Origin of the sequence: Janthinobacterium sp. GMG2 (assembly GCF_033949445.1) — a bacterium.
GTDB lineage: Bacteria > Pseudomonadota > Gammaproteobacteria > Burkholderiales > Burkholderiaceae_D > Janthinobacterium > Janthinobacterium aestuarii.
Genome location: NZ_JAXAWA010000010.1, coordinates 1 through 57,671 on the forward strand (window position 1 = coordinate 1; position 57,671 = coordinate 57,671).

Sequence of the window (57,671 nt, forward strand, 5' to 3'; positions counted from 1 at the left end):
ATTACGACAATCCGAAGACCATCGCTGCACTACATCAAATGCCCACACTTATCGACTGTTAATTGTTAAAGAACTGTATTCGGTGCTACTTTCGCGCTATCGACAAAGCGTTGTGTTTGTCAGCTGCGAAGAAGGAAGAGTATGAAGCATTTCAGCACAATCGTCAACTCCTTCTTTTTCTCTACTTTACTCAGCATTTGCATGCGTCGTTCAGCGAGGGGGCGAATTATAGCCAAGCAACAGCCTGTCCGCAAGAGACATTTATGGCAAGACAAACGATTTCACCAGGGTCAGCTCACCAGCGGCCCGCATCGGCACCTGGAAGCTTTGCAGCTTTTCACGCGGCGTGCCTTCGTTGGTGATGATCGATATGCGCGCGACAGTCAGCATGGCGGTGTTTTCGCCGCTGCCGTAGTAATTGACATAGGCGTGATAGTTGCCCTTCAGGGGCGCCGCGCTGGAAAAGATTTCCGGGCCATAGCCGGTCGTCACGTCCACGTCCAGCGCGCCGCCATCTTTTAATACGCGGTTGCCATACCAGGCGTGGCCACCATCCGGCGTGACCACATGCAGATCGAGGTCGGTGCCGGCGCTGTCCCACGACAGCACGATGCGCAGGCGCGCCTGGGTCTTGCCCTGGTAGCTGTCGACAAACTGGGTGCGCGCGCGGCTCTTGGCATCGGGCGAGCGTACTTCCACGCTGTTCGAGCCGCTGCCGAAGCCATACGGGCGGCCATAGCTGCCGTCTTCGCCCACTTCCATCGGCATCGCCACGCCGTTGACCACCAGGGTAGCGGGCTTGCCCTTGACGGCGCCCGCGATACGGCCCCGTATCTGCGCCGTTTCAGCCTGGCCCGGCTGCAGGTTGACCGACGCGGCGGGGTAATTGACCGCTTGCGTATAGTCCTCGCGCGCACCGGCCGAATTGCGCCAGCCGCTCTTCGGCGCATCGATGGTCACTTGGGCCTGCGCCCAGAGTGGCAATAGCATTAGCGGAATCGCGCAACGGATATAAAAACTCACAGGGCCTCCAGGTTAAGGTCGACGAGCCGGCGTGCCAGCCGCTCGACATATTCTTCGTCCTGGCCGCGCGGATGATTGCGCAGGCCAAGGTGTAAATATTCATGGGCCAGGGTGATGCGGTCTTCGCGCGTGGCCAGCGGCCGCATATAGATGCGGTTGCGCGACTGCTCCGAATACGGCGCGCCGCTCTGCAAGGCGCAGACCAGCGGCGCTTGCGGCGGCGCTTCATAACCGGCCTCGCGCAGCAGCACGCGCTGCCAGCGCGGCACTGACCGCGCCAGCCAATCCTCGTTCTGCGCCAGGCGCCGGCAACGCGCGCCCGTATTGCCGAAGGTGCTCAGGGCGCCGCCGGGATAGGCCGCCGCCAGCAATTCATCATAGTGCTTGCCCTGTCTGGCCTGGCGTACCGCCTCGCTCCACGCCATCGTGCCCTCGGACGCCTGGTTACTGTGATAGCGCACGGTGACGCCATCGACAATCAGCTGGTCGGTCCAGCGCGCAATCGCCAGGGCCACTGGCGTGGCGGGGCTGGGACTGACACGCTGGGTCGCGCTGCTGTCGGCGATCTGCTGGCAGCCCGCCACCGTCACCGCGTTCTGCTGCAGATACGTGCGCGCGGCAATCGCCAGCGCCTTGGCCGCTTCCGGCTCGTTGGCATTCGCTTCGCGGTCAAGCACGCGCGCCACATATTCATTGACGCCGAAGCGGCCGCGCAATTGCGGACGGCCGCCCTTCTCTTGCAGCAGCATCAGCTCGCCGGCGCTGCGCAAGGCCAGGTTCTGGCCATTGTCGAATTGCACATGGTAGCGGCCATTGAGCAGGCCAGGTGCGGCCACGCCACGTTCGCCGCGCACGGTGCGGATCGGATAGCGCTTGAAATAATCAACCACCACGCAGCCGCCATCGTCGGCCGCGCCTACCGGTGGCAAGCTGGCGGCCAGCCTGGGCGCCCACTGCTCGAAGACATTGCTGCTGCCGCCCGCGCCGCCAAACCAGATCGGCGTGCCGTCGGCCAGCCAGCCGGCCGCGCCGCCGATACGTTCGTCCGTCCGGCGCCGCTCGTGCCAGGAATACGTTTTGACGCGCAACTGGCTGCCGAACCAACGCGCCGTGCCGGCGCCGCGTCCATCGAGCACCACGCGCAGTAGCGCCGCTTCGGCGTCCGCGCGGCTGGCGGCAGGAATACTGTCCAGCGCGCGCAGCAGGCTATCGAGGCGCACCGTGCGCGCCGGCGCCAGTTGCGCAGGGTCGGACAGCCAGGAAAAATCCCCTGCGGGCACCGCGCCCAGACGTCCAGTCCAGTACTGACGCCATGAAGCCGGCGCGATCATCAGGCGCTTGGGCGAGAAAAACGGGCCGCACGATTGCGCCAGCGCCGCGTCGTGGCCGATGCTCTGGCCTGCATCGCAGCAATACACCTCTTCCGGATCGCGGCCGCCGCAGCGGTAGTCCGGCATCGCCACCTTGCTATCGCTCGCGTACACATACACGAACAGCTTCCACAAGCTGGCCAGCGGTACTTGCCGCGCGCCGTCAAACGGCGGCGGCGCCGTGCCACCCTGGCGCAACTGGCGCACTTCCATCTTGCCGTCACGCCACCAGGCCACATCCAGCGATGCAGACCAGGCAGGAGCGGCCAGCAACAGGGCCGCCATGAATGCAGGAAGTGCTACGCGCATCACTCGACCTTCAGCGCGCGCGTGGTCTTGCCGCCGCCTTCGAAGGCTTTCTGCTCTGGCTGGTACATGCGGTAAAAGCGCGCCGGCGGCAGCACGTAACTGCCCTTCTGCGCAAAGCGCAGCAAATGGAGCACCGTCACCTCGCCGGTCAAAGGCTCGATCGGCACGGCGTAGCCGTCGCGGCGCTCGGTGTGGCGCGCGCGTTCCAGCGCGGCCGGCTTGTCGCCCGCCATGACCATGCCCCAAGTAGTCGATTCGACCATGGCGCCGGGCGGCAGCGCCACTTCCAGCAAGCCAAAACGGTGCTTCGCACCTGGCCCCGCTTTCAAGGTGATTTCATCGAGGTACAGCGCGTCCGTGCTGAGCGCTTCGCCCGGCTTGACCAGCTCCGTCGTGTAACCGCCCTTGCCCGCCTTCATGCGCAAGATGCGGCGCTCGATGGCAACCGGCAAGGTTTGCGCTTCGGCGGCGTGGCTGTCGTACTGCAGCACAGCCACCGTGCCGGCCGGCGCCGGTGCGGCGAGACGCAATTTATCGGGAATACTCTTGGTGTCGCTCCAGCGCCAGACCGGCTGGCCACTGCGGCTGTCGCGTTTTTGCCAGGCGCCGTCCAGTGCAACGGCGGGCCCCTTGCCAAACGATACGCCGCCCAGCTTCTTTTGCACCCACATCAAGGTCATCGCGCGGTCCAGTGTCGGCATCTCGGCGCGCACACTGGCCAGCACCGCGTCGGCCTGGGTAGCGGGCACTTCGCCGGCCATCATCAGCAAGGCTTGTGCCACCGGCGCTTTGGACTCGCGCAGCACCTGCCATGAGCTGGCCACCTGCAGCTGCAGCGAATGCGGCAGGGCGATGCCATTCTGGGCGGCGACCAGCGCCACCAGGCCAAGGCCCATCGCTTGCGCCTCACGGTCAGAAGCTCCGCCCAGCAACAGGCTGCTCGTGTCGCCCGCCTGGCGCGGCTTGCCGCCCAGGACGGCGATGGCGCTGTCGTCCACCAGGCCGGCCGCCAGGGTCTGCGTGGGCAAGCCCATCTCGCGCGCCATCCACAGCACCAGCGCACGGTCACCCATCGCGTCCTTCAAGCCATGTTCGCTGTAGACGGCCAGCAGTTTGTTCCAATGCTCGGGCGGCAGCTCGATGCGCAGCGCGCGCGCCGCGTACCAGTCGGCGTAATAGGCATAGGCCGTCATCAAGGCATTGCCGGCCGTGGCGTTGCCCCACCAGCCGAAGACGGCGTTCGGGCCGGCCATCGATACCAGGCGCAAACGCTGCGCCGTGACCAGCGTTTGCAGGCGCTCGCTTGCCGCGCCGGCGTCCGGCCCCAGGCTTTGCGTGGCCAGCGCGAGAGGAATCAAACGGCTGGCCGTCTGCTCGACGCAGCCATATGGATAGTCGATCAGGTCGTCAGCGATGCGCGCGAACTGGCTAGCGGCTCCTTGCGCGAACGAAACGCGGATATTGCGCGCGTCCGCCGGCAGCTTGAGTGGAATATCAGCGGTGGCGCCATCGAGCGGCAGCACCAAGGAGCGCGGGCTGCTCCAGGCGGCGGGCAAGGTTTGCATGGCCGTGTCCAATGCGTCGAGCACTTTGCCATTCTGTTTCAGCTCCAGGCGCAGCGGCCCTGTAGCGCCAGCGGCGAGCGGGAATTCGACGTAATTGACACCTGGTTTGGCGGACATCTTTTCCGTCTTCGGCTGCGCCCCGCCGGAAAGCACGACGTCGAGCGCCTGCTCCTTGCCCGTCTGGTTGAATACCGCCACCGAGGCACGCGGCGCATCGCCGGCGCGCATCCAGTCGGGCGCGGTCCACTTGGCATAGAAGTTTTTATCGGAACGCAGATAGGCCGTGCGCTGGCCCACGCGCCCCTGTTCATCCATCGCGCGCCCCGTGATCCTCCAGCGGGTCAGCGCGTCGGGCATGGTAAAACTCACGCGCGCGTTGCCATTCACGTCAGTCTTCAGCGAGGGCGCCCAGTACGCCGTATCGATATTGTCGCGGCGCGGACGTTCGAGCACCTTCACGCCACGCTCGTTGTAATTGTGTCGCGCGGGCGCGCCGGCCGTGCGGCCCTGCGCCATGTCGTAGCTGATGAAGGACAGGCTGGCCGTCGTGCGCACGTTGTTGCGGCGCGGGTGATAGAAAAAGTCGCCGATGTCCGGCGCAATTTCCGGCTGCAGCACATAGATCATTTCATCGACCACGCCCAGCGCCACCATGGTGCTCAAAGGCTTGCCGTCCAGCGTCGCCGTCACATCGAGCGTGACCTTCTCGCCCGGCTGGTAAACCTCCTTGTCGCTCTTGAATTGCAGCGCGATGCGCGGCTCGATCACTTGCAGGCCGGCGTTCTCGAAGACGAAATCGCCATTGCGCGTGTACGCCACCGAGAACGTCATGTTCGGGCCATGCTCTTCTTTTACCGGGATGCGCACCCTCCACTGGCGCGGCGCCACGCGCTTCGCCTGGTACCAGTCAGCGGTTCCGGCCATCAAACCATGGTGTTCCACCTTGTCGCGCTCGAGCGTCAACAGCGCCTGGTCGACCTTGTCGGAGAACGTGATCAAGGCTTCGGCCGTGTCGCCCGGACGATAGCGGGCGCGGTCCAGCACGATCTCGATGCTGCCCGGCGTCGTTTGCACGCCATCGCCGGCGACCCAGTGGCTGGCGGCGGCCAGCAGGTTGCCGCGTTCGTCGCGCAGCGCCAGCTGATACGAGCCGGAGGCGGGGAACGTCACGTCCCAGCCCTTGGCATTTGGATCGAACGCGCCGTCGGTCTTGCTCTGTTTTTCCAGCTGCACCATCTCCCAGCGCACGGGTTTGGCCGCGCCCTGGCCATCGGCCACCAGATCGAAATGCACGGCCTGGCCAGGATCGGAAAACTGGCGCGTGGCCTTCAGCTGGTAGCTGCTGCTCGAGCGTTCTATCATCAGCTCGCGCGTCGCCTTGACGCGGTAGGCCGCGCCATCGGTCGCCAGCACGGTCAAGATGTAGCGCGACGGATCGGCGGCGGGCGGCAAGCTGAAGTCCACATTGCCGCTGCCGTCGCTCGTCACTTCCTCCGTCTTCAGGGCCACGGGAAACAGGCCGCTGTAACGCAACTCGCCTTCGACCATGGTGTTTTGCTGGCCGCGCAAGGACAAGGTCATCTTCGCGTTTTTCACGGGTTTGCCGTCAGGGTAGCGCAGCGCGATGCTGCCCTTGACCGCCTCGCCCGTCTTGAATTCCGGCTTCGAAGGCTGGACGTTGATTTCAAAGTGCGGCTTGACGTATTCAGCCACGCGGAAGGCCGCGCCATACACGCCATCCTTGTAATTGAAACGCAGTTCATAGCCGCCGGCGGTCGCTTCCGTGGGCAAGCGGAAGCGCGTGTCGGCGCCCGTCTCGCCAGACAGCTGCAGCGTTTGCGTCAGCAGCGGCGTGCCATTCGGATTGAGCACCGTCAGGCTGATCGGCGCCGCGCTTGCTGCCTGCGAGTTGCGCGCGGAGGTAAATTCGCGGCCCAAAAACTTGACGTTGACTTCATCGCCGGGCCGGTACAGAGGCCGGTCCGTCACGGCATAGATCTTGGTGTTATAGATCTCGCTGTCATAGTAAAAATTCTCGGACACGAACACGCCGCCGGCGCGATCCTGGCCCAGCACATACGTGTGTTCCGGGCTGCCGCGTTCGAGCGAGGCGACGCCATCAAAGCCCGTGGTGGCAGACTGCAGCACGCCCGTGCCATCGGTCCACGCCACGTTGGCGCCAGCCACGGCGGCACTGTTGTCGCGCCGTGCGGTCCATACGAGCATCTGGCCGGACGAGACCTTGGTCACAGCCACCGTGTCCGACACGAATACCAGGGTGGTGGCGCGGTGTTCGCCGATGATCGCTTCGACCAGGTACAGGCCCGGCTTGCGCTTGCCCAGCGGGATCATCACATTGCCAGCGCCGGCGACGATGAAGTCGCTGCTGGAGCCATCGAGCTTGACGCCTTTCGGCGGCGCGATGGCCTTGGCTTGCCAGATCGGATAGCGGAAGCTGTCGACCAGTTCCATGCCCTTGATCGGCTTGTACTGCGGATGGCTGGCGAACACGGTGCGCCGGCGGATCGCGTCATTGGTCGCCAGCTGCGGCTGCTCTTTCGTGACCGCGAGGCGCGCTTCGCTGGAAAACAGCTTGCGCCAGGCCAGGCGCGACTGCTTCCACCAGCTATCCCACAGAAAACTCAAGGTGTTGGCCAGGCCTTCGCCCTGGTAATTGCCCTCGACCTGGATGCGGTGCAGATTGCGCTGCTTTTTCAGGAACTCCATCGGTTCGGGCACGCGGTAGACGACGATGTCGGCGCCCGAATATGCTTCCAGGTTCATGCGTCCCATGTCGCGGCCCGGCACCTCGAGGCGCACGCGCGCTTCATCAAGACTGCCATAACTGGCGTCCGACAGCAGGAAGAACGGTTCACCCTTGAAGGTCGTGTAATTGCTGGGCTCGCGCTGCTGCGCGGAGGCGCTGCCCAGCATGAGCAGCGCCAGAAAGCCCATGAAGAGCAGCTTCATGACAAAAATCGGCTTCATGATAAAAACGCCAGCCGGAACACCCCGGCGAAATTGGGATTGTTGACCACAGGTTGCCACCGCGTGTCCTTCCAGCTCGTGAGTTCTTTGATATCGACGGTCCGCAGACCATTGTCGTCGGGGGTGACGGTGCCGGTGTGGTAGGCGATGCGCGCCCCCATCCAGACCATCAAGTGCTGTTCGTCGCCCTGGTCGAAAAACAGCAGGTCGCCGGGCAGCGCCTGGCTGATTTCGCGGGCGATGAAACGGCTGTTGTGCTGCACCAGCGCCAGTGCCGTGACGAAGTGGCCGACATTGCCGCCCGTTTGCACCCAACGGTTGCGCAAGGCGGCCTGAGCCGCGCTCAGTTCCAGCTCGGGCGGCAGGCGCCGGTCGCTGGCGATGCCGTTCGCATGCAGCCACTTCGCGTCATGCACGGTGAGCGCCTCATTGACGGCAAAGCGCACCAGGCCGGCGCAATCGCGGTGCGTCCAGCGCGGCGACGGGCCACGTTCGATCTGCGCGTTGACGATACGCAGCATCCACGCCTGGAAGGCGCGGCTCTGCGCCTGCGACAGCTGCACTTGCGGCTCGGCGGCCGCGCGCAGGGCCCAGGCGGGCATTGCCACGGTGGCGGCGCAAGCCGCCAGCCAGCGCAAGGCGGCACGACGTCCATGCCGCCCATGCCACAGCGTCATCGCGCGGCCTCTTGCCATTCCAGCGTTTCCCATGACGTGCCGCTGGCTGGCTGCCGCTTGAGCACCATGCGCAGCGGCGGGTATTTTTTCAAGGCGTTCAGGCGCGGCACCAGGTGTTCGTTGGCGGCCGCGCGCAAGACCGGTTCGTTATTCGCCGGCAGGGTATCGAAGGCTTCCAGCTGGATCAGCCGGGCCAGCGACGCCGGCGCGATCAGGCCGATCGTGCGCGAAGCATCGGGCAGCAGGTCGCTGGCGGCCGGCGCCTGCTTGCGACGCACGGCCAGCACTTGGTCCACCAGCTTGCCGTCGGTGGAAAAGACAACGGTATTGCCGGCCACGACCAGCGCCGGCTTGGACTGGCCCAGCGCCGTGGCGACACTGCGTTCCCAACGCGTGGCGCCATCTTTACCTGTCGTTTTGCGCACGGGGTCCTTGCCGCCGATGGCCGCCTCGAACAGGCTGCCATACAGAGCGTCATCACCGGCCTGCGCACTGCGCGTGGCGACAAAAACCGGTGTATGCAGGCGCGAACTGCCATACCAGCACGCGGCGGCCGGGCCTTGCAAGTGCCCGGCCAGCGGCGCCACCGGCGCGGAGGTCTTGCTGCCCAGGCGTTTGAGCACGGGCTGCAGCGCGGTCCAGTCGACCGGCACGCTGAAACAGGCGCTCGGGTTGTGCGGCAGCTGCGGCCACAGGGCGCTGCTGTCGTAGCCGCCGTTTTTCAGTTTATCGGCATTGAGCAGCACCTTCGATTGCCAGGCGCCCTGTTGAAAATCGAAGCGCAGCGCCTCTAACGCGCCAAAGAAAGGCTGGTAGCCGAAGGACAGGAAGTCCGCCTTGACGGCGATGCTGTGGCCCTCGGGCGCGGCGCCGTCGAGATGGAACTGTGCATGAAAGACCTTTTGCTTGGCAGCTTCCGGCGCCAGCAGGCTGGCCACGGTTTTCTCGGCCGTGCCATCGCCATGCTTGCCGTCGCTGCCGCCATACAGCATGCCGGGATGAGACAGGATGACCAGGCGTTGGCCATGCGCGGCAAACAGCAAGGTGCGCTGGTAAGCGTAGTTCAGCGCATACACGGGCACCTGGCCGCCATCGACGCCCAAGCTGCCGGCCACGCGCATCTGCGTATCCTTCAGGGCGATCTTGCCCGCTTCTTCCAGCAAACGCGTGAGCTGGCTGCGCGACACGGCGATGGCGAAATGCTTGAGCGAGCCGTCGGCGTCGCGCCACAAGGCTACTTCCGCCGGCTGGTCCAGCACCATGCGCAGCAGCTGGTCACCCCAGCCCAGCTCATGCTCGTAAGCGATGCGGCGCAAGCTGCCCTTGAGGCCCAGCCGGTCTTCGCTTTGCTCGTAATAGAACAGGAAATCCTCACGCAACACGTCGCGCGCCAGCGGCACCGTCAGCAAGTCGCGCGGCAAGGCCGACAGGCTTTTCGTGCGGACCAGCGCGTCGGGCCGGGATAAATCGAGCTTCAGGCCATTGACCGGCCCCATCGCGCCCCAGCCAAAAACCCGATAGCCGACCAGTGCGGCCGCTACCACGGCCACGCCGGCCAGCGTCCCGAGCAGGACTTTTTTATTGAGTACTTTTTTCGCCAGCACCTTGTATCCCTTTTAGCCTGCCGTAGCATTGACAAGTTAGTAATTATTGACAAATGGTAACATGGCATTTGTTGCCGCAGCGCACAGATGATGCGACAGCGTAAAATAGCGGTTTCGCCGTTTTCATCGCCTCCAATGACCATCCTGCTCTCCACCCTGAACGCCCGCTACACCCACGCCTCGCTGGGATTGCGCTATCTGCTGGCCAATATGGGGCCGTTGCAAGTACAGACGCGGCTGCAGGAATTCGTCATTGGCACGAAAACCACGGAACTGGTCGAACGCATCCTCATCAACAAACCGCGCATCATCGGTTTTGGCGTGTATATATGGAACGTCGAGGAAACGACGAAACTGGTGGCCATGCTCAAGCGCGTGGCGCCCGAGGTCATCATCGTGCTGGGCGGGCCGGAAGTGTCGCATGAGGCGGGCGAGCAAGAGATCGTCAAGCTGGCCGACTACCTGATCACGGGCTGGGGCGACGTCACCTTCCCCAAGCTGTGCGGCGAGATCCTCAACGGACCGAAGCCGCTGATGAAGATCCATGCGGGCGTGCAAGCGCCGCTGGCGGAACTGCAGCTGCCCTACTCCTTGTATACAGACGACGATATCCGCCACCGCACGATTTACGTGGAAGCGTCGCGCGGCTGTCCGTTCAAGTGCGAATTCTGCCTGTCGGCGCTGGACAAGACAGCCTGGCCCTTCGCGCTGGAGAACTTCCTGGCCGAGATGGAATCCCTGCATGCACGCGGCGCGCGCCTGTTCAAGTTCGTCGACCGCACATTCAACCTGAATATCAAGACCAGTTTGAAGATCATGCAATTCTTTCTCGACAAGATCGAAGCGAATCCGGACGACCCGATCTACGCCCACTTCGAACTGGTGCCAGACCACTTGCCTGACGCCTTGAAGGAAGGCATCAGCAAATTCCCGCCCGGCGCGCTGCAGTTCGAGATCGGCATCCAGAGCTTCAATCCGGACGTGCAATCGCTGGTCAGCCGCAAGCAGGACAATCAAAAGGCGGCCGACAACATCCGCTGGCTGTGCGAGGAATCGAACGCCCACCTGCACGTGGACTTGATCGCCGGCTTGCCGGGCGAGGATGAAGCAAGCTTCGCGGCCGGCTTCAACAAGCTGGTGGCCTTGAAACCGCATGAAATCCAGTTCGGCATATTGAAGCGGCTGCGCGGCACGCCCATCATCCGCCATACGGAAAACTATGGCATGGTGTTCGACCCGCACCCGCCGTACACCATCCTGGCCAATAAACAGCTCGATTTCATGAGCATGCAGCGCCTCGTGCGCTTCGCCCGCTACTGGGACCTGGTGGCCAACTCGGGCCGCTTCGCCAATACAGTGCAATGGATGCTCGGTGACGCGCCATTTGAAAACTTCATGGATTTTTCGAACTGGCTGTATGCCCATACGGACGCCACCCACCGCATCGCCATGGAGCGCCTGGCCAAGCTGGTGGCGCAATGGCTGCAGACGCGCGGCATGAGCGCGCTGGAGGCCAACGCCCTCGTGGCCAGCGACTATGCGGGCGGCGCGCAAGCGGCCGCGCACGCCAAGCCAGCCGAAGTGAATACTGGCAGCACCAAGGTGCGCCCGGACGTCGCCCTGCCGCAGCGGCAGGCGCGCCACCTTGCGTCCTGAGGGGCCGGCGATTGAACAGCGGTGGCGGTCTGCGCCATTCTCCCTTAAACTGGCACGATGCCGACTGTACAATCGCCGAAACTGACCCTCTCCCAGACCAGCTCCCAACAGGGAGCCCTTGTCACTGCCAGCGGCACCTGGCAGGTGCACGCGCTGGCGCATGACAATGCCATCAAGGCCATCGACGCCCAGCTCAAACCCTTGCAGGGCGATGCCAAGGCGCAATGGGACCTGTCGGCCATCGACAGCATGGACCATATCGGCGCCCAGCTGTTCTGGAATGCCTGGGGCAAGCAGCGTCCCGCGCAGCTGACCCTGGCGCCATCGCAGGAAGAGTTTTTCCGGCGCATCGAAGAAACGGGGCCGCTGACGACGCCGCCCTCGCGCGCCAACCGCCTCACGCCCGTGATGAAACTGGGCATGGCCATTTTGCTGTTTTTCGAACATTTGAAGGGCTTTATTGCCTTGGTCGGCCAGGTGACGCAGGATATCGGCCGCTTCGCGCGCCATCCGATGCGCGGACCATGGCGTGAAATTTCCGCCAATATCTTCCATGCGGGCTTCCAGGCGCTGGGCATCACGGCTCTCGTCGGCTTTCTGATCGGCGTCGTGCTGTCCTACCTGTCCGCGCAGCAGCTGCGCGCGTTTGGCGGCGACATCTACCTGGTCAACCTGCTGGGCATGAGCGTCATCCGCGAACTGGGGCCGCTCTTGGCCGCCATCCTCGTGGCCGGGCGCTCCGGTTCGTCCATCACGGCCCAACTGGGCGTCATGCGCGTCACGGAAGAACTCGACGCCATGCTGGTGATGGGCATTTCGCACGGTTTCCGCCTGATCATGCCGAAAGTGCTGGCCCTGGCCATTTCCATGCCCCTGCTCGTCATCTGGACGGACACGGCCGCGCTGATCGGCGGCATGGTGGCGGCCAAGGTGGAACTGAACCTGTCGGCGCGCTACTTCATCCAGAAGCTGCCCGATGCCGTGCCGCTGGCCAATTACATGATCGGCCTGGGCAAGGGCGTGATTTTCGGCATGCTGATCGCCCTTGTCTCCTGCCACTTCGGCCTGCGCATCAAGGCCAACACGGAAAGCCTGGGGCGCGGCACCACCACCGCCGTCGTCACGGCCATCACCGTCGTGATCCTGGCCGACGCCGTGTTCGCCATCGTCTTCAATGGAGTGGGCTACTGATGGCGGACGACACCAATATCGCCTGTGGCACCGGCAAGGAAGGCCAATTCAACCTGCACGGCAACGCGCCCGTGGTGGACATCACCAATCTGTGGACCAAGTTCGGCCGCACCGTCGTGCACCAGGACTTGAACCTGGAAATCGAGCGGGGAGAGATCCTGTCCATCGTGGGCGGTTCCGGCACGGGCAAGACGGTGCTGCTGCGCCAGATGCTGGGCCTGGAACATCCGGCGCGCGGCTGCGTCAAAGTCTTTGGCGAAGATATCAATAAAGCAAGTTCAGACCAGCTGCAACAGTTGCGCAACCACTGGGGCATGCTGTTCCAGCAAGGCGCACTGTATTCGGCACTGACCGTGTTCGACAATGTGGCCCAGCCCATGCGCGAATTGCGCGTGCTGCCCGAGGCGCTGGTGCACGACGCGGTATTATTGAAGATGAATATGGTGGGCCTGGGCCCGGAACATGCGCTCAAGATGCCGTCGGACTTGTCGGGCGGCATGATCAAGCGCGTGGCCCTGGCCCGCGCCCTGGCGCTGGAACCGAAGCTGCTGTTCCTCGACGAACCGACGGCGGGCCTGGATCCGGACCTGTCGGAAAGTTTTGTCGCCCTGATCCAGTCGCTGCACCGCGAACTGGGCTTGACGGTGGTGATGGTCACGCATGATCTCGACACCTTGTTCGCCCTGTCCACGCGCATCGCCGTGCTGGCGGAAAAACACGTGATCGCCATCGGCCCCACGCGCGAGGTGATCGAAGTCGACCACCCGTTCATCAAGCAATTTTTCCTCGGCGACCGCGGCAAGCGCGCGCTGGCCGTCCTCGATGAGAAACAGGCGGCGGCGGGCAATGCGGCGCAGCCAGGCGACGACGCCGGCACAGACACGAAAGCGGAGAAGTAATGGAAAACAGATCACATGCCCTGATGACGGGATTTTTTACACTGACCTTGCTGGTGGCCGCCATCCTGTTCGGCGTCTGGTTCAACCGCGACCGCGTGGAACGGGTGCCGTATCTGCTCGCCACCACCCTGTCCGTACCGGGCCTGAACCCGCAGGCGACCGTGCGCTACCGGGGCCTGGAAGTGGGCAAGGTCGACGCCATCGACTTCGACACGCAAAAGGCCGGGCAAATCCTCGTGCACATCAGCGTGGCGCCCGACACCCCCGTTACCAACACCACGTTTGCTACCCTCGGCTACCAAGGCGTGACGGGCATCGCCTACATCCAGCTCGATGATGAACATGTCGGCTCCAAGCTGCTGGGCACCAGCAAGGACAAGCCATCGCTGATTCCCCTGCGCGCCGGCTTGCTCGACCAGCTGGAAAAGCGGGGCAAGCGCATCCTCGACCAGGCCGAGCAGATCACCAACAAGGTCAACAACCTGCTCAGCCCCGACAATCAGGCCGCCATGCTGGGCGCCTTCACGGAAGTGGGCAAGGCCGCCAAGGCCTTTGGCGCCATTCCGCAGCAGCTGGAACCGACCCTGACGCAATTGCCGCAACTGACGGAACAGACGCGGCAAACCCTGACGGCCGTGAGCACGGCCAGCAAGAACGTATCGGACCTGACGGCCACGTGGAAAAAACTGGGTAACGACATCCAGGCGCCAGGCGGCGTGCTCGACAAGGTCAATGGCACGGTTGACCGGGTCGGCAGCTCGGTGGAAACGGTGGCCAATGGCGTGTCGCTGGAAGTCTTGCCGCAAGTCATCGAGCTGAGCGGCGAAGCGCGCTCCTCGATGCGCGCCCTGAAAACCACCATGAGCACGCTCAATGAACAGCCGCAGAGCATCTTGTTCGGCGCCCCAGACATTCCGCCCGGCCCGGGCGAGCCCGGTTTTTCGGCACCGGGCAAATAAGGAGAACACCGCATGCCTATCCCACGCAACCTCAGCGCACTTATCCTGGCCGCCGCATTCCTGCTGGGCGGCTGCGCCAGCCGCGGCCCCGTCCCCACTTTCTATGATTTCGGCCCGGCCGCACCGCTGGCAGCCGCGCCAGCAGCCGCGCCAGCCGTGCCCGTGCTGGTGATCGCCGACGCCAATGGTCCATCCTGGCTCGACAGCCAGCGCATGTATTACCGCTTGCTGTACGCCGATGCGCAGCAATCGCGTCCGTACGCCTACAACCGCTGGAACACGCCGCCGCTGCAACTCTTAAGCCAGCGCCTGAAAACGCGCGTGGCGCAAAGCGGCGTGAAAGTGCTGTCGACCACGGACGCGGCCGCCGGCATGCCCCTGCTGCGCATCGACGTCGATGATTTTTCGCAAAACTTCGATACGCAGACGCAGAGCAGCGGCCACGTGTCGCTGCGCGCCTCGCTGTTTCGCGGCCACCGCCTGATCGACCAGAAAACCTTCAGCCGCAGCGGCCCGGCCGGCAGCGCCGATGCGCAAGGCGGCGCGCAAGCGCTGGCGGCGGCCTCGGACGCCATCGCCGCCGACCTGCTGACCTGGCTGGGCACGCTGAATATCACGAAAGAATGACCGACCCCGCATCCCCAGCCAGCCCGGCGGCGCCGCTGCCGCCCGTCCGTTCCTCGCCCGTGTCGCGCGCGACCCTGCTCGCCTACGTCTTCCTGATCGTGTATGCGAGCTGGTTCCCGTTCACGGGTTGGCACAGCAATGGTTTGTCGCCGCTGACGTTCCTGGAAAACACGCGCATGCCCCGCTACTGGACGGGCTTTGACGTGGGCATCAACGTCGTCGGCTACATTCCGCTCGGCGCGCTGATCGTGTATTCGCTGTTTCCAAGGATCACGGGTTTCTTTGCCGTCATCGTCGCCAGCCTGTGCGGCATGTTGATTTCGGGCAGCATGGAAGCCGTGCAAACCTATCTGCCCAGCCGCGTCTCGTCGAACCTCGATTTTTATACGAATGCGGCCGGCTGCTGCATCGGTTCCATCATCGGCGCCCTGACGGCGCGCAAGCTGCTCGACCAAAGTCATTTGTTCCGCTTGCGCCAGCGCTGGTTTGCCCAGCACGCCAGCCAGGGCTTGGTGCTCGTGGCCCTGTGGCCGCTGGCGCAAATCTATCCGCAAGGCTATCTGTTCGGCCTGGGCCAGCTGCTGCCCATCCTGTCGGACTGGCTGTCGCAGCTGGCGGGCATCGACATCGACCTGGCCGCGTATCTGCGTCCCGACGTCATCTTGACGGTTGAGCAATATTGGCTTTCGGAAACCATCATCACGGCTTGCGGCATGACGGGCGCCGTACTGACCCTGCTGTGCCTGCTGCGCCGCGCCGCGCCGCGCACCATCTTGATGCTGGCCCTGATCGCCGCCGCCTTGATCGTGCGCTCAATGGCCAGCGCGCTGCTGTTCTCACCGGAAAACGCCTTCGTCTGGATCACGCCGGGCGCCCAGGGCGGCTTTTTGATCGGCCTGATCATGCTGGGCGGCCTGGCGTTCGCGCCGCACGTGGCGCAGCGCCGCATCGCGGCCGCCACCTTGCTGCTGAGTCTGGTGATGGTGAATACGACGCCGATCAACCCGTATTTCATGTCAACCTTGCAAGGCTGGTTTCAAGGCAAGTTCCTCAACTTCAATGGCGCGGCGCAATTTTTGGCCTTGCTGTGGCCCTTCATGGCCCTGTGGTTCCTGTGCCTGCCCTCGCACCGCCTGAACCGGCAGGAAGATGTGCAGCGCCAGCGTCGCGAAGACCACCCATAAGCGTTATCATGACGCATTGATGATTCCGCAGGAGCATAGTATGAGCGACGCACCGTATTTTGAACGCCACGTTTTTTTCTGCATGAACAAACGTGAAGACGGCCGCAACAGCTGCGGCGACCATGGCGCGGAAGCGGCGCAAAAGCATTGCAAGCGCCGCATCAAGGAACTCGACATGAATGGCGCGGGCAAGATCCGCATCAACCAGGCCGGCTGCATGGACCGCTGCGAGGAAGGCCCGCTGCTGGTTATCTACCCGGAAGCGACCTGGTACACCTATGTCGACACCAGCGATATCGATGAAATCATCGATACGCACCTGGTGGGCGGCAAGGTCGTCGAACGCCTGAAAATCTGAGCCGCATATTTAATTTCAACGTTTTAACTTCAAATTAAGCCTACGCCACCAGTATGAGCATCATGAACAGAAACTCGGAAAAATTTACCCTCGCCGGCCATGCAGGCAGCATGGAAGGCTTGCTCGATTTCCCGGCAGACACTCCGCGCGGCATCGCCCTCGTTGCCCATCCGCATCCGCTGTACGGCGGCACGATGGATAACAAGGTCACGCAAACCCTGGCGCGCGCGTTTGTCGCGCTCGGTTACGTGGTGGCGCGCATCAACTTCCGCGGCGTCGGTGCGTCCGAAGGCGTGCACGACCATGGCGTGGGCGAAACGGACGACATGCAGTTGTTGTATGAACACATGCACGGCCTGTATCCGGGCTTGCCCGTGGCACTCTCCGGTTTCTCGTTCGGCACATTCGTGCAATCGAAACTGCAGGAACGCCTGGCCGCCGCAGGCACACCCGTCGAGCGCCTGGCACTGATCGGCAGCGCGGCCGGCAAGTGGGCCATGGCCGACATTCCCGCCGACACCATCTTGATCCACGGCGAACTGGACGACACGATCCCCCTGTCCGCCGTCTTCGACTGGGCCCGTCCACAAGACATTCCCGTGATCGTGATCCCCGGCGCCGACCACTTTTTCCACCGCAAGCTCAATCACATCAAGAACCTCGTGATTGCCCTGTGGCATGGTGACAAACCCTCAATTGCAGCAGATGATCATTGAAGTGTGGGCTTACTAGCGCCTCCACGGCTATAATTGATCCGTTTTTTCCACGCGGCCATGCAAGCAGCAACAGCATGGCCCTCAGCCTTCATCTTTTTCTCGCAGACCAGCCTCCATGAAAAAACTTTTAGCGGCACTGGCCTCCAGTGTATTTTTCTTTTCCGCCGCCTACGCCCAGAGCGTTCCAGCCCCGACCATCGCCGCCAAGTCCTGGCTGTTGCTTGATGCCACCAGTGGCCAGATCATTGCTTCGCAAGATCCTGACGCGCGCATCGAGCCGGCTTCGTTGACCAAGATCATGACGGCTTACCTGACGTTTGCCGCCATCCGCGAAAAAAAACTGGCGCTGGACCAGAAAGTCAACGTGTCCGTGCGCGCATGGAAAGTCGATTCGAGCAGCTCGAAGATGTTCATCGACCCGGCTACCCCTGTCTCGATCGACGACTTGCTGCACGGCCTGATGATTCAATCGGGTAACGACGCCGCCGTGGCGCTGGCGGAAGCCGTTGCCGGCGATGAAGGCACGTTCGTCGTGCTGATGAACCGCGAAGCCCAGCGCATGGGTCTGAAAAATACGCGTTTTGCCAATCCGCATGGCTTGCCTAGCCCCGATAACTATTCCACGGCGCAAGACCTGTCCGTGCTGGCCAAGCGCGTGATCGCCGACTACCCGGAATTCTACAAAATCGATTCCATCAAGAGCTTTACGTACAACAAGATCACCCAGCCTAACCGCAACCGCCTGCTGTGGCTGGACCCAACCGTCGATGGCATGAAAACGGGCCACACGGAAGCGGCCGGCTATTGCATGATCGCCTCGGCCCGCCGTCCAGGCGGCACGGGCGAGCGCCGTTTGATCTCCGTGGTGCTGGGCACCTCGTCGGACCAGGCCCGCACGCAGGAAAGCCAGAAGCTGCTGAACTGGGGCTTCCAGAACTTCGATACGGTCAAGCTGTACTCGAAGGGCCAGGCAGTGGCCACGCCGGAAGTGTGGAAGGGCTCGAAAGGCACCGTGAAAATCGGTTTCGCCCGCGATGTGCTCGTCACCGTACCAAAAGGTACGGCTGCCAAGATGAAACCTGTGCTGGAACGCAAGGACCCGCTGGTCGCGCCGTTGGCTGAAAACGCCCCGGTCGGCAAGCTGAAAATGATGGTCGACGACAAGGTCCTGCTGGAACTGCCTGTCGTGGCGCTGGAAACCATCAACCAGGCAACGATCTTCGGCCGCGCCTGGGATTCGATGCGCCTGTGGATGAAATAAGCAGTTAGCGTTCCCCATAAAAAATGCCCGCAGATGTTGCGGGCATTTTTTTCGTCTGTCTCGCCGCCGATTTCTCCACAGCATGCTGTAGCGTAGCTGGCTATAATCGTGGCGTCACCTTCATCTCCACCATCAGAAAGCCAGCCCATGAGCCATGTGTTTCCCGCCAGCCTGCAAGCGCCGCGCAGCCGTTTGAGCAGCAACGGTCCCGAACTGTCGCGTATCGTTGCTGGCATGTGGCGCATCGGCGAGTGGAATATGTCGGCGCAGCAGCGCCTGGCTTTCATCGAACAATGCCTGGCGCTGGGTGTGTCCAGTTTCGACCATGCCGACATCTATGGCGATTACAGCGCCGAAGGGCTATTTGGCGAAGCGCTGGCCCTGCAGCCGGGCTTGCGCGACAAGATGGAGCTGGTCAGCAAGTGCGGCATCAAGCTGCTGTCGCCGCACCGTCCCGGCCATGCCATCCAGCATTACGACACGAGCGCGGCGCACATCACCAGTTCCGTGGAACACACCCTGCGCCAGCTGCACACGGACCGCCTGGACTTGCTGCTGATCCACCGTCCCGACCCGCTGATGGATTTCGACGAGATCGCCGGCGCCTTCACGCAATTGAAAGCGGCGGGCAAGGTGCTGCACTTTGGCGTGTCGAACTTCAGCCGCCACCAGTTCGAGTGTCTGCACCGGCGCTTCCCACTGGTAACGAACCAGGTGGAATTTTCGCCGCTGCACGTGGCGCCCCTGTTCGATGAAACCTTCGACGGCTTGCAGGACGTGGGCGTGGCGCCGATGATCTGGTCGCCGCTGGCGGGCGGCCGGCTGTTCCAGGGCGGCGACGCGAATGTGGAGAACTTGCGCAATGTGATCAAGCAGATCGCCGACCAGCTGCAGCGTCCGTTTGCCAGCGTGGTGTTTGCGTGGATCATGCAACTGCCTTGCCGTCCCCTGCCGCTGACGGGCACGGGCCGCATCGAAGCCGTCGGCGTGGCCGTGGAAGGCACGCAGTTTACACTCAGCCGCAGCGACTGGTTCGCCATCCTGCGCGCCGCACGCGGGCACGAGGTGGCTTAGTCGATCTCGTCGGGGTCGTTGAATACCTGTGGCAAGGCAATTCCGCGCCAGCCCAGGTACCACGCCAGGTTGAGCAGCAGGGTGGCGCCGATGTAGACGGCGAAGAACAGCGCGAAGAAGCTGGTCTTCAGCCACACGAGCAGGGCGATGGCCACGATGAGTACCAGCAGCGCGGCCAGGCTTTTCTTTTGCTTGGAGCTGGGGAAACGCAAGGTCGACACCATCAGGCTGCCCACGCCCACGAGCAGCAGCATCAGCAGATAGCTGTGCAGCATGGAATCGATGGGCGCCGGCCAGGCCACCACGACGGCCGCCACGCAGGCGGCCCCGGCCGTGATCGGCATGCCGACGAAATACAGGGGGTCCGTGCGCCCCACGTTCACATTGAAGCGCGCCAGACGCATGGCACCGCACGCGACAAAGAAGAAGCTGGCCATGCCGCCAAAGCGCAGCAGCAGCGGATCATGCACGCCCATCTGCACGAAGCCATAGCAGTACAACAGGACGGCCGGGGCGCAGCCGAAATTCATCACGTCGGCGATGGAATCGAGCTGCACGCCGAACTGCGAACTGGTGTTCGTCAGGCGTGCGACATAGCCGTCGAGCGCATCGAACACGCCGGCCAGCACCAGCAGCGCCGCCGCCAGGCGGTAGGCATCCGCGTCGCCCACGGCGGCGTTATCGACGGAAATGACGATGCTGGCAAAACCGCATGCTATCGAAAGCAAAGTCACCATGCTGGGCAAGGCGTATTTGGCGCGCTGCAGGCGCGACTTGGGCAATGTGTTCAAATGTATGGGCAATCAAAAAATCGGAAGTAAGGCGATGCAGCAGCAAACGCTGCGCTACGCTCATTCTACCCTGTGCAGCTGCGGCACCGTCCGCGCACGAGCGCGCCACATATCTTTTCATGAATGCGCTACGCGGTATCAAAATACCTTAGAATCGTTTTACAGGACAGCACGCTGGCCCCACCGCTGTCCGCCTACCTATACAGGAGCCAACTTGATTGCCTCGTCACTGCGTTGGAAATACTGGATACCCGCCCTGCTGAGTGCAGCACTGCTGAGCGCCTGCGGCGGCGGCGATAGCGGCAGCAATACGTCGCTGAGCACCTCGACCCCGGCCGGACAGCTGACACAGGAGCCGGGCGCTCCCGTCCTCAGCAACAATATTGCCACCGATGGCTTTAACTGGTTCAACTACCGGCGCAGCCAGATCGGCCTGTCGCCTATGGTGCGCAACAGCCTGATCGACAGCGCGGCCCTGGGCCATTCCAGCTATCTCAATCTCAACAGTACGGTGGCGCACGAGCAGGTGCAGGGCAAGCCCGGCTTTACGGGCGTCAAGCTGGGCGACCGCCTGGCCAAGGCCGGCTACGTCGTCACCTCGCTGCAGGGCGAAGTCATCGCCGGCGCGGGCAACACGTCCGGCTTTTACCTGGCCGAAGAACTGGTCACGGCCATCTATCACCGCTTCGTCATTTTCGAGCCGTTGTTCAAGGAAGGCGGCGCGGGCGCGGCCGTCAGCAGCTCCGGCTATGCCTATTTCACCACCGACATGGCCGGCAATCGCAACTATGGCCCCGGGCTGGCGGCGGGACAGATCGTCACCTATCCTGTCAGCGGACAGCAGAAGGTGGCCGTCAGTTTTTCCAGCGATAACGAATCGCCCGATCCCGTGCCGAACCAGGACGTGGTCGGCTACCCGATCAGCGTACATGCCAACTACGGCACGCCCGTCAGCGTGACGGCATTCAGCGTGCGCCAGCGCGGTGCCGCCACGGACCTGGCGGTACGCCTGCTCACCAGCGGCAACGATGTGCATACGCCGGTCTCGGCCGCGTCCATCATCCCGCTGGCGACCTTGAACGCGAACACCAGCTATGACGTGAGTTTCATCGGCAAAGTCAATGGCGCGGACGTCACGCACAGCTGGTCATTCACGACGCGCTAGCGATGTCGCTGGCGGCCAAGCGGGCGCGGCGTCGAGGATGACTGGATGTAGAATAGTTGTTCCTGCTTTACGGCAATTGACAAGTTTTGGGGCGCTCTGCACAGCATGCTGAAACCACACGCCACTTGCGATGATGATGCCGCCGTTGCGGCATCCGACATGGTCCGTATTCTCGATGTCGAGAACGGACTGGGCCGCATCATGGGCGACCGCATCCTGTACCTGAAAATCCTGCGCCGCTTCCTGCACGACCACGGCACCACGCCGTGCCAGATCCGCGCCGAATTCGACGCGGGCAACTACGCTTCCGCTCGCCTGAAGGCGCATACCCTGAAAGGCGCCGCCGGCATGATCGGCGCGCGCCACGTGCACAGCCTGTCGGAAACCCTGGAATCGGCACTGCGTGCGCAGGCGCCCGACCTGGCCCAGCAGATGTTGCAGCTGGAACTGGCGCAAGACCAATTGCTCGGCGCGGTCAGCAGCATGCTGGGCACGCCGGAGGCAACCCACACGGCGGCGCAGGACGTGGCGCCCGACCCGGCCGCACCCGCCATCCAGCTGCTGCTGGCGCGCCTGGCCAGCCACCTGCGCGAAGGCGACGGCGCGGCCATCGATATCCTGGAAAACTCGGCCAGCCTGCTCGCGGCCAGCCTGGGCGTCAACGTCTACCAGGAAGTAGCGGCCGCCGCGCACGAGTTCGATTTCGACGGCGCCCTGGCGGCACTGCTGCGGCGCCGCTAGCTCTCAGCTGTTGTACTGCGCCTCTTCCGCATACGCCACGCAACAACTCTTGCAACAGAAACGGCGCACGGCATCGAGCGGCTTGTCGCAATACCAGCATGCGCCTTTCGGCGGCAGCGCTGCGATCAATTGCGGCAGGGAAGGCAATGGCGGCGCCACCATCCCCCTGCTTTCCACGACTTCCGGCTGTTCGCTGTCCATGGCGCTTCCTTTCCTAGCGGCACTTCAAGGCCGCTCAGCAAGATTACGTCAGCGTCGTTTGAAGCCCATGACATTTCTCAACCGGGGCCACGCTTGCCCCATCGGCCCCTTGAAATTTCCAAACGACAACGTTGTCACTTCACACTACAATCAGTGTTCCGTTCACTTGCGCGCCCGCCATGAAACACATTCCCCTGCTGCTCTCCTGCCTGCTGCTCAGCGCCTGCGCCACGCGCGCGCCCACCGCCTACACGCTCAATTCAGGCGCCGAACGCACGCCGGAACAATTGGCGGTGGTGTTCGAACACGCCGACCTGACCCTGCGCATCGACCCGGCCAGCCGCAGCATTGCCGGCGATGCGCGCCTGACCTTCCTTGCCACGCACCCGATCTCGCGTTTCGCGCTGGACCTGGACCGCAATCTGCCTGTCGACACCATCGAAATCGACGGCAAGGCGCTGCGGCCGCAAGACTATGCCAACCCGGACGGCCGCCTGAGCATGACCTTGCCTGCCACCCTCGCGGCAGGCGCGCGCACCACCATCCGCGTCGTCTACCACGGCGTGCCGCACGTCGCCGTGAAAGCGCCGTGGGATGGCGGCATGGTCTGGTCGAGCACGGCCGATGGCGCGCCGTGGATCGCCAGCGCCGTGCAAGGCGAGGGCTGCGACCTGTTCTGGCCGTGCATCGACCACCCGATGGGCAAGGTCCGGCTGATCGACCAGCACATCATCGTGCCGGCGCCGCTGGTGGCCGCCGGCAATGGCATCGCACTCGGCATGGATGAGGCCGACGGCTGGCGCACCTGGCACTGGCGCGCCAAGCATCCGAGCACCTATGGCATTGCCCTCAACGTGGCGCCCTACCGCAGCATGCAGGGCGAGTATGTGAGCCGCTACGGCAACCGCATCCCCCTGCAATTCTGGTATCTGCCGGAAAGCGAAGCGAAGGCTGGCGCCCTGTTCGCGGAATTGCCGCCCATGCTCAACTTTTTTGAAAGCGTCATCGGCCCCTACCCGTTTGGCGATGAGAAAGTCGGTATCGCCGAAACCCCGCACAAGGGCATGGAACACCAGACCATCAATGCCTATGGCAACAAATTCGCCAAGACCAGCTATGGCTACGATGAATTGCTGCAGCATGAATTTGCCCATGAATGGTTCGGCAACCAGCTGACCAACAGCAACTGGGACGACATGTGGCTGCACGAAGGCTTCGGCACGTATATGCAACCGCTGTACATGCAATATCTGCGGGGCGAGCAAGAGTATTTTGCTTCGCTGCAGCAAATGCGCGCCGGCATCGTCAACAAGGCGCCCATGGTCTCGGGCAAACCGAAAAGCGAGGAAGAAGTCTACGACCTGAAAAAGGGCGGGCCGGGCGGCGACCTGTATGTGAAAGGGGCGCTGGTGCTGCACACCTTGCGCGGCCTGATCGGCGACGACGCCTTCTTCCGCGCCGTGCGCCTGCTCGTCTACGGCACGGAACAGCCGCAGCCGGGCCAGTTCCAGCCGCGCTATGGCAGCACCAAGGAATTCATGGACATCGTCTATAAAGTCACGGGCAGCAACTACGACTGGTTCTTCCAGACCTATCTGTACCAGGCCGCGCTGCCGGAACTGTCCGCCGTGCGTGACGGCGACACCTTGCGCCTGGAATGGAAGACGCCGGCCGACATCGCCTTCCCGATGCCGGTGGAAGTGCGTATCGGCAAAGAAATCCATACCGTTCCCATGTCGCTGGGCTTTGGCGAACTCCCCCTGCCGGCTGGCGCCACGTACACGCTCGACCCGCACTCGCGCGTGCTGCGCCGGGCCGAGCATATCGAGACGTTCCAGAAGTTCAGGGAAGAGCAGGCGAAGGGAAAAAAGGGCTAACCCCAGCGGAAAATGCCGGGGTCGGACCCCGGTCTTTTCACCGTTCGGACTTACTTCCGAAAGGTCCTGACCGCATCATTCGCATGCGCGTCGATGACTTTTTTGATCGCCGGCTGTCCCGCATACTTGGCGGACAGCCGCTTCCACTGCCGCTGCGCCTGGCCGCAAGAATCGTCCACGGCAGCGATGATCTCGCGCTGGCGCGCCTTGTCGTTGTCATCCCACTCGCCGGCAAAGTGCTCGCACATCTGGGCGTTCTCGACGAACCGCGCCACGTCCTGCGGCAACTTTTCCTGCGCACCAGCCAGCATGGGCAGGCAGCCCAACATGAAAGCGAGCACAAGCTTCATCGAGCCTCCTTATTTGCCGATGCAGAAACGGCTGAAGATCACGCCCAGCAGATCGTCAGGCGAAAACTCGCCCGTGATGCTCGACAGCTGCACCTGCGCCAGGCGCAGCTCTTCGGCGAACAGGTCCAGCGACTGGTCGTCCTGCGCCGCATGCGCGGCCGCGATATCGAGATGCTTGCCGGCCGATTTCAGGGCGATCAGATGGCGTTCGCGCGCCAGGTACAGCGATTCGCCCGTCTGCTGCCAGCCGGCGATGCGCAGAAGCTCGGCGCGCAAGAGGTCGATGCCGATGTGCTCGTGCGCCGACAGATACACGTGGGTGGCATCCGGCATGCTGTCGACGCCGGGCTTGTGGCCAGAGAGATCGATCTTGTTCCACACGCGCACTACGGGCACGCCTTCGGGGAAGGCGGCGACGATGGTTTCATCGGCCAGTGTCGGGCCGTGGTCGGCATCGAGCAGGTGCAAGATCACGTCCGCCTTGCCGATTTCGCCCCAGGTGCGTTCGATGCCGATGCGCTCAACGGCGTCGACGGTGTCGCCGGCGCTGCGTATGCCGGCCGTGTCGATGATGTTGAGCGGAATGCCTTCGATCTGGATGGTTTCGCTGACCTTGTCGCGCGTGGTGCCAGCGATCGGCGTGACGATCGCCACGTCGGCGCCCGCCAATGCGTTCAACAGCGACGATTTGCCGACGTTCGGCTGGCCGGCCAGCACCACATTCAGGCCTTCGCGCAGCAGCGCGCCCTGCGCCGCTTGGGCAAACACTTTGTTCAACGCTTCGATGACGGCTTTCAATTGGCCGCGCGCATTCGATTTTTCCAGGAAATCGATTTCCTCTTCAGGGAAATCCAGGGTCGCTTCGACCAGCATGCGCAGCCCCGTCACCTGTTCCACCAGCGCGTGTATCGTGTTCGAGAACGCGCCCGACAGCGACTGCGAAGCGGACTTGGCCGCCGCTTCCGTGGAGGCGTCGATCAGGTCGGCCACGGCTTCCGCTTGCGCCAGGTCCAGCTTGTCATTGAGAAAAGCGCGGCGCGTGAATTCGCCCGGTTCGGCCAGGCGCAAGCCGCTGTCACGGCCCGCTTCGAGCACGCGCGCCAGCAACAGCTGCAGCACGATGGGGCCGCCATGGCCCTGCAATTCCAGCACGTCTTCGCCCGTGTACGAATGCGGACCCTTGAAGTGGATGGCGATGCCCTGGTCGATGATGCTGCCATCGGCTTCCGTGAATGGCAGGTAGGTGGCGTGGCGCGGTTTCAATTGCTGTGCGCCGAACAGGGCCGTCATCAAAGGAGCGAGGTTTTTGCCGGAGGCGCGTACCACGCCGATGCCGCCGCGACCGGGAGCGGTGGCAATGGCGGCGATAGGGGAAGAGTCGAGTTTCATGGAGATATTGTAATAGGTACGGCAAGGGAAGGTGCAGCAACGTAGGTCGGCTTAGCGCGCAGCGCGTAAGCCGACGCAGCACACGCTGGCGCTAGTGTCGGATTACGCGTGGCCTTGCCACGCCAATCCGGCCTACAAGAATTAAAAAGCCCGCACGAGGCGGGCTTTCTGTTCGCTGGCCGGAATTACTTGGCGGCAGGCGCGTATTTCTTGGTGATCACCCATTGCTGGCCGATCGACAGGACGTTGTTGACGACCCAGTAGAGTACCAAGCCCGACGGGAAGAAGAAGAACATCACCGAGAATGCCAGTGGCATGAACAGCATCATCTTCGCTTGCATCGGATCGGCAGGAGCCGGGTTCAGCTTGGTCGTGATGTACATCGAGATCGCGTACAGCACTGGCAGGATGCACCATGGGTCATGCTGGGCCAGGTCGGTAATCCAGCCGATCCATGGCGCGCCGCGGATTTCCACGGACGCGTTCAGCACCCAGTACAGGGCGATAAAGACGGGCATCTGGATCAGGATCGGCAGGCAGCCGCCCAGCGGATTGATCTTTTCCGTCTTGTACAGCTCCATCGTGGCCTGGTTCATCTTTTGCGGATCGCCTTTGTAGCGCTCGCGAATCGCTTGCATCTTCGGCGTGACCAGTTTCATCTTGGCCATGCTGCGGTAGCCGGCGGCCGACAGCGGGAAGAAGGCCAGCTTGATCAGGATCGTGAAGGCGATGATGGTCCAGCCCCAGTTGCCCAGCACGCTGTGGATCTGTTCCATGACCCAGAACATCGGCTTGGCGATGATGGTCAGCCAGCCGTAATCCTTGACCAGTTCCAGGCCAGGCGAGACCGGCTCGAGCAGGTGGGCGATTTGCGGACCCGAATACAGCTTGCTGTCCATGCTGGCCGAGGCGCCTGGCGCCAGGGTAGGCAGTGGCAGCACGTTGCCGATGGCGTACAAGTTGGTGCCGACCTTCTTCGTGAAGATGTCGCGCTTGGCGTTTTCAGGCGGAACGAAAGCCGAGACGAAGAAGTGTTGCGAAATCGCAAACCAGCCGCCATTCGCCGTGGCCGGATGCAGGCCCTTCATGGCGTTGTCGTTGCCCTTCTTCTCGTCTTCCACTGCCGCTTTTTCGATTTTCTCGAACGTCAGCTTCTGGTACTTGTCTTGCGGCGTATACAGGGTCGGACCCGTGAAACTGCTGTTGAAGAAGGAGTCGCCGACCGGCTTGTTGCCGTCATGCGTCAGTTGCAGATACAGCTGCGGCGTCACGGGCGCTGCGCCCACGTTGGCCACGTCGTGGCGCACGTCGATGACGTAGTCGCCGCGCTTGAAGGTAAACGTCTTGGTCAGCTTGACGCCGCCTTCGACCGCTTCCATCACCAGTTGCACTTGCTTGCCGTCGCCGAGGGTGCGCACGCCAGGCTGTACGGTGAAACCGCTCGCGTGGGTGGGGAATGGACCGCCGACCAGGCCCGACTGCGCCAGATAGGTGCGGTTCGCGCCTTCGTCGAACAGCACTTCGTTTTGCTTGCCATCGTCAGGCTGGCACCATTTGAACAGGCCGAAGCAGCCGCCGAACCAGCCCGGATTGCCCGCGCCCTTGAACTTCAGCAATTCCAGACGCTTGACCTGGCCGCCCAGGGTGTCGATGTCGACCTTGATGACGTCGGTGGTGATGGTAATCACTTCGCGCTTGAACGCGGCGGGATCGGTCGCTTCGCCAGGCACGGCGGCTGCGCCGGCAGCCGCGGCAGCCAGGGCGTCCGTCTTGGCCGGGGTGACAGGCGCCTTGGCGGTTTGTTCCGTGTTCGCGGAGAACATCGACGGCTTGCCGTTCGAGATCATCCATTCGTTCCAGAGAATTACCAGCGAGACGGAAAACACGATCCACAGGATGGTACGTTTATTGATATCCATTAGGGTATTTGTCAGGAGTGGTTGCAACCGCAAGCGGTCGTTGAAGATTGTTTACCGTCGGCCGGCGGCACCGGGTCGACGCCCCCTTCATTCCAGGGGTGGCAACGGCACAGGCGCTTGGCAGCCAGCAGGCTGCCCTTGGCCGTACCGTGCACGCGCAGCGCTTCCATCGCGTAATGCGAACAGCTCGGATAGAAACGGCAATTCTGTCCCAGCATGGGGCTGATCAGCAACTGATAAGCGCGCAGCAGGAACAGCAGCAGGGTTTTCATGGCGCGGATGGTGGTGGCGCAGCAACAGAACGGGCCTGGGCGGCGATTTGCGCCGCGAACAGGCGGCTCAATTCTTCACGCAGCTCGGCTTTGAGCTTGGTCGTGGTGGCCGGGCCATCCTTGCTGTTGACGGCGCGCGACAAACGCACCACGCAGTCGACCGGCGGCATCGCGCTGTTGCGAAACAGCTCGCGCGTGACGCGCTTGATCGTGTTGCGGGTCGCCGCGCGCGGCGCGAAACGCTTCGCCACAACGACGCCCAGCCGCGCATGCGGCAATTGATTGTGTCGGGTGTACAGCACAAAATGCGCTGTTTTTTGCGAAGGGCGCAAACGAAAAACGGATGAAAATTCATCCGTTTTAACGATACGCCGAACGCGCGCGAAGTCGTGTGAACCTTCGCGTTGATTGCCGACTGGAGTACAGCTAGCCACGCGATCAGCTGTCAACGACAAGCCTAGACGGCCAGACGTTTGCGGCCCTTTGCGCGACGTGCGTTGAGCACATCACGGCCACCACGGGTAGCCATACGAGCGCGGAAGCCGTGCGTACGCTTGCGGCGAACGACGGAAGGTTGGTAAGTACGTTTCATGTTGGTCTCGCTAAAAACAAAAAAAATGCAAAATCGGGTCTGACGTCCCGTCAGTTTTTGGTGCCAATGACAATCGCGCACTTATGCCAAGGCACAAGCTGGCCAATCTCATCGCCCGCTTAATCCACGCTTAGTCCATATTGTCGTTCCAAATGAATAAACACGGAATACGGGCGGGGAACCCTGAATTATTCAGCATATGCCCCCCTCTTGTCAAGGATTGCCGTGATCGCCTGGAAATTTGCGCGCCGGCCCCCATCTGCTTGCAAGGCCCCGCCACAGGCCGCGCCAGCACTGCTTGTGACGGGATAACCGGGGGATAAGTCGCCTCTTATGCACATGGCGCCCCACCCCGCCACAGAAAAATAAGCGTCGTGCCTGTGGATAACTTTGTCAGTCGGGAGTAGAATAGCGCGTTACGTGTGGCGAGCCCTCGCGCGACGCCGGCCTTGCAACACGGTGAACGCAGGGCAGAATCGATACGCCCTCCCACACCTTTTCACATAGACATACATGGATAATTTCTGGCAGGCCTGTTCCGCGCAGTTGGAACTGGAGCTGACACCGCAACAATTCAGTGCGTGGATCAAACCGCTTATCCCTCTCGATTACGAAGAGGGCAAGCTGCGCATTGCTGCGCCCAATCGCTTCAAGCTCGATTGGGTCAAGACCCAGTTCGCCAGCCGCATCACTGCCCTGGCCATTCAGTACTTCGAAGCGCCGACGGAAGTGCAGTTCGTGCTCGACCCGCGCCTGGCCTTGCCGAAGAAGCCCGTTGCCGCCAGCACCCCGGCCAGCGATCCGAATGGCGGCGCGCCCAGCGCGCGCGCCGCGGAGCCGCAGCCCAGCGTGCCGGAACTGAGCATCGGCGCCGCGCCGCGCCGCGAGCAGAGCCGCATCAACACCGACCTGACCTTCGACAGCTTTGTGACCGGTAAGGCCAACCAGCTGGCGCGCGCCGCCGCCATCCAGGTAGCGAACAATCCGGGTGTGTCCTATAACCCGCTGTTCTTCTACGGCGGCGTCGGCCTCGGTAAAACCCACTTGATCCACGCGATCGGCAACCAGGTGATGGCCGACAATCCGGGCGCAAAAATTCGCTACATCCACGCGGAACAGTACGTTCGCGACGTAGTGACCGCTTACCAGCGCAAGGGTTTCGACGATTTCAAGCACTACTATCACTCGCTCGACATGCTGCTGATCGATGATATCCAGTTCTTTGGCGGCAAGAGCCGCACGCAGGAAGAGTTTTTCTATGCGTTCGAGGCATTAATTGCAGCGAAGAAACAGATCATCATCACCTCGGATACGTATCCGAAGGAAATCACGGGCATGGACGACCGCCTGATCTCGCGCTTCGACTCGGGCCTGACGGTGGCCATCGAACCACCGGAACTGGAAATGCGCGTAGCGATTCTGTTGAAAAAAGCCAAGCAGGAAGGCGTGACCTTCTCCGACGACGTGGCCTTCTTTGTCGCCAAGCACTTGCGCTCGAACGTGCGCGAGCTGGAAGGCGCGCTGCGCAAGATCCTCGCGTACTCGCGTTTCCATGGCAAAGACATCACCATCGATATCGTCAAGGAAGCCCTGAAGGACTTGCTGTCGGTGCAGAACCGCCAGATTTCCGTGGAAAACATCCAGAAAACCGTGGCTGACTTCTTCAATATCAAGGTTGCCGACATGTATTCGAAGCGCCGCCCCGCGAATATCGCCCGGCCGCGCCAGATCGCCATGTACCTGGCCAAGGAATTGACACAGAAGAGCCTGCCGGAGATCGGCGAACTGTTCGGCGGCCGCGACCACACCACGGTGCTGCATGCCGTGCGCAAGATCGCGCTGGACCGCACCAAGAATCCGGAATGCAACCATGAATTGCATGTGCTGGAGCAAACATTAAAAGGCTAAGCGCCGCTTGAGCAAGACTGGCTCAAAACGTGCTTTACCCTTATCATCTGGGAGGGCACCGCAGCCGGTCTGTCGGGGCTCCCTATGGTAACAATTGTTAAATTAATACGTTAAACGTCGTACTGTTCAACCTATACATTGAGGATAAATATGCAATTGGTCAAAACCACCCGAGATACCCTTCTCCGGCCACTGCAGATCGTGAGCGGTATTGTCGAGCGTCGGCACACTATGCCGATTCTGGCCAATATCCTCATCCGCAAAGACGGTGAAAATGTCTCCTTCCTGTCGACCGACACCGAAGTGCAGATCACCACGCACGCGGAAATCGGCTCCGGCGCGGACGTCACCGGCACCACCGTGGCCGCGCGCAAGCTGCTGGACATCCTGCGCGCCCTGCCCGAATCGGGCGACGTCACGATGACCCTGCTGAACAAGCGCCTGACCGTGCAAACGGGCAAGTCGCGTTTCGCCCTGCAAACCCTGGCGGCTGAAGAGTTCCCAACCGTGCAACAGGCGGAAAGCTACAACGCCTCCGTCACCCTGCCCCAGAAAACGCTGAAGCACCTGTTCAACATGGTGCATTTCTCGATGGCGCAGCAAGACATCCGCTACTACCTGAACGGCTTGCTGCTGGTTCTGGATGGCAATAATGTCATCGCCGTGGCCACCGACGGCCACCGCCTGGCGTTTTGCCAGGTCGCCACCGAGCAGACGTTTGCGCGCCAGGAAGTGATTATTCCGCGCAAGACCATCATCGAACTGCAGCGTCTGCTGGAAGAGAACGATGAGCCGGTGCAATTGGATATCGCCGCCAACCAGGTGAAACTGACCTTTGCCGACATCGAGCTGATCTCGAAGCTGGTGGAAGGCAAGTTCCCCGACTACACGCGCGTGATTCCAAAAGGCTACAAAAACGACTTCACCATCGGCCGCGATGAATTGCTGCGCTCGCTGCAACGTGCCGCCATCATGACCAGCGACAAGTTCAAGGGCGTGCGCTGCATCATCACCCCGGGCAGCATGAAGATCAGCTCGACCAATGCGGACCAGGAAGAAGCCGTCGAAGAGCTGGAAATCGACTACGGCGGCGACTCCGTCGACATCGGCTTCAACGTGACGTATCTGCTGGACGTGCTGAACAACCTGAAATGCGAATACGTCAACATCGCGCTCGGTGATTCGAACTCGTCCGCCCTGATCTCCATCCCCGACAATGCCGACTTCAAGTATGTCGTCATGCCGATGCGCATCTAAAGACCACAGCAGTGACGTAGGTCGGATTAGCGCAGCGTAATCCGACCTGCTGAATCGCCGTCTGTCGGGTTACGCCGTTCCGGCTAACCCGACCTACGGTCATCAGCCAGCAGCCCCGAATCAATCAGCAATCGTTATTTGAGAAAGCAGTCCATGTCCGAGAATCCACAAGACACCCCGATCCAGGCCAAAACGGAAGAATACGGCGCCTCCTCCATCCAGATCCTGGAAGGCCTGGAAGCCGTACGCAAACGCCCGGGCATGTACATTGGCGACACCTCGGACGGCACCGGCTTGCACCATCTGGTATTCGAAGTGCTGGACAACTCCATCGATGAATCGCTGGCCGGCCACTGCACGGAAATCCACGTCACCATCCACAGCGACAATTCGATCTCGATCACCGACAATGGCCGCGGCGTGCCGACCGGCCTGAAAATGGACGACAAGCACGATCCGAAGCGTTCGGCGGCGGAAATCGTCATGACCGAATTGCACGCGGGCGGCAAGTTCGACCAGAACTCGTACAAAGTCTCGGGCGGTTTGCACGGCGTGGGCGTGTCCTGCGTGAATGGCCTGTCGAAACTGCTGAAACTGACCATCCGCCGCGATGGCAAAGTGCATCACATGGAATTCGTGCGCGGCGTGCCGCAAGACCGCCAGATCGTCATGGTCGGCGACATCGCCACCTCCCCGATCCGTGTCATCGGCGAAACGGACAAGCGCGGCACCGACGTGCATTTCTGGGCCGACGAAGAGATTTTCACGCACGTGGAATTCCACTACGAAATCCTGGCCAAGCGCATCCGCGAATTGTCCTTCCTGAACAATGGCGTCAACATCAAGTTGTCCGACCAGCGCACAGGCAAGGAAGAAGTGTTCGCCTTCGAAGGCGGCACCCGCGGCTTCGTCGAATACATCAACAAGGCCAAGTCGGTCTTGCACCCGACCATTTTCCAGGCCACGGGCGAGCGCATGTCGGACCAGAACACGAACATCTCGGTCGACGTGTCGATGCAGTGGAACGATGCCTACAATGAACAGGTGCTGTGCTTCACGAATAACATCCCGCAACGCGACGGCGGCACCCATTTGACGGGCCTGCGCGCGGCGATGACGCGCGTGATCAACAAATACATCGATGAACACGAGTTCGCCAAAAAGGCGAAAGTGGAAATCAACGGCGACGACATGCGTGAAGGCTTGACCTGCGTGCTGTCGGTCAAAGTGCCGGAGCCGAAATTCTCGTCGCAGACGAAAGACAAGCTGGTATCGAGCGAAGTGCGCGGCCCGGTCGAAGAGATCGTCGCCAAGACCCTGGCCGACTACCTGCAAGAGAAACCGAACGACGCCAAGATCATTTGCGGCAAGATCGTCGAAGCGGCGCGCGCGCGCGAAGCGGCACGCAAGGCCCGCGATTTGACCCGCCGCAAAGGCATCATGGACGGCCTGGGGCTGTCGGCCAAGCTGGCCGACTGCCAGGAAAAAGACCCCGCCCTGTGCGAACTGTACATCGTCGAGGGTGACTCGGCAGGTGGCTCGGCAAAACAAGGGCGCGACCGCAAGTTCCAGGCGATTCTGCCGCTGCGCGGTAAAGTGCTGAACGTGGAAAAAGCCCGTTTCGAAAAAATGCTGTCGTCGGAGCAGATCACCACACTGATCGCCACGCTCGGCACCTCGATCGGACCGGACGAATTCAACGTCGAGAAACTGCGCTACCACCGCATCATCATCATGACCGATGCGGACGTCGACGGCGCCCACATCCGCACCCTGCTGCTGACCCTGTTCTACCGCCAGATGCCGCAACTGGTCGAGCGCGGCCACATCTATATCGCGCAACCGCCGCTGTACAAGGTGAAGGCCGGCCGCGACGAGCGCTATCTGAAAGATGACGCGGAAGAAGCGAGCTACATGATGACCGTGGCGCTGAACACGGCCGTGCTGGTGCCGCGCGAAGGCGCGGAAGGCATTTCCGGCGAGACCCTGACGGAACTGGTGCGCAAGTTCAACCTGTCGAACACCATCATGACCCGTCTGACGCGCGTCATCGACCGCGCCGCCCTGACAGCCATCATGACGGGCGTGCAGCTGGACCTGTCGACCCTGGACTTGGCGGAAACCTCCGCCCTGGCCCTGCAGACGGCCATCAACGACAGCGCCGTGCGCGTGCACGTCCGTTCCGACGATTTATCGGAAAAACACAAGCTGCACATCGAGCGCATGTACCACGGCAACGTCAAAGTCACGGCCATCGACGCCGACTTCGTGCAAGGTCCGGACTACGCCGTGCTGAGCAGCGGCGCCGCCACCTTCGAAGGCCTGATCGGCGAAGGCGCGTTTGTCCGCCGCGGCGAAGGCGAGCGCATGAAGGAAATCGCCGTGGTCGACTTCCACCAGGCCATGCAATGGCTGCGCGACGAAGCCGAACGCACGGTTTCGAAACAGCGCTACAAAGGTCTGGGCGAAATGAACCCGGATCAATTGTGGGAAACGACGATGGACCCGACCGTCCGCCGCCTGTTGAAAGTGCAGATCGAAGACGCGATTGCTGCGGATCAGATCTTCACCACGCTGATGGGCGATGACGTGGAACCGCGCCGCGCGTTCATTGAAAATAATGCGTTGCGTGCGGGAAATATCGATGTATAAGCATGTTGTAGTTTAGGATTCCATGTACATGAAATAAATCTCATTATTTAAAGTATCGGCGGCCACGCAAAATGGCCGCCGTTTTTGTATCCAAACCCGAAAATTTCGAGATAAACTCTCAAATAATTTCTGGGGCTGGCCAAATATACATTGGACATCGCCAAGATTAAATCATCACTCTGCATTATTTTATGTTTACTGAAAGCAATTACTGTAGAATTGATAAAAGATGATTGTTATTTATAATACGTTTTAGCCTACATGAATGCAGGGAATCAGGACGCTGGCAAGTTACGCTCACCACAATATGGGCGCAGATAGCATGCCTCCTCTCAATCAATTTTTTAAAATCGCAGTTATGGCTGGCGTGGAAAGTGCCGTCCAGCTCCATATCGATCGCGGCGATGATATCAATGCCCGCGACTCGAACGGGTTAACTTTGCTCATGCTGTCGGCCGCCAAGAATAAAGCTGCCATGTGCCGATTATTGCTGAACGCCGGAGCTGACGGTGCTTTGCTTGACTCGGCAGGTCGAACCGCTCATGAGATCGCGATTGCGGCGGGTGCTCAACAAGCAGTTGAGTTGCTAGAGCCCCCCACTGTGACCCCTGAGCCCCTGACGATACCTGAACCAGCACAGGCACCGGCGACTGATGACACCCCCGTTCCCCTCACTGACCATGCAAGCGGCGCTGAGCCAACTTTTGATGTAGCCTCGGCCGAAGAAAGCCCGCAAACGACCATCGCCGCAGCTATGCCTCATCTCATTTTAGAAAATGACGAGGAAGGATTTTCCCTGTTCAACTGGGAGCCAGAAGATGAGCTTCTTCCGCCTGAGCTAGACCCAGTATTAGTGGCGGAAGCCAGTGCAGCTCAAGCCGCCATCTCAGCACACGAACCGATTGACTCATCGGCAGACTGGGATGATGTCGATGCATTCCTGCCTGACCAATCCGTTCCGTTCATACGCAAAGACGACGTTGAAACAAGGAGCCACCTACGACTACTGCTTTTGAGAGCGTATAGAGAAGGCAGCGTGCCGAGCATGGAAATCGAATCCTTATCGATGAATGCGGACGGCAGTGCCAATCCAGAATTTGAGGCCTTACTGACCTTGGTCGTGAACGATTTGGGGGCCGAGGTCGATGAGCGATTTGAGTATGCAGCACCCGATGAAGATTTCACTATTTTTGTCTCGCCTCAAGAGAGTGAGGAAGAAGAAGAACGCATCGACAATGCCATGCACTTTATCGACAGTGCCGCATCCCGGCGAGCCGAACCCTTACGCGCCTATCTCAGGGACTTCCAAAAGATCAAGTTGATCTCTGGCGACGAAGAGGTTGCACTCGCTCAGCGAATGGAACAACAACATAAGCGAGCCTTAGATGCCTTGGCTCTCTGGCCGTATGGTGTCGAGGTGGTATTGGCTGCCGGTCGCCTGGTTCAGGCCAAAAAGCGAACGCTGTTCTCCATGTCGATGGGACCGCCTGAGGCACAACCTGAATTAAACGATACAGACGACGAACCTGCCATTGTGGCGGTAGTGGAGAGCCGTAGTGATGAGAGCGATGAGGAAGCCGAAGAGTCTCCTGTAACATCCGACAACGCAGCCAGTCTTTTCTTCGATGCCCTGCTTCGCTTAAGCGAATCGGTGACAAATCCGGTGTCGGCTAGCAGTACCTATGAAATCAGAGAGCGCCTTGATCCGCTGAGACTTACTACGTCATTCCTGTTCGGACTAGCCAAGACCGCAGCTACGGACTCTCATGAATCGGCTGATGCATTTGTAGCCGCAATAACGGGTTATCTGCAAGCTCGTGAACAGATGGCTGCTGCCAACTTGAAACTGGCGTTCCATATCGCCAAAAAATATTTGTATAGCGGCGAGCTTCTTGACGACTTGGCCCAAGAAGCAAATATCGGTCTGATGAAAGCCGTCGAACGTTTTGATTGGCGACGCGGTTATAAGTTCTCGACTTATGCAACTTGGTGGATACGACAGCAAGTAGGCCGTGCCGTTGCAGATACTGTACGCACAATACGAATTCCTGTTCATGTTCACGAGAAGCTTCAAAGACTCTCAAAAGAAACTCGAGCCTTTGAATCCGAAACTGGACGCCCGCCGGAGCCAGCAGAAATCGCACAGCGCCTGGGTATCAGCTTACGGATTCTCGGAACGCTTGAGCGGATTCCGCAAGAGCCGACATCCATTGATGATGAATTTGATGAGGAGCTGATCGATGCGAGTGCTTATGACAGCCTAGTGTCGCCACATCCGTTCGAGTCCTGTGCAGAATCACAGTTCTGCCGGACAGTGGACTCTGTAATTTTGACGCTCAAACGGAAAGAAGAAAAGGTGACTCGCCTCCGCTTTGGTATCGGAGTGAATAGCTCGTTCACGCTTGAAGAGGTTGGCATGGCTTACGGTGTTACAAGGGAACGCATCCGTCAGATCGAAGCCAAATCTCTTCGAAAGCTACGCAATCCTATTCATTTAGATCGGCTGTTATTGGCATTCTCTGGAAGTCTGCCCGTGAGAGGGAAAAAACCGCCAAGTGTTGACGTGTCAGTAGATGAAGCTGATGAGGTAGACGGTGCCATCATAGAGGAGATCATTGCGAACCTCGACCAAACGGCTAGGATAGATCCTTCCAGTGAGATCAATGAAAACCCAATCACTTGCGTGGAAACGTCTTCAGCTAATGAAGCTCGTGAATCTAGTGCATTCATCCAATTGCCGGTGACATCAAAGTCTTTAGATCGACTGTTGTCGCAAATGGAGGACGCAGGTGTTCGCGTGTTAGATGATCGCCAAGGGATGTCAGGAAAAATTTGGGTAGACGTGGCGGATACCAGCGATGGGCAGCGGCACAAGCTCGTTCGCAAGCTGTTGGCCGTCGGTTTTGAATTTTCGCCAGAAAAAGGCTACTGGAAATGACTTTGAAAACACGTAGTGCACCACCTCAAGCAATGGCGATGCTTGAGGCTCTCCGGGGTTTAGGCTATTCAACGTCTGCGGCACTGGCTGACATCATCGACAACAGCATCTCCGCCGGAGCAAAGGAAGTCCGCGTTGATTTCATTTGGGATGGCACTGCGAGTCGCATTTCGATTTTGGATAACGGCCGAGGTATGACCGATGCCGAGCTAGAAAACGCGATGCGACTGGGTGATAAAAATCCACTTGATGTTCGTGCTTCGCATGATCTTGGCCGCTTTGGGATGGGGCTAAAAACAGCGTCGTTTTCGCAATGCCGCCGTCTAACTGTAAAAACCGTAAAAAACGAAACCGAAAGCTGCTTGCGTTGGGACTTGGACGAGTTGGCGGCAAATCCACAGGGTGGATGGCTTTTATTTGAAGGCCCGGCTTCTGGTTCGGCAGCCTATCTCAACGCACTCATCGCCGCGAAATCTGGCACGCTGGTGCTCTGGGAGTTGATGGATCGAATCGTTACGGATAGCTATACAGCCGATAACTTTAACGACCTGATCGATACAGTTGAAACGCATTTAGCAATGATTTTTCATCGCTTGCTTCAAGGTCCGCGGGCCAAGCTCAAACTACTATTCAACGGCAGAGCTGTCGCTCCTTGGGACCCATTTATGTCAGGTCATTCTGCGAAACCATGGACCTCGCCAGTGACGAACCACTCGACCAGTTACGGAAATGTGGCAGTTCAATGCCATGTATTACCGCACCGCGACAAGCTAACGGCTGCTGAATTTGAGGAGCATGCAGGCCCTGAAGGCTGGACCGCACAGCAGGGCTTTTACGTGTATCGAAATGAGCGTCTTCTCGTCGCAGGCGGATGGCTAGGACTGGGCAACGCTCGTGCTTGGAACCGAGAAGAGGCCCATCGCCTTGCCCGAATTCGACTCGATATCCCGAATACGGCAGACGCCGATTGGAAAATTGATATTCGAAAATCTACTGCACGGCCACCGGTATCATTGCGTCCTTGGTTGATGTCGCTCGCCGAAAACACTCGCGAACGAGCACGGCGGGTATTTGCATATCGAGGGATACCCGCGCCGACAAACGGCAACGTGCCCATCGAACAAGCTTGGCGTGTGGATCGTCTCAAAGCCGGCATCCGCTATCGAATCGATCAAAATCATCCATCCATTGCGGCGGTCTTGGCAAGTTCAGGGGAGCTTCAGCCACTCGTTCAGTCAATGCTGCGGGTCATCGAAGAAACCGTGCCGGTGCAACGTATCTGGCTGGATACCGCAGAAAATAAAGAGACTCCTCGGACAAACTTTGATGGAGAACCAAACGCAGCCATTATCGAAGTTGCGACTGTTCTCTTTGATGATCTCATTGAACGCAAAGGTCTCAGTGTGGAGGAGGCGCGCAAGTCCATGCTACGCACTGAACCATTCCAAAAATATCCAACGCTTGTTGCTAAACTGGGAGCTAAAACATGACTGTAGCTGAAGAGATAGCAGCACAGAACGAGTTAGTCGAAAACGTCATCGCTACTGCACAGCGACTGATTCGAGCCGAAAAGGACAAATCCAAAGTCACGGCCGCATACATTGCGGCCAAAGTGCAGAAGGCCGTGGACATGTTCACAGACGATGAGCCGATTGTCATCGATCAACAGGAAATCATCTCGACTCTGATCCAGCGCTTCAGTCACTGGATAGGCAAGTCCACGACCATGAAAGACAACACCAATCATGAAGATTGGTTGAACGCTGCACGCAAGAAGGACTGGCACTACTGGCGTCGTTATCGCGACTTCCAAGAATCAAAATTGTCCGACACTGTTGTAGAAGGCCTCGACGAAGCTACGGATAGCATCCTTGAATTGCTGGAAGATCCGCAGCGTGCAGAGGCGTGGGATCGTCGCGGCCTTGTAGTTGGTCACGTTCAATCGGGTAAGACCAGCAACTACTCTGGCCTTATCTGCAAGGCAGCGGACGCCGGCTACAAAATTATCATTGTGCTTGCAGGGCTTCACAACAATCTTCGCTCACAAACCCAAGTGCGGCTTGAAGAAGGCTTCTTAGGCTATGAGACCACCTTGGATCGAGATCCAGGATTACCTATTGGCGTTGCTGAATTTGGTGAGGATCTAAAAACAAATTCCGCAACAACACGTGCGGATAACGGTGACTTTAGCAAAGCGATTGCTAAACACTTCCACGGCATATCCCCAGAAGAGCGTCCTTGGCTGTTTGTGGTCAAAAAACAGAAGACGGTGCTAACAGCACTGCTTAACTGGATTCAAACTCGTGTGGCCGATGCTACCGATTCGGAAGATGGTCGAAAGCTTGTGACCAAGCTTCCACTGCTCGTTATCGATGACGAAGCTGACAATGCATCCGTTGATACCGGAGAACAGGCATTCGACGAAAACGACGAGCCTGATGAAGAGCATCGTCCGAAAGCAATTAACAGCCTTATTCGTCAGGTTTTACACGCCTTCACTCGCAAAGCCTATGTCGGTTACACCGCTACGCCGTTCGCCAACATCTTTATCCATCAGAAAGGTGCGACCCCTAAAGAGGGGCCGGACCTCTTCCCGAAGGCATTCATCATCAACCTGTCGGCTCCTTCAAACTATGTTGGTCCCGCTCGCATGTTTGGGAAAGTCACCAAGGATGGTCGTCAAGGCGTCCTGCCGCTGTCCCGAGATATCGAAGATAACTACGACGAGGAGACGAAGTCAGGATGGATGCCGCCTAAGCATAAGAAGACTCATGAGCCGCTTTATGAAGGACAGGAGACAGTTCCGCCATCATTATATGAAGCAATCCATGCGTTTGTTCTGGCCTGTGCTGTGCGTGAACTTCGCGGACAGGGAAAACAACACAGCTCCATGCTGGTTCACGTCACTCGATATGTCGATGTGCAGAATCATGTGAGAGCTCAGGTTGAAGAAGTTGTTCGTCGCATGAGACAACGGATCGTTAGAGGTACGGGCAGCGATGCCCTTCTAGCTCAACTGCATGATCTTTGGGAAAGCGACTTCATTCCAACGCGCGATGAAGTTGCAGCTCTATCGCCTAAAGAGGAGCTGCCGCCTGTCTTACCGCTGTGGGATGAGGTGGTAGCAGCACTCCCCAACGTTTTGGCCGATATTCAGGTTCGCTCCATCAACGGCACTGCCAAAGACGCTCTTGACTATGCTACCCCAGGAGCGGCGTTGAAAGTCATCGCTGTGGGCGGTGACAAGCTTGCACGGGGCCTGACTCTGGAAGGCTTATGCGTCAGTTACTTTGTGCGAACCACAAAAATGTATGACACGCTCATGCAGATGGGCCGCTGGTTTGGATACCGTCCTGGTTATCTGGACTTGTGTCGCCTCTACACATCGCCGGATCTCATTAAGTGGTTTGAACACATCGCGGATGCTTCCGAAGAGTTACGTGAAGAATTTGATTTCATGGCACAGACCGGGCTAACTCCGGAACAGTATGGTTTGAGGGTCAAGTCGCATGAAATCTTGACCGTGACATCTCCGATGAAGATGCGGAATTCTCAGACGCTATCTCTGAGCTACAGTGGCACGCGGCCTCAGACCATTCTTTTCCATCGAGACAAAAAGATCCAAGAAGCGAATCTATCGGCAGCCGAATCACTTATCAGCAGCTTGGGCTCCTACGCAGACCACAACTTTAAATATGAACGCAATGGAGAGGCACATAGTTGGTCAAACGGTGCCCTCTGGAAAGATGTCGATGCGAACAATATCCTTAAGTTTCTTGGAGATTACACGACACATCCAAATGCGACGAGTGCCAAGGCTAGTGTGCTTGCGGACTTCATTAGCAAGATGCTCGAGATCGGTCAGCTAAAAAAATGGAACGTTGGCCTGATTGGGAGCGGCAGCATCGAGGGAACTCCTCATAAATTTGGGGAGATTGAAATTAAAACCTTCCCGATGCGTAAATTCGATGCGTCTGACAACAAGTTTTCCATCAAAGTTCTGACTGACCCAAAGGACGAAGGGATGGACCTTGAAGACAACCACTGGCGTAAGGCATTGGATCTGACCTTGGCGGCCTGGAAGCCAGATCCAGCGCGTTCCCCGCCACGGACTGAGCCTCCAACTGAGCCAAGCGGAAAAGGCATCCGGGAAGCACGCAAATTAATCGGTGAAGACGCTGATAGAGGTCTGCTCTTGCTATATCCCTTGGCGCCTTATCTCATTGACGAGAACAAGGATAAAAGTCTTGTCGTTCAGGATTGGGAAAAACCCATCATTGCATTTTCCATTGCATTCCCATCAAGTGACAACACGATTACCGTGTCTTACGAAGTCAATCTTTTATATTGGATGCAGGAATATGGCCCGGCAGAATGATGAGTTTTTGATGGCGTGGTCATCACTGTCTGGCCTCGGTGAAGAGGCGGGCTGGCAAGCGATTCCTATTGCTCCGGCACTGCCGCTTGAGCTACAGGCGGGCCGTCGCTCGCCAGATAACGCGGAAGCTGTATTTGTCGGGTTCCCGTCAATACATCTACCAGCAGCCGACAAGATGCCGGAGGGCCAAGGCTTTGCGGTTGAGCGAGTTGATCCACAAGGTGACAATAAGATGTGGCTTGCATTGACACGAAAGCTCGCAGGCAGCGAAGAACTCTTCGCCAGCATGGCCTCGGATGTTGTCGGAGCACTCGATGATGCCGTGGCTACGCAGGCGAATGAGCAAAAACTACTGCGTGTGTTTCTGGGCCGCGTCGGAGCTTGGCAAGAGTTTATGAGGAAAGGGTTTCAAGCCCTCAGTGCCGAAGCAGAAATTGGATTGGTAGGTGAGATTTCCGTGCTTCGGTTAATCATTGACGCAGGCGTGCCTGCACCACTCGCTGTCGAATCTTGGCGTGGTCCACTGGATGCTCTCCAAGATTTCGAATTGGGAACCGGAGCATTGGAAGTGAAGTCTACGCTGTCGGCCATTGGATTCTTGGCGCAGATAGGCTCTTTGGAACAGCTTGAAGACTCCGTTCGCCAACCGTTGTTTGTGGTTAGTGTTCGTCTTAAACAAACCACCACGGGAAAGACCTTGCCAGAGATAGTCGATGATATGCAGTGCATTGTAAAAGGAGATGCAGAAGCTGAACGCCTTCTCTCCGACCGACTGCTCGCCGCAGGGTTTATCGAGCAACATGTTGACCGATATGTCAGACGTTTCACAGAAGCTGGTACTCGCATCACCGAGGTGGACAAAAATTTCCCACGCCTCACTCTCGGAAGTGTTCCCTTGGGCATTACGAAGGCGAGCTATGAGATCGATCTTGATAAGGTGGTAGGCACGATAGTCGAGATCGATGAAGCATTGAAAAAATTAGGGGCAATGAAGATATGAATTTGACTGATTTTCTGCGTGAAACGCAGGCTAGTGTTCGCTCGCAAATGCGAGAAGGTGCACTGTATGAAGAGCTGGTTTTTTCGGGCATTGTAATGGATCACATGTCGGAAATCGGCATGACATTCGAGCCGGTCGAATGCCACTTTGAAGGCAAGTTCGGCTCAGCAAATTTGCGTCTTAGCGGCTATGCAATTTCGGAGGACTTGGATCAGCTAGATTTATTCGTCAGCCTCTATGCCGGCGTTGACGATCCGACGCCGATCCCGGACTCCGAAACCAAAACCGCAGTCGAACAATGCCTTCGCTTTCTGACGCTTTGTGCCGAAGGAAAGATGGCGCCCAAGTTGGACCCATCCACCAACGTTCGGTCTCTCGCAGAGACGCTACAAGCTATCTATAACGACTTGGAGCAGATCAGAGTCTATGTGATCACAGACAAGGTAGCGAAATCCAAGAGCTTCAAGACTCGAGAAGTCGGCGGCAAATCCGTTCGCCTCGAAGTCATGGACATCGAAAGGCTGCATCGTCACTGGTCTGAAGGCAAACCACGCGATGAGCTGGTGGTGGACTTTGCCGAGGTGTCTGGCGCTCCTCTACCCTGTGTGTTTGTGCCTGGTGAAAATGATGACTATGACTATGCGCTAACGGCCGTGCCTGGTGAAGCCTTGCGTCTTCTCTATGAAAGGTTTGGTGCACGGCTGCTCGAAGCAAACGTGCGTTCCTTCCTGAGTGTAAAAGGCAAAGGGGTAAACGCGGGGATACAAAGCACGCTGCGATCAGCACCTGAGCGATTTATGGCCTATAACAACGGTATTGTTGTTGTAGCCGACGAGATGATACTTGGAAAAGCGAATGACGGTTCCTCCGGCATCGCATGGCTCAAAGGCCTACAAATCGTCAATGGCGGTCAGACTACGGCCTCCCTCTACTTCACTAAAAAGAAATATCCTTCGACGGACTTGAGCCATGTGCGGGTTCCAGCCAAGATTATTGTCATGAAGACGACGGATGCCTCGAAGGAGGAGGCTCTCGTCTCGGACATCTCTCGCTTTGCGAACAGTCAGAATGCGGTGAAACAATCGGACTTGTCCGCGAACAAGCCGTTCCATGTTGAGATTGAAAAACTGTCTCGCTCAATCTATTGCCCAGATGGCGTCGGCCAGTGGTTCTACGAGCGAGCGTCGGGTAGCTATAACACTCTGCTCACCCGCGAAGGCTCCACTCCAGCAAAACTCAAAGCACTTAAAGATGCAATCCCTACTGCTCGTCGTATTACAAAAACCGATTTGGCGAAGTATTTGACCGCGTGGGACCGTAAGCCAGATATCGTAAGCTTGGGATCACAAAAGAATTTCGATCGCTTTATGGCGAGTCTTACCCCTGCTGAAGGCCAAGAAATTCCACTGCCAAATGTTCAGGACTTCAAAGCGATGATCGCCAAGGCGAAGATCTACCGCGATGCTCAAAAACATCTACGACCTATGTTCCCGGCGTTCCAAGCCAACGTCACGGCTTATACCGTAGCGCTCATGTCAGAAAAACTTGGAAGCCGCATCGACTTGGAACGTATTTGGACCAAGCAATCTGTATCGCCTGAGTTTCTCGCTCAACTGGCTGTGTGGGCCAATGAAGTGAATGAAGTGCTACATAATTCTGCCGGTGGGCGTATGGTATCGGAATGGGCCAAGAAGCCTGAGTGCAAGGACGAGGTCATGAATGCCAGTTATTCGGCGCCGGCTGCTGATATACCAGAACTCAAGGCAATGTAGAAATCAATTCGTGGGGGATAGGTAGCTTAGTGACAGACATCGTTAAACTATATGTTCGAAGTCGGATGATGTCTGACATTAAGGGAGAAAAGCCCAAACCGAAAGTTTTTCTAAAGACGCTTATTCTTTACTGCGGGCTTACGTTTTCCGACTTCACCGCCATGATTTACTGGGCACTCCCAACATTGTTCTATTTGGCAGGAAGATCGCCATTTTTGTCCATTGCTGTTTCTGGCACGCTCACATCGGATGCTATTACTTCAACGTCCCATCAACCAGAGCATTCTGAACGCAATTTGATGAATTCGAGCTAATCAATTGTTTGTTGCGTGATTTCGCTAGCGAGCCGCTGAAGTCTGTCCAAGGGTTCGCGCTTGAGTTCACACTCCCAAACCACTAACACGCGCCATCCTTTTGCCTGCAACGCAGCCATATTCCTAGCATCCCGTTCCAAGTTGCTCTGGAACTTCGTTTCCCATCGCTCGATATTGGATGCAGGCTGAGTCGCAAAACGGCAGCCCGCGTGTCGATGCCAGAAACAGCCGTGTACGAAAATCACTACGCGGTATTTTGGCAATACAAGATCGGGCGACCCAAGTAGTTCACGCGTGTGCAGCCGATAACGGAATCCCTGCGCATGAAGGTATCGGCGTACGAGCATCTCGGGTTTTGTATTTTTCGACTGAATCCCTGACATCATTCTCGACCGGGTAGCTGAATCGACTATGTCCATTTTTCCTGGTATCCTACGTACCCATACTAGTTTTTATCCAAGGCAAAGTTGCTCATCAAACAGAAATCCAGTTTTACGGGAAATATTCCTATCGTTGACCTCTTTGCTGGGCCTGGAGGTCTTGGTGAAGGATTTTCGTCAGTAGAAAGTGACCCTTTCAGAATAATTGTATCGGCAGAAATGAGTTCTTCTGCGCACAGTACACTTCGTCTAAGGGCTTTCTATCGCCTACTCAAACGTCGAGGTGGGAATTCCATCAAATCTTATTACCGTTTTTGCAACGGCGAATCGGAATGTCCGTACGACGAAACCAACCATGATGCATGGGTGGAGGCAGGAGATGAAGCTCTACAACTGGAGCTGGGAAAGCCTCATGATAACGAGCAGCTTGATCGGAGAATTTCTGCACATGAGCTTGGTCCAGACACGCCATGGGTGCTGATCGGTGGCCCTCCATGTCAGGCGTACTCGATCGTGGGGCGAGCTCGCAACCGAAGCAATGTCGAATACCGTCCTGAAGAGGATCATCGACATTTCCTCTATAAGGAATATCTTCGGATTATTCAGAAATATCGTCCCGCAGTGTTCGTAATGGAGAACGTAAAGGGCATTCTCACAGCAACTGTTGGTGGGAAAAAGATCTTCGAGACGATCCTTGAAGATCTTTCGAATCCTGACAAGGCAATGGAAATGCCGGCTTCCGGAAGTGGGTATCGCATCCATTCGCTTACGTGTGCAACCAACTACTCCGCGAAAGACTCCCCACGCAATATCGATGTACACGATTTCGTCATCAAGGCAGAACAGCATGGAATACCACAGGCACGGCACCGTGTGATTCTTATCGGCGTGCGCGAAGGCATCGGCTTGGGTACTCCCGGGCAGATCGAGAAAGCACGTGAGGTTACAGTCGAGCAAGTCATTGGTTCTCTTCCAAATCTACGCAGCCGCCTCAGCAAAGAGCCCGATTCGGATGAAGGCTGGGGCGACGTGGTGGCGAATCATTTCAGCGAGATGGCACGTGAGGTGAGGGACGGCCATGGCGATGCTGGACTGCAAGAGGTGCTTAAGGAGGCATCTGTTTCGATCAAACGAGGACTCGGCACAGGCAACAAGCAGCTTAATCTCCTGAAGCAGGATATGGAGAGTCCAAGATTACTCAATGGCTGGTATCACGATCCAAAGCTTACGGTCTGGCTGAACCATGACGCGCGAGGACATATGCGCACCGATCTACGGCGCTATGCGTACGCGGCGGCGTTTGCCGAGGCGTTTGGCTGGTCACCAAAAGGACATGGCGAATTCTCACTGCAGGGATTGAGACCCAATCATGACAATTGGGAAACGGGGAAATTCTCTGATCGCTTCCGTGTCCAGTTGCGCGGGCGGCCAGCCACGACGGTTACCAGTCACATTTCCAAGGACGGTCACTATTTCATCCATTACGATCCAACGCAGTGCCGCAGTCTGACGGTGCGGGAAGCGGCAAGACTGCAAACCTTCCCGGACAACTATTTTTTTCAGGGGAACAGGACCGAACAGTTCCATCAGGTGGGAAATGCTGTTCCTCCCCTTCTCGCGAAAAAAATTGGAGATATCGTTTATGCTCTGTTGAGAGGCGCCGATGCCGGCGGATCTCCCCCTGTGCAACAGGATATATGGGAACAGGTTACTCGGCAGGAAGCCGATGATGATCACCAGTGAACTTGATGAGTTATCCAGCTGATTGTGGCATGTTCAAGAATCGGGAAAGCATCTGATGGCATGATTCTGGCAGTCTGTATTTCGAGCTAAAGTAGCTCCGAAGCAATAAAGCATGGCGGTACTACGTATACGCCATGCTTCCGAAGTACAGCCTTCTAGTTTTATAATGTCATTGATACCCCAAGATTTATTTTAACTAAAAGCACCTAACAAAAGCTCTGAATGTATCACCAGCAGATTTTAACCTTGTTGCCGAACAACAAAATATTCATATCGGACAGTACAGTCAGCACCACTGCCCCCAAGAAACCAGTACACTAGTTCCTGAGCGCAACTAATTTTGTACGCGCGCCATGCCGCCTGCTGTTGCCGGGAGGCGTCCCTGCCGCAAGGCGTGTTGTCTGCCTGGACGAATGGAATGTTCACTTCGCGCAGCCTGTCTCCTGCCTTCTATTACCTGTTCTTTTCAGGAGAACGGGAGCAGCAGCAGCGCTTTTTCAAGGAACTGCATTTCATTTCGATAGCCATCCTGACGTTTGGCCTGGCTTGCTGGCTGGTCACGTTCAGCCTGACCTTGCCGCGCGCTTCGTTCGATCATGCGCAGGCGGCGCTGGGTGTGACGGGCATGCTGGGCGGGCTGCTGCTGACCGTGTATGCGAAGTCCTTGCAGGCAATTATCGCCAGCGGCACCATCAGTGTGCTGTTCATCGCGTTCGGCTTTCGCGTGCTGATGCTGAGCACGGAAGACCCTGCTTTCTGGGTGTTACCGCTGGGGGTGATGATCACCCTGACGACGGCGCCCATCTTCAGCGGCATCGCGTATTACCTCGGTGTATCCCTGTGCGTGTGGGCCATGCTGGGACTGGGGCAATTTCCCGTGCATGCGGGCCAGGCTGACCAGCATTGGCCCGTGCTGGCCGTCACCATCAGCGTCATCATCGGCCTGGCGCTGAATATCTATTTTCTCGTCCTGCGCATCCATAACTACCGTGCCCAGCGCGAGCTGGCGACGATGGCTTACAAAGATGGCTTGACCGGGCTCAACAATCGCCGCATGTTCACGCAGGGCGCCCGCACCCTGCAGCGCACGGCGCGCACGCCCGCCTATTTCCTGATGATCGACATCGACGACTTCAAGCAGATCAACGATGTGTACGGCCATGACGTGGGCGATGAAGTACTGAAAAAAATCGCCGACGTGATCGCCAAACTGTCTGGCGAGCACCTGTGCGGGCGCCTCGGTGGCGAGGAGTTTGCCGTCATTTACCTGGGCGAAAAAAACGCGGCCTGCGCCTTTGCCGCGCAGCTGGTCGACAGCGTCGAGGCGGCCTTCGTGCCGGAACGCAAGGTGTCCGTCAGCATCGGCGTCGCAGAGCTGCTCAAGGAAGCTGACTTGTCGCACAGCTACCGGCGCGCCGATGAATCCTTGTACCAGGCCAAGAAAAGCGGCAAGAACCGCTACGTGCTCAACGCTGCCTGAACACCGCCGTCCGAAGTCGCGTCGAGCAGCGCCAGCAAAGCTTGCGGGGAAATCTTCCAGGGATCGCGCTGCGCGGGGCCCACCTCGTACCAGCTGTCCTGGGCGCCGATCTTGAGGATGGTCAAGGGAATGTCCTTGCTCTCGAAGAATGCCAGCATGGGGCGAATCAAACGGCTCACCTTGGCGTGGTCTTCTCGGTACAACGAACTGGTATAGAAGCAGCCCTTCTCTCCCATGCGCAATTTCCTGGCCGCGCCGACACACGAGATCTGGGCCATGGCAAGCGGGACAGTGATTCAATAGCCAAGCTTGGCAGAAAGGGATTTATTCCTGAAATGCTAAGATCGCGGCCCGCGCATGCCGGCAACCGGTCCGGCATGGCGTCTCGACAAGGATGGCCATTGAACACCCCAGGAAGAATCACTCTACGCATGCTGTCGCTGTGCGCCGCGCTGTGCCTGCCGCTTTCCACCATGGCAGAAACTATTTCTGCCGAAGATGCCGCCTTCGTGGCCGCCACCGTGCCCGTGCCATCGCCGCCGCTGCGCCTGAGTGCGCATCCGGAGATCCGCGCCGACGTCTTCAAGCTGCTCGGCTATGCGCGCGGCAGCTATACGCAGGGCAACACCCTGATCGCGCGCCAGGTGCTCGACAGCATGTATTCACTCGACGACATCACGCGCACCATGCTGCCCGATGGGCGCTCGGTGCTGGCCTCCATCGATGCCAGCACACACGGTGCACGGCGCGCCGCCATGCTGTTCGATCCGAAACGCAAACTGTTGGCGCTGGGCCTGGTCAACGGCCATTGCCAGGCCGCCATCGGCGGCGCGGCCCCCGCCTGCCTGCCATCCACGCACGCCGTGCTGACGGTGTTCCTACCACCGGGCGCGGAGGATGAGATGGCCGCACCGCTGCTGGTCTGGGCACGGCAGTTGCCGACCACGCTGGCACAGGCTGCACCGGCACAGCGACAAAGCATTGCTGCCGTGGAATACATCACGACCCGCCCCGGCCAGCCCGGCTGGGAACAGCGCGACGTGCCGCCCGGCTTTCCCGTCAGCCTGCTGCACCTGCTGCTGCAGAATGCGGAATTGACCGGTAGCTCCAGCGGCGGCAAGATCGTCACACCGGTGGGCCTGGCCGGTTTGCCCATGCGCACGCCCACGGAAGCGGCCGAGGCCGGTGACGAGCCCATGCCCGATGCCGACATCACCTTGCGCAGCTATGCCGATTTCCATTGGGTACTCAACACCTACGCCAAGCTGGCCAAGGGCGCGCAAGTGAAAGGCCATGACGACAAGGTGGTGTTTACGGGCAGCGATGCGAGCGGCCGCTATACGGTGACCTTGCGCGAACCAAACAAGGACGATGGCGTCCTCATCACCGTGGCCAGCTGGCGGGAAAAATAAGGTAGGCGCATAGGGAAAGCATTGCCATTACGCACAAGAGCATGGCATTTTGGCATTTTGCGGTATGATTTCCGGCCGTGCGGCGCGGCCCTGTCCCTGCCTTGCCCACCCTGCCCTTCAAGCCAGTCACGCTTGCGTCGCATCCTGCCCCTAAGGAATTCATATGTTCGGTTTTAACTTGCGCGTTGCCAAGATGGTGTGGACGGCTTTCCTCATCGCCTTCCTGCTGTTCCTCACCTACAAGGTCTCGTCGACCCTGATCGTCGTGGTCTTTGCCATTTTCTTCAGCTACCTTGTGTATCCGCTGATCGGACTGCTGGAACGCCATGGGCCGAAACGCTTGCCGCGCACGGCCGCCATCGGCATCGTCTTCCTCGTGGTGATCTTGCTGGTGGCGGTGCTGGGCTCCATCTTCGGCGCGCGCATCGAGGAAGAAGCGATCAAGCTCAGCGATCAGTTGCCGACCCTGCTCAAGGGCAACAACTTTGCCGAACGCATCCCGTTGCCGGAATTCATGGAACCGTTGCGCGCGCGCCTGCTGTCGTTCATGCAGACGCAGCTGAGCAGCGGTACGGGACAAGCGATGCCGCTGGCGAAAGAGCTGGGCTTGACCGTCATGCATGCGGCCAGCAACCTGATCTATCTGGTGCTGGTGCCCGTGCTGAGCTTTTTGCTGATCAAGGAAGGGCCGGACATGCGCGACGGCTTGCTGTCCCTGCTGAACCGCCCGAACAAGAAGCTCTGGGGCGCCATCATCGATGACCTCGACATCTTGCTGTCGCGCTATGTGCGCGCCCTGCTGCTGTTGTCGATCGCCACGTTTGTGTCGTACAGCATTGCTTTTTCCCTGATGGGCGTGCCGTACAGCCTGCTGCTGGCCGGCGCGGCCGCCTTGCTGGAATTCATCCCGTTTGCGGGCCCGCTGGCAGCCGCCGTCATCGCCGTGGTCGTGGCCGGTTTCAGCGGCTTCGAGCACGTGTTCTGGCTGATCGGCTTTATCGCCGCCTACCGTTTGTTCCAGGATTACGTGGTCAACCCGTACTTGATGAGCGAAGGCGTGGAAGTGAGTCCGCTGATGGTGATCGTCGGCCTGCTGGCCGGCGACCAATTGGGTGGCGTGGTCGGCATCTTCCTGTCCGTGCCCGTGATGGCGGCCATCAAGATCGTCTTCGTGCGCGCGCGTGCAGCCTTGCAGGCGCGCCATGATGCGCTGGAGAAAGCGGAACAGGCCGCGGAGGAAGCGCGCGCCCAGGCCCTGGCCGAGGCGGCGATGCTGCAGGAACAGGGCAGCAAGGTAGCCCTGGAACAACAATAATCTAGAATCAACAACGCCTAAAAAACCGTAGCGAGCGGCAGCAAGTTGTGGCCGAGACGCGCAACTGTGCTAGAGCACAGTGAGCATCGCAGGCCGCAAATTGCGACGCGCAGTAGGTTTTTAGGTGTTGTTAGAACTCTTCCCACTCGCCGCTATTGTCGGCGGCAGGCTTGGCGGAACGCGGTTTTGCGGCAGCGACAGGTGCTGCCGCGGCGCGGGTTGGCGCCAGGCGCAGCGCCGGGCGTTTCAAGGCCGTGCTGGCGGCGGCCACGACAGGCTTGCGCAAGGCAGGCTTGGCGGCAGGACCGCTATGGTTGGCATCGAGCTTGAAGATGCTGACCATTTCGGCCAGCGCCGCCGCCTGTTCCTGCATGGCTTCCGAGGCAGCCGCCGCTTCTTCCACCAGGGCCGCATTCTGTTGCGTCACGGTATCCATTTCTGCCACGGCCTGGTTGATCTGGCCGATGCCCAGTTCCTGTTCGCGGCCGGCGGCGCTGATTTCGCCCATGATGTCCGTCACGCGGCGGATGCTGGCCACGATCTCGTCCATCGTCGTGCCCGTCTGGCTGACCAGTTCGCTACCGGCGCCCACGTTCTGCACCGACGCTTCGATCAGCAGCTTGATGTCCTTGGCGGCGCTGGCCGAGCGGTGCGCCAGGTTGCGCACTTCGGTGGCGACGACGGCAAAGCCGCGGCCTTGTTCGCCGGCACGCGCCGCTTCCACGGCTGCATTCAAGGCCAGGATGTTCGTCTGGAAGGCGATGCCGTCGATCACGCCGATAATGTCGGCGATCTTTTTCGACGATTCGCTGATGGTGCCCATGGTATCGACCACTTGCGCCACCAATGCGCCACCTTTTACCGCCACGTCCGAGGCCGACACGGCCAGCTGGTTCGCCTGGCGCGCATTGTCGGAATTCTGCTTGACGGTCGAGGTCAGCTCTTCCAGCGACGAGGCCGTTTCTTCCAGGCTCGACGCTTGCTGCTCCGTGCGGCTGGACAGGTCCAGGTTGCCCGAAGCGATTTCATTGCTGGCCGTGGCGATGGCGCCGCTGCCGTCGCGCACGCCGCGCACAGTGGTCGACAGGCGTTCCTGCATCTTCTGCAAGCCCGTCAGCAAGGCGCCCATCTCGTCGTTGCGCGTGATGACGATATCGTTGGCCAGATTGCCGTCGGAAATGGCGCCGAAATGGCGCAGGGCTTGGTCCAGCGGGCCGAAGATGGCGCGCAGCAGCAAGATGCTGGAAATAATCGTCAGCAAGGCGCCCACCAGCACGCCGCCGATGGCCATGGCCAACTGGGTGCGATAGCTGGACTGGCTTTCCGCATACATCCGGGCAGCCGAAGTGGCCTGGTACTGCGTCAATGTTTCAGCGGCCTGGTCCAGGGTGCGGTACAGCGGCGTCAGTCCCGTCATCATCAAACCGTCCGCTTGTGCGACGTTGCCTTCACGCAAAGCCTTGCTCATGACCAGCAAGCCGTTGCTCATGTAATCGCTGCGCTTCTTGTCCATGTCGTCGGACAGGCGCTTTTCATCCGCGCTTTGCGGCAAGGCCAAATACACCTTCCAGGACTTGTTCGACGCTTCCATGAATTGTTCGGCACGGGCCAGGATATCCTTGGCGTCGGCCGCATCGGGATGCACCATCACGCGGTCCATTGTGAACCGGGCGCGGCCCAGCAGAATCTGCGATTCGCCGATCGCTTGCGTCGATGCCAGCTGATTGCTGTAGACCTCGTTGAGGCTGTTGTTGGCCGATTTCAGGCTGATGATACTCATGACGCCGAGCACGGCGATCAGCAAGCCCAGCACACTCATGGTGGCAATCAGGCGCATCTTTATTGTTATGTTCGACAGCATGCAATTTTCCTTGGTAGGGGCGCAACCATGCCTGCGCCCGCCAAACGGGATAGCAGCAAACGCCTGATGGGCGGGTCACGTGAATTGTTCAGGACAGATCGATACGGCGTGTGCGGCGGCAGGGGGGAAGGCGGCCCGCGCATATCGTCAGGAGTGCAAGACAGGGCAACGAGGTCGAGGTTTCCTGTACTTTTATTTCCTGACTGCAAGATACAGGGAAAGATTACTAGTAGCAACATCCAGCATGGATTTTCACGCTTTGTAACAAGTAGATGATGTTTTTTGCGCAGAACTGGCATTCCGCAATCGTGCGCGGTCGCGTGGGAATGCCAGTTATGTTAATAGACGGTTTCTGCAATCGAGCATGGTCAGCATTTGCCAGCCACCGTCCGGCGTCGCCTTTTACGGCCCCTGTTTCACGTCATCGACATACATGCCGCCACCGCCAGGTTCCACCCACTGGCCCTGCTTCTTGCCGTTGACATAGTTGCCCTGCCATTGCACCACGCCGTCGATGCGCCGTTCGCTGGGGCCGTTCAAGCGGTCTTTCACAAACGTGTCGTAGCCGGTGAAACTGTGCATGTCCACTTCGCGCCATTCGTCCACGCCCGGGCTCACTTCCCAGCGGCCTGTGCGCTGGCCACGCTGCATCATGCCCGTCGTCGTTTCATCGCCGCTTTCATACGTCCACGGCCCTTCGGCCTTGTCATCGACAAAGGCGCCAAACGAGCGGATGGTGTTCGGCTCCTCGTAGTGCCACTGCCCCGTGCGCTTGCCCTGTGCATACTGGCCACGGGCATACACGCTGCCCACGCAGCAACTCACGTTGTACTCGATGAATAGCCCATCCTGGCTGGCGGCAAAGCGCTGCGGCTGCGTTTCCCATGTGATCCACTTGATGTGATAGCTGGGTGCGCGGTTCCCTTTCCGGCCCTTGCCAAGCAGATACGTGACCGTGAGGAAATGGCCATCCTTTTCCACGAAGGTTTTTTTATAGGCAAACGCCGGCGCATCGGCCGGCTTGCCGGGCAATAAATCGCCATCGATATTGAAATAGCCGACCAGCTTGCCATGGCCATGCTCGATGGCGTCGAACTCGGCCACACCCGTGGGTGCGTAGGCTATGCTGTCGTCGATCTGCGGCGCCGTGCGCACCTGTACCTCGTCCATGGTTTTCGCGCCGCGCTCGACAGCGCTGGCGGTGGCCATCGGTTTACCCTCGTAGAACCGCGCCGCATGCGCTGGCGCCAGAGTGCCCAGCGCCAGCAGCGCCGCCATCGTTCTCATCCAAAATGTTTGCCGCATGCCCACTCCACTGCCTGAAAACCGACATTATGCATGGCCGTTCAGGCAAGACCGGATACGCGAGGACGCCGGCCAAACAGGGGCCGCTGTACCGTCTGCGCCAAGAGCACGCCCAGCAGCGAGATGCCGCCGCCGACCAGGTGGTACACATGCATGCTTTCGTGCAGCCAGACGATGGCCAGCAAGGCCGTCAGCAGGGGCAGCAGGTTGACGTAGATGCTGCAGCGGTTCGGCCCCAGCAGTTTGACGCCTTCGATCCACAGGTAGGACAGCACGATGGATGAGCCGATGCCCGCATAGCCGATCAGTGGCAAGGTGGTGGCGTCCAGCCTGGCGCTGCCGGGCGGCAAAAGCAGGAAGAACGGCAGCATGCACGCCAGGGCCGCCAGCGCCTGGCAATAAATGGCTTGCCAGGCGGGAACGGACAGACGCCAGCGGCGCAGCAGCACGCCGTACAGGGCGAAGCTCAGGGACGCCAGCAGCATCAGCGCATCGCCCGCATGCACGCCTTGCTGCAGCAAGGCCAGCACGTCGCCGCGCCCCACCAGGTACAGCAAGCCGCCAAACGACAGCACGCCGCCGGCCGCCATGCCGACCGTCAGGCGCTCGCCCAGCAGCAGCACGCTGAGCAGGGCCGTCATCAGGGGCGCCAGCGCCGTGACGATGGCCATATTCGTCGCCGTGGTGCTTTCCGCAGCGCGGTAGGACAAACTCTGGAACAGGGCCATCGACATCAGGCCGCACAGGGCCAGCTGCCACCAGTGGCGGCGGATGGCGGCGCGGTTGCGCCACAGGGGCCGGGCGATAAACGGTGTCATCACGAGCAAAACCAGCACCAGGCGGTAAAAAGTGATGGCCGTGGGAGCGATGCTGGACGCGGCCAGCTTGGACACGACGACGTTGCCGGCCCACAGCAACATGGCCAGAAACGGATACAGATAGGCGCGCACAGGCATGCGAAACTCCGGGAATAGTTACGGGAAACCATCATGCCGCAGGCGCGCTGCGCCTTCTCGCGCTAAGATGTCCGAACCTATCGCAAAACTGACCTTATTTGATGGATTGTTCCTCTCCGGCCTTTCAGGAATTGCTGCCCGTCACGGCGCGCGCCATGGCGCTGGCCGTCGACTATGCACACGGCCACGTGATTTCCGCGCACCGTCACACGCATGCACAGTTGCTGTATGCCATCGAAGGCGTGATGACCATCGAGGCGCAGGGCGGGCGCTGGGTGGTGCCGCCCACGCGCGGCGTGTGGCTGCAGCCCGGCATCGCGCACAAGGTGCGCATGAGCGGCGCCGTCAAGATGCGCACGGTGTTCGTCAACTGCGCCAATTCGCCATTGCTGCCGGCCCACAGCTGCGTGCTCGACATCAGTCCTTTGCTGCGGCAATTGATCGTGGCGGCCGTCGACATCGCGCCCGATTTCACGGAAGGCAGCCGCGACTGGCATCTGCTGCAATTGTTGTTGCACGAGCTCGACAGCCTGCCCGTGCTGCCCCTGTATCTGCCCCTGCCCATGGACGCACGCCTGCGCGGCATTTGCGCGCGGCTGATGGAGCAACCGGGCGAACAGCAGACGGTGGCGCACTGGGCACAGGAACTGGCGATCACCGAGCGCAGCTTGCACCGTTTATTTCAGAAACAGACGGGCATGCGCTTTGGCCAGTGGCGCCAGCAGGCGCGATTGCTGCGGGCGCTCGAGCAATTGGCGCAAGGCGTCAAGGTCATCGACGTGGCCATGGACAACGGCTACACGAGCCAAAGCGCGTTCACGGCCATGTTTAAAAAACATTTCGGCACCACGCCGACCGCGTTTTACCAGGCTAAAGTCATCGCGGCGTAAAAAAAATGCTGCTATGCATCAATAATCATGGGCGATTGGGAGCAGGCTTGTTATCATCGCAAGCCTTATCGCACCGCGCCCATCCTGGCAACGGTGTTGACCTCATCTCCACGCCACCATGACACAGAATTTCTTCCAGACATTTATCCTGCTCTTGCTCGTCACTGACCCGTTCGGCAACGTTTCCCTGTTCGTCAATGCCCTGAAACGGGTGCCCATTGAGCGGCGCTGGAAAGTCGTGGTGCGCGAGTGCATGATCGCCTTCGGCATCTTGCTGCTGTTTATGTTCTTCGGCCGCCATTTCCTGAACGCCTTGCAATTGTCGGAAGTGGCGCTGCGCATCGGCGGCGGCGTGATTTTGTTCCTGATCGCCATGCGCATGGTGTTTCCGCAGCCAAACGCGGGCAATAGCGACCACGAGATGGGCGGCGAACCGTTCATCGTGCCGCTGGCCATCCCCGCGCTGGCCGGTCCGTCCGCGCTGGCGACCGTGCTGCTGTTTTCCTCGCATGAAATGAATGAAGTGATCGCCCACGTGGCGGGGCTGACGGCCGTGGCCGTCGTCTGGCTGGCCGTCTTCCTGTGCGCCGAACGCTTGCAGCGGGCGCTCGGTCCAAGGGTCATGACGGCGTTCGAACGCCTGATGGGCTTGATCCTGACGGCGATGGCCATTGAAATGCTGCTGGCCGGCATACGCGCGTTCCTGAAATCCGTTTAACATCAGCATTCATCCACTGAAGGAGTCCAGCATGAGCCGTTGCGCCCACATTTGCCTGATGGCCGATTACAACCAGTGGATGAATGCCAAGGTCTATGCGGCGGCGGCCAGCCTGCCGGCGGAAGAACTGCAGCGCGAGCGGGGCGCCTTTTTTGGCTCCCTGCTGGCCACCCTGAATCACGTGATGGTGGGCGACACCCTGTGGCTGCAGCGCTATGCGAAGCACCCGGCCGGCTTCCCCCTGCTCGACCCCATCCGCGCCATCACGCCGCCCGCGTCGCTCACGCACCCGCTGTTCGCGGCCGAGGATTTTGCCGCCATGCACGCGCACCGGCAATGGCTGGACCAGGTCATCATCGACTGGGCCGCCTCCATCACGGAAGCGGACCTCGACCACCTGCTCGACTACCGCAACAGCAAGGGGCCGAACCGGCGCGAATTTTTCAGCCTGCTCATGCATTTCTTCAACCATCAGACCCATCACCGGGGCCAGGCCAGCACCCTGCTGTCGCAAGCGGGCGTGGACATTGGCGACACGGATTTACTGTTTCGCATCCCCAACCATCTTGCCGACTGACGGCGCGCGGTACAGCCACGCTTTCACGCTAATCGCCGCCAGCGCCAAGGCACCGAG

48 protein-coding genes (1 of these 48 running past the window's edge) are annotated in these 57,671 nt (G+C 59.6%); 29 read left to right on the plus strand and 19 right to left on the minus strand.

The features are described from left to right. Window positions 1–261: 261 nt before the first annotated feature. Genes SKZ59_RS26855 through SKZ59_RS26875 form a run of 5 tightly spaced genes read right to left on the minus strand, consistent with a single transcriptional unit; the run spans window position 262 to window position 9,536 of the window. Entirely contained in the window at window positions 262–990 is a 729-nt protein-coding gene (locus tag SKZ59_RS26855) for a YfaP family protein (protein WP_319993462.1), read from the minus strand. 29 nt (window positions 991–1,019) lie between these two features. Then, complete coding sequence (locus SKZ59_RS26860) at window positions 1,020–2,702, minus strand: DUF2300 domain-containing protein (RefSeq protein ID WP_319993463.1); 1,683 nt, start codon at window positions 2,700–2,702, stop codon at window positions 1,020–1,022. Continuing rightward, window positions 2,702–7,255, minus strand: a complete 4,554-nt coding sequence (locus SKZ59_RS26865; protein WP_319993464.1) for an alpha-2-macroglobulin — start codon at window positions 7,253–7,255, stop codon at window positions 2,702–2,704. Before SKZ59_RS26865 ends, SKZ59_RS26860 begins: the two co-directional genes overlap by 1 nt. Continuing rightward, the gene (locus tag SKZ59_RS26870) at window positions 7,252–7,932 is read right to left on the minus strand and encodes a DUF1175 family protein (protein ID WP_070301987.1); all 681 of its coding nucleotides are present in this window, start codon (window positions 7,930–7,932) and stop codon (window positions 7,252–7,254) included. The genes SKZ59_RS26865 and SKZ59_RS26870 overlap by 4 nt, the downstream gene beginning before the upstream one ends. Next, window positions 7,929–9,536 carry a DUF2138 family protein gene (locus SKZ59_RS26875; protein WP_072457596.1) on the minus strand — a complete coding sequence of 536 codons (1,608 nt, stop codon included), beginning with the start codon at window positions 9,534–9,536 and terminating at the stop codon, window positions 7,929–7,931. The genes SKZ59_RS26870 and SKZ59_RS26875 overlap by 4 nt, the downstream gene beginning before the upstream one ends. A gap of 135 nt (window positions 9,537–9,671) precedes the next feature. Here SKZ59_RS26875 and SKZ59_RS26880 point away from each other — a divergent pair, with 135 nt between their 5' ends. The 10 genes from SKZ59_RS26880 (at window position 9,672) to SKZ59_RS26925 (ending at window position 19,461) form a co-directional block, all read left to right on the plus strand. Beyond that, window positions 9,672–11,192 carry a B12-binding domain-containing radical SAM protein gene (locus SKZ59_RS26880; protein WP_319993465.1) on the plus strand — a complete coding sequence of 507 codons (1,521 nt, stop codon included), beginning with the start codon at window positions 9,672–9,674 and terminating at the stop codon, window positions 11,190–11,192. A 57-nt stretch (window positions 11,193–11,249) separates the two neighbouring features. Next, window positions 11,250–12,383, plus strand: a complete 1,134-nt coding sequence (locus SKZ59_RS26885; RefSeq protein WP_072457592.1) for an MlaE family ABC transporter permease — start codon at window positions 11,250–11,252, stop codon at window positions 12,381–12,383. Continuing rightward, the gene (locus SKZ59_RS26890; protein WP_319993466.1) at window positions 12,383–13,282 is read left to right on the plus strand and encodes an ABC transporter ATP-binding protein; all 900 of its coding nucleotides are present in this window, start codon (window positions 12,383–12,385) and stop codon (window positions 13,280–13,282) included. Before SKZ59_RS26885 ends, SKZ59_RS26890 begins: the two co-directional genes overlap by 1 nt. Further along, window positions 13,282–14,241 (plus strand): MlaD family protein, encoded by a 960-nt coding sequence (locus tag SKZ59_RS26895; RefSeq protein ID WP_034754305.1) that lies wholly within the window; start codon window positions 13,282–13,284, stop codon window positions 14,239–14,241. The genes SKZ59_RS26890 and SKZ59_RS26895 overlap by 1 nt, the downstream gene beginning before the upstream one ends. 12 nt (window positions 14,242–14,253) lie before the next feature. Further along, the gene (locus tag SKZ59_RS26900; protein ID WP_319993467.1) at window positions 14,254–14,868 is read left to right on the plus strand and encodes an ABC-type transport auxiliary lipoprotein family protein; all 615 of its coding nucleotides are present in this window, start codon (window positions 14,254–14,256) and stop codon (window positions 14,866–14,868) included. Continuing rightward, window positions 14,865–16,052, plus strand: a complete 1,188-nt coding sequence (locus SKZ59_RS26905; protein ID WP_319993468.1) for a VanZ family protein — start codon at window positions 14,865–14,867, stop codon at window positions 16,050–16,052. Before SKZ59_RS26900 ends, SKZ59_RS26905 begins: the two co-directional genes overlap by 4 nt. A 40-nt stretch (window positions 16,053–16,092) precedes the next feature. Continuing rightward, the gene (locus tag SKZ59_RS26910; RefSeq protein ID WP_070310269.1) at window positions 16,093–16,410 is read left to right on the plus strand and encodes a (2Fe-2S) ferredoxin domain-containing protein; all 318 of its coding nucleotides are present in this window, start codon (window positions 16,093–16,095) and stop codon (window positions 16,408–16,410) included. A gap of 62 nt (window positions 16,411–16,472) precedes the next feature. Then, window positions 16,473–17,126, plus strand: a complete 654-nt coding sequence (locus tag SKZ59_RS26915) for an alpha/beta hydrolase (protein ID WP_319993469.1) — start codon at window positions 16,473–16,475, stop codon at window positions 17,124–17,126. A gap of 115 nt (window positions 17,127–17,241) precedes the next feature. Further along, the gene (locus tag SKZ59_RS26920) at window positions 17,242–18,387 is read left to right on the plus strand and encodes a D-alanyl-D-alanine carboxypeptidase family protein (RefSeq protein ID WP_034754313.1); all 1,146 of its coding nucleotides are present in this window, start codon (window positions 17,242–17,244) and stop codon (window positions 18,385–18,387) included. A 147-nt stretch (window positions 18,388–18,534) separates the two neighbouring features. Beyond that, a complete protein-coding gene (locus SKZ59_RS26925; RefSeq protein ID WP_034754316.1) occupies window positions 18,535–19,461 on the plus strand; it encodes an aldo/keto reductase in 927 nt (308 codons plus the stop codon). Here SKZ59_RS26925 and pssA read toward each other — a convergent pair. Then, complete coding sequence (gene pssA, locus SKZ59_RS26930; protein ID WP_226941593.1) at window positions 19,458–20,198, minus strand: CDP-diacylglycerol--serine O-phosphatidyltransferase; 741 nt, start codon at window positions 20,196–20,198, stop codon at window positions 19,458–19,460. The two genes, SKZ59_RS26925 and pssA, sit on opposite strands and share 4 nt — an antisense overlap. A 268-nt stretch (window positions 20,199–20,466) precedes the next feature. Between pssA and SKZ59_RS26935 the strand changes: the two genes are divergently transcribed. Together SKZ59_RS26935 and SKZ59_RS26940 are read left to right on the plus strand one after the other, a co-directional pair. Then, window positions 20,467–21,417, plus strand: coding sequence for a CAP domain-containing protein (locus SKZ59_RS26935; protein WP_257620445.1), 951 nt, complete (start codon window positions 20,467–20,469; stop codon window positions 21,415–21,417). A gap of 105 nt (window positions 21,418–21,522) precedes the next feature. Further along, window positions 21,523–22,158 (plus strand): Hpt domain-containing protein, encoded by a 636-nt coding sequence (locus SKZ59_RS26940; protein WP_319993470.1) that lies wholly within the window; start codon window positions 21,523–21,525, stop codon window positions 22,156–22,158. 3 nt (window positions 22,159–22,161) lie between these two features. On the opposite strand, the gene SKZ59_RS26945 is transcribed toward SKZ59_RS26940, so the two are convergent. Continuing rightward, window positions 22,162–22,359, minus strand: coding sequence for a hypothetical protein (locus tag SKZ59_RS26945; RefSeq protein WP_034754322.1), 198 nt, complete (start codon window positions 22,357–22,359; stop codon window positions 22,162–22,164). Window positions 22,360–22,538: 179 nt separating this feature from the next. Here SKZ59_RS26945 and SKZ59_RS26950 point away from each other — a divergent pair, with 179 nt between their 5' ends. After that, the gene (locus SKZ59_RS26950) at window positions 22,539–24,236 is read left to right on the plus strand and encodes a M1 family metallopeptidase (protein WP_319993471.1); all 1,698 of its coding nucleotides are present in this window, start codon (window positions 22,539–22,541) and stop codon (window positions 24,234–24,236) included. A gap of 50 nt (window positions 24,237–24,286) precedes the next feature. Here SKZ59_RS26950 and SKZ59_RS26955 read toward each other — a convergent pair whose 3' ends face one another. From SKZ59_RS26955 to rpmH, 6 genes are all read right to left on the minus strand, one after another. Further along, entirely contained in the window at window positions 24,287–24,586 is a 300-nt protein-coding gene (locus tag SKZ59_RS26955) for a hypothetical protein (protein WP_072457578.1), read from the minus strand. A 9-nt stretch (window positions 24,587–24,595) separates the two neighbouring features. Further along, window positions 24,596–25,975: a tRNA uridine-5-carboxymethylaminomethyl(34) synthesis GTPase MnmE gene (gene mnmE / locus SKZ59_RS26960; RefSeq protein ID WP_319993472.1), complete on the minus strand. Its 1,380-nt coding sequence runs from the start codon at window positions 25,973–25,975 to the stop codon at window positions 24,596–24,598. A 185-nt stretch (window positions 25,976–26,160) separates the two neighbouring features. After that, complete coding sequence (gene yidC / locus SKZ59_RS26965; protein WP_070301977.1) at window positions 26,161–27,894, minus strand: membrane protein insertase YidC; 1,734 nt, start codon at window positions 27,892–27,894, stop codon at window positions 26,161–26,163. 11 nt (window positions 27,895–27,905) lie between these two features. Further along, window positions 27,906–28,166 (minus strand): membrane protein insertion efficiency factor YidD, encoded by a 261-nt coding sequence (yidD, locus tag SKZ59_RS26970; RefSeq protein ID WP_034754335.1) that lies wholly within the window; start codon window positions 28,164–28,166, stop codon window positions 27,906–27,908. Continuing rightward, window positions 28,163–28,600, minus strand: a complete 438-nt coding sequence (gene rnpA / locus SKZ59_RS26975; protein ID WP_099403828.1) for a ribonuclease P protein component — start codon at window positions 28,598–28,600, stop codon at window positions 28,163–28,165. Before rnpA ends, yidD begins: the two co-directional genes overlap by 4 nt. A 23-nt stretch (window positions 28,601–28,623) precedes the next feature. Next, a complete protein-coding gene (gene rpmH, locus SKZ59_RS26980; RefSeq protein WP_010401996.1) occupies window positions 28,624–28,758 on the minus strand; it encodes a 50S ribosomal protein L34 in 135 nt (44 codons plus the stop codon). A 513-nt stretch (window positions 28,759–29,271) separates the two neighbouring features. Here rpmH and dnaA point away from each other — a divergent pair. The 9 genes from dnaA to SKZ59_RS28190 all read left to right on the plus strand — a co-directional run bounded on the left by dnaA (window position 29,272) and on the right by SKZ59_RS28190 (window position 44,952). Next, window positions 29,272–30,666 carry a chromosomal replication initiator protein DnaA gene (dnaA, locus tag SKZ59_RS26985; RefSeq protein WP_034754339.1) on the plus strand — a complete coding sequence of 465 codons (1,395 nt, stop codon included), beginning with the start codon at window positions 29,272–29,274 and terminating at the stop codon, window positions 30,664–30,666. A 150-nt stretch (window positions 30,667–30,816) separates the two neighbouring features. Continuing rightward, window positions 30,817–31,923 (plus strand): DNA polymerase III subunit beta, encoded by a 1,107-nt coding sequence (dnaN, locus tag SKZ59_RS26990; RefSeq protein ID WP_034754341.1) that lies wholly within the window; start codon window positions 30,817–30,819, stop codon window positions 31,921–31,923. A 153-nt stretch (window positions 31,924–32,076) separates the two neighbouring features. Continuing rightward, window positions 32,077–34,575, plus strand: coding sequence for a DNA topoisomerase (ATP-hydrolyzing) subunit B (gyrB, locus tag SKZ59_RS26995; RefSeq protein ID WP_319993473.1), 2,499 nt, complete (start codon window positions 32,077–32,079; stop codon window positions 34,573–34,575). 322 nt (window positions 34,576–34,897) lie between these two features. Further along, on the plus strand, window positions 34,898–37,513 hold the full coding sequence (locus SKZ59_RS27000) for a sigma-70 family RNA polymerase sigma factor (protein ID WP_319993474.1): 2,616 nt from the start codon (window positions 34,898–34,900) through the stop codon (window positions 37,511–37,513). Further along, window positions 37,510–39,003 carry an ATP-binding protein gene (locus tag SKZ59_RS27005; RefSeq protein ID WP_319993475.1) on the plus strand — a complete coding sequence of 498 codons (1,494 nt, stop codon included), beginning with the start codon at window positions 37,510–37,512 and terminating at the stop codon, window positions 39,001–39,003. The genes SKZ59_RS27000 and SKZ59_RS27005 overlap by 4 nt, the downstream gene beginning before the upstream one ends. Then, entirely contained in the window at window positions 39,000–41,891 is a 2,892-nt protein-coding gene (locus tag SKZ59_RS27010; protein ID WP_319993476.1) for a Z1 domain-containing protein, read from the plus strand. The genes SKZ59_RS27005 and SKZ59_RS27010 overlap by 4 nt, the downstream gene beginning before the upstream one ends. Then, entirely contained in the window at window positions 41,875–42,891 is a 1,017-nt protein-coding gene (locus SKZ59_RS27015) for a PD-(D/E)XK motif protein (protein WP_319993477.1), read from the plus strand. The genes SKZ59_RS27010 and SKZ59_RS27015 overlap by 17 nt, the downstream gene beginning before the upstream one ends. Then, a complete protein-coding gene (locus SKZ59_RS27020; RefSeq protein ID WP_319993478.1) occupies window positions 42,888–44,663 on the plus strand; it encodes an AIPR family protein in 1,776 nt (591 codons plus the stop codon). The genes SKZ59_RS27015 and SKZ59_RS27020 overlap by 4 nt, the downstream gene beginning before the upstream one ends. Window positions 44,664–44,793: 130 nt before the next feature. After that, window positions 44,794–44,952 (plus strand): hypothetical protein, encoded by a 159-nt coding sequence (locus SKZ59_RS28190; RefSeq protein ID WP_413774607.1) that lies wholly within the window; start codon window positions 44,794–44,796, stop codon window positions 44,950–44,952. 21 nt (window positions 44,953–44,973) lie between these two features. On the opposite strand, the gene SKZ59_RS27025 is transcribed toward SKZ59_RS28190, so the two are convergent. Then, entirely contained in the window at window positions 44,974–45,396 is a 423-nt protein-coding gene (locus tag SKZ59_RS27025) for a DNA mismatch endonuclease Vsr (RefSeq protein WP_319993479.1), read from the minus strand. A gap of 48 nt (window positions 45,397–45,444) precedes the next feature. Between SKZ59_RS27025 and SKZ59_RS27030 the strand changes: the two genes are divergently transcribed. Together SKZ59_RS27030 and SKZ59_RS27035 are read left to right on the plus strand one after the other, a co-directional pair. Continuing rightward, window positions 45,445–47,100 carry a DNA (cytosine-5-)-methyltransferase gene (locus tag SKZ59_RS27030; protein WP_319993480.1) on the plus strand — a complete coding sequence of 552 codons (1,656 nt, stop codon included), beginning with the start codon at window positions 45,445–45,447 and terminating at the stop codon, window positions 47,098–47,100. Between the two features lie 418 nt (window positions 47,101–47,518). Beyond that, window positions 47,519–48,580: a GGDEF domain-containing protein gene (locus tag SKZ59_RS27035; protein WP_070302912.1), complete on the plus strand. Its 1,062-nt coding sequence runs from the start codon at window positions 47,519–47,521 to the stop codon at window positions 48,578–48,580. Here SKZ59_RS27035 and SKZ59_RS27040 read toward each other — a convergent pair. Continuing rightward, window positions 48,559–48,816, minus strand: a complete 258-nt coding sequence (locus SKZ59_RS27040; RefSeq protein ID WP_319993481.1) for a hypothetical protein — start codon at window positions 48,814–48,816, stop codon at window positions 48,559–48,561. The two genes, SKZ59_RS27035 and SKZ59_RS27040, sit on opposite strands and share 22 nt — an antisense overlap. Window positions 48,817–49,011: 195 nt before the next feature. On the opposite strand from SKZ59_RS27040, the gene SKZ59_RS27045 reads away from it, so the two are divergent. Then, window positions 49,012–49,992, plus strand: a complete 981-nt coding sequence (locus SKZ59_RS27045) for a hypothetical protein (RefSeq protein WP_319993482.1) — start codon at window positions 49,012–49,014, stop codon at window positions 49,990–49,992. A gap of 163 nt (window positions 49,993–50,155) precedes the next feature. Continuing rightward, complete coding sequence (locus SKZ59_RS27050; RefSeq protein WP_319993483.1) at window positions 50,156–51,307, plus strand: AI-2E family transporter; 1,152 nt, start codon at window positions 50,156–50,158, stop codon at window positions 51,305–51,307. Window positions 51,308–51,437: 130 nt separating this feature from the next. Here the strand turns inward: SKZ59_RS27050 and SKZ59_RS27055 are convergent, their stop codons facing one another. The 3 genes from SKZ59_RS27055 to SKZ59_RS27065 all read right to left on the minus strand — a co-directional run bounded on the left by SKZ59_RS27055 (window position 51,438) and on the right by SKZ59_RS27065 (window position 55,429). Beyond that, window positions 51,438–53,168: a methyl-accepting chemotaxis protein gene (locus SKZ59_RS27055; protein WP_319993484.1), complete on the minus strand. Its 1,731-nt coding sequence runs from the start codon at window positions 53,166–53,168 to the stop codon at window positions 51,438–51,440. 402 nt (window positions 53,169–53,570) lie between these two features. Next, entirely contained in the window at window positions 53,571–54,473 is a 903-nt protein-coding gene (locus SKZ59_RS27060) for a hypothetical protein (protein ID WP_319993485.1), read from the minus strand. Window positions 54,474–54,514: 41 nt separating this feature from the next. Continuing rightward, entirely contained in the window at window positions 54,515–55,429 is a 915-nt protein-coding gene (locus SKZ59_RS27065) for a DMT family transporter (protein WP_034754359.1), read from the minus strand. A gap of 101 nt (window positions 55,430–55,530) precedes the next feature. On the opposite strand from SKZ59_RS27065, the gene SKZ59_RS27070 reads away from it, so the two are divergent. From SKZ59_RS27070 to SKZ59_RS27080, 3 genes are all read left to right on the plus strand, one after another. Beyond that, complete coding sequence (locus SKZ59_RS27070; protein WP_319993486.1) at window positions 55,531–56,319, plus strand: helix-turn-helix transcriptional regulator; 789 nt, start codon at window positions 55,531–55,533, stop codon at window positions 56,317–56,319. Window positions 56,320–56,437: 118 nt separating this feature from the next. Next, complete coding sequence (locus SKZ59_RS27075; RefSeq protein ID WP_034754361.1) at window positions 56,438–57,037, plus strand: MarC family protein; 600 nt, start codon at window positions 56,438–56,440, stop codon at window positions 57,035–57,037. 31 nt (window positions 57,038–57,068) lie between these two features. Then, window positions 57,069–57,614, plus strand: a complete 546-nt coding sequence (locus SKZ59_RS27080; protein WP_319993487.1) for a DinB family protein — start codon at window positions 57,069–57,071, stop codon at window positions 57,612–57,614. Here the strand turns inward: SKZ59_RS27080 and SKZ59_RS27085 are convergent. Then, window positions 57,579–57,671, minus strand: partial view of an MFS transporter gene (locus SKZ59_RS27085; protein ID WP_319993488.1) — the 3' portion only. It continues 1,098 nt past the right edge of the window; 93 of the gene's 1,191 nt are visible here — the last part of the coding sequence; its start codon lies off the right edge, out of view; its stop codon occupies window positions 57,579–57,581. The genes SKZ59_RS27080 and SKZ59_RS27085 overlap by 36 nt on opposite strands.

What these genes read in the sequence shown, in the direction of transcription:
- SKZ59_RS27060 (WP_319993485.1), bottom strand. Translation starts at nt 54,473, where the DNA reads ATGCGGCAAACATTTTGGATGAGAACGATGGCGGCGCTGCTGGCGCTG.
- yidD (WP_034754335.1), bottom strand. Translation starts at nt 28,166, where the DNA reads ATGAAAACCCTGCTGCTGTTCCTGCTGCGCGCTTATCAGTTGCTGATC.
- gyrB (WP_319993473.1), top strand. Translation starts at nt 32,077, where the DNA reads ATGTCCGAGAATCCACAAGACACCCCGATCCAGGCCAAAACGGAAGAA.
- SKZ59_RS26955 (WP_072457578.1), bottom strand. Translation starts at nt 24,586, where the DNA reads ATGAAGCTTGTGCTCGCTTTCATGTTGGGCTGCCTGCCCATGCTGGCT.
- SKZ59_RS27050 (WP_319993483.1), top strand. Translation starts at nt 50,156, where the DNA reads ATGTTCGGTTTTAACTTGCGCGTTGCCAAGATGGTGTGGACGGCTTTC.
- SKZ59_RS26905 (WP_319993468.1), top strand. Translation starts at nt 14,865, where the DNA reads ATGACCGACCCCGCATCCCCAGCCAGCCCGGCGGCGCCGCTGCCGCCC.
- SKZ59_RS26860 (WP_319993463.1), bottom strand. Translation starts at nt 2,702, where the DNA reads ATGCGCGTAGCACTTCCTGCATTCATGGCGGCCCTGTTGCTGGCCGCT.
- dnaA (WP_034754339.1), top strand. Translation starts at nt 29,272, where the DNA reads ATGGATAATTTCTGGCAGGCCTGTTCCGCGCAGTTGGAACTGGAGCTG.
- pssA (WP_226941593.1), bottom strand. Translation starts at nt 20,198, where the DNA reads ATGGTGACTTTGCTTTCGATAGCATGCGGTTTTGCCAGCATCGTCATT.
- SKZ59_RS26950 (WP_319993471.1), top strand. Translation starts at nt 22,539, where the DNA reads ATGAAACACATTCCCCTGCTGCTCTCCTGCCTGCTGCTCAGCGCCTGC.
- SKZ59_RS27035 (WP_070302912.1), top strand. Translation starts at nt 47,519, where the DNA reads ATGTTCACTTCGCGCAGCCTGTCTCCTGCCTTCTATTACCTGTTCTTT.
- SKZ59_RS26925 (WP_034754316.1), top strand. Translation starts at nt 18,535, where the DNA reads ATGAGCCATGTGTTTCCCGCCAGCCTGCAAGCGCCGCGCAGCCGTTTG.
- SKZ59_RS26940 (WP_319993470.1), top strand. Translation starts at nt 21,523, where the DNA reads ATGCTGAAACCACACGCCACTTGCGATGATGATGCCGCCGTTGCGGCA.
- SKZ59_RS26945 (WP_034754322.1), bottom strand. Translation starts at nt 22,359, where the DNA reads ATGGACAGCGAACAGCCGGAAGTCGTGGAAAGCAGGGGGATGGTGGCG.
- SKZ59_RS26915 (WP_319993469.1), top strand. Translation starts at nt 16,473, where the DNA reads ATGAACAGAAACTCGGAAAAATTTACCCTCGCCGGCCATGCAGGCAGC.
- SKZ59_RS27070 (WP_319993486.1), top strand. Translation starts at nt 55,531, where the DNA reads ATGGATTGTTCCTCTCCGGCCTTTCAGGAATTGCTGCCCGTCACGGCG.
- SKZ59_RS26865 (WP_319993464.1), bottom strand. Translation starts at nt 7,255, where the DNA reads ATGAAGCCGATTTTTGTCATGAAGCTGCTCTTCATGGGCTTTCTGGCG.
- SKZ59_RS27025 (WP_319993479.1), bottom strand. Translation starts at nt 45,396, where the DNA reads ATGGACATAGTCGATTCAGCTACCCGGTCGAGAATGATGTCAGGGATT.
- SKZ59_RS26895 (WP_034754305.1), top strand. Translation starts at nt 13,282, where the DNA reads ATGGAAAACAGATCACATGCCCTGATGACGGGATTTTTTACACTGACC.
- SKZ59_RS27055 (WP_319993484.1), bottom strand. Translation starts at nt 53,168, where the DNA reads ATGCTGTCGAACATAACAATAAAGATGCGCCTGATTGCCACCATGAGT.
- SKZ59_RS27000 (WP_319993474.1), top strand. Translation starts at nt 34,898, where the DNA reads ATGCCTCCTCTCAATCAATTTTTTAAAATCGCAGTTATGGCTGGCGTG.
- SKZ59_RS27075 (WP_034754361.1), top strand. Translation starts at nt 56,438, where the DNA reads ATGACACAGAATTTCTTCCAGACATTTATCCTGCTCTTGCTCGTCACT.
- SKZ59_RS26890 (WP_319993466.1), top strand. Translation starts at nt 12,383, where the DNA reads ATGGCGGACGACACCAATATCGCCTGTGGCACCGGCAAGGAAGGCCAA.
- SKZ59_RS26900 (WP_319993467.1), top strand. Translation starts at nt 14,254, where the DNA reads ATGCCTATCCCACGCAACCTCAGCGCACTTATCCTGGCCGCCGCATTC.
- mnmE (WP_319993472.1), bottom strand. Translation starts at nt 25,975, where the DNA reads ATGAAACTCGACTCTTCCCCTATCGCCGCCATTGCCACCGCTCCCGGT.
- SKZ59_RS27015 (WP_319993477.1), top strand. Translation starts at nt 41,875, where the DNA reads ATGGCCCGGCAGAATGATGAGTTTTTGATGGCGTGGTCATCACTGTCT.
- dnaN (WP_034754341.1), top strand. Translation starts at nt 30,817, where the DNA reads ATGCAATTGGTCAAAACCACCCGAGATACCCTTCTCCGGCCACTGCAG.
- SKZ59_RS27045 (WP_319993482.1), top strand. Translation starts at nt 49,012, where the DNA reads ATGCTGTCGCTGTGCGCCGCGCTGTGCCTGCCGCTTTCCACCATGGCA.
- SKZ59_RS27010 (WP_319993476.1), top strand. Translation starts at nt 39,000, where the DNA reads ATGACTGTAGCTGAAGAGATAGCAGCACAGAACGAGTTAGTCGAAAAC.
- SKZ59_RS27005 (WP_319993475.1), top strand. Translation starts at nt 37,510, where the DNA reads ATGACTTTGAAAACACGTAGTGCACCACCTCAAGCAATGGCGATGCTT.
- SKZ59_RS27065 (WP_034754359.1), bottom strand. Translation starts at nt 55,429, where the DNA reads ATGCCTGTGCGCGCCTATCTGTATCCGTTTCTGGCCATGTTGCTGTGG.
- rpmH (WP_010401996.1), bottom strand. Translation starts at nt 28,758, where the DNA reads ATGAAACGTACTTACCAACCTTCCGTCGTTCGCCGCAAGCGTACGCAC.
- SKZ59_RS26880 (WP_319993465.1), top strand. Translation starts at nt 9,672, where the DNA reads ATGACCATCCTGCTCTCCACCCTGAACGCCCGCTACACCCACGCCTCG.
- SKZ59_RS27080 (WP_319993487.1), top strand. Translation starts at nt 57,069, where the DNA reads ATGAGCCGTTGCGCCCACATTTGCCTGATGGCCGATTACAACCAGTGG.
- yidC (WP_070301977.1), bottom strand. Translation starts at nt 27,894, where the DNA reads ATGGATATCAATAAACGTACCATCCTGTGGATCGTGTTTTCCGTCTCG.
- SKZ59_RS26920 (WP_034754313.1), top strand. Translation starts at nt 17,242, where the DNA reads ATGAAAAAACTTTTAGCGGCACTGGCCTCCAGTGTATTTTTCTTTTCC.
- SKZ59_RS27020 (WP_319993478.1), top strand. Translation starts at nt 42,888, where the DNA reads ATGAATTTGACTGATTTTCTGCGTGAAACGCAGGCTAGTGTTCGCTCG.
- SKZ59_RS27040 (WP_319993481.1), bottom strand. Translation starts at nt 48,816, where the DNA reads ATGGGAGAGAAGGGCTGCTTCTATACCAGTTCGTTGTACCGAGAAGAC.
- SKZ59_RS26855 (WP_319993462.1), bottom strand. Translation starts at nt 990, where the DNA reads ATGCTATTGCCACTCTGGGCGCAGGCCCAAGTGACCATCGATGCGCCG.
- SKZ59_RS26885 (WP_072457592.1), top strand. Translation starts at nt 11,250, where the DNA reads ATGCCGACTGTACAATCGCCGAAACTGACCCTCTCCCAGACCAGCTCC.
- SKZ59_RS26910 (WP_070310269.1), top strand. Translation starts at nt 16,093, where the DNA reads ATGAGCGACGCACCGTATTTTGAACGCCACGTTTTTTTCTGCATGAAC.
- SKZ59_RS26870 (WP_070301987.1), bottom strand. Translation starts at nt 7,932, where the DNA reads ATGACGCTGTGGCATGGGCGGCATGGACGTCGTGCCGCCTTGCGCTGG.